This window comes from Nocardia sp. CDC159, assembly GCF_023740735.1.
Lineage (GTDB): Bacteria > Actinomycetota > Actinomycetes > Mycobacteriales > Mycobacteriaceae > Nocardia > Nocardia pulmonis.
In genome coordinates this window covers 1-52222 of sequence record NZ_JAMRXH010000008.1, presented here as the reverse complement: position 1 = coordinate 52222, position 52222 = coordinate 1, and the positions used below count along the sequence as shown (strand labels likewise).

77 protein-coding genes, 1 pseudogene and 1 riboswitch (1 of these 79 cut by a window edge) are annotated in these 52222 nt (G+C 66.8%); of the genes and pseudogenes, 62 read left to right on the top strand and 16 right to left on the bottom strand.

The annotated features are described in order from the left end of the window. A protein-coding gene (locus tag NDR87_RS19100) for a class I SAM-dependent methyltransferase (protein WP_251914502.1) crosses the window boundary here: on the bottom strand, positions 1-366 show its 5' portion. The gene continues 336 nt to the left of window position 1, outside the view; 366 of the gene's 702 nt are visible here — the first part of the coding sequence; the start codon lies at positions 364-366; its stop codon lies beyond the left edge, outside the window. A gap of 129 nt (positions 367-495) precedes the next feature. Between NDR87_RS19100 and NDR87_RS19095 the strand changes: the two genes are divergently transcribed. Together NDR87_RS19095 and NDR87_RS19090 are read left to right on the top strand one after the other, a co-directional pair. Then, entirely contained in the window at positions 496-1263 is a 768-nt protein-coding gene (locus tag NDR87_RS19095) for an alpha/beta fold hydrolase (protein ID WP_251914503.1), read from the top strand. A gap of 9 nt (positions 1264-1272) precedes the next feature. Then, complete coding sequence (locus NDR87_RS19090; protein WP_251914504.1) at positions 1273-2187, top strand: sucrase ferredoxin; 915 nt, start codon at positions 1273-1275, stop codon at positions 2185-2187. A 45-nt stretch (positions 2188-2232) separates the two neighbouring features. On the opposite strand, the gene NDR87_RS19085 is transcribed toward NDR87_RS19090, so the two are convergent. Beyond that, positions 2233-3210 carry an SDR family NAD(P)-dependent oxidoreductase gene (locus NDR87_RS19085; RefSeq protein ID WP_251914505.1) on the bottom strand — a complete coding sequence of 326 codons (978 nt, stop codon included), beginning with the start codon at positions 3208-3210 and terminating at the stop codon, positions 2233-2235. 161 nt (positions 3211-3371) lie between these two features. Between NDR87_RS19085 and NDR87_RS19080 the strand changes: the two genes are divergently transcribed. After that, a complete protein-coding gene (locus NDR87_RS19080) occupies positions 3372-6686 on the top strand; it encodes an error-prone DNA polymerase (protein WP_251914506.1) in 3315 nt (1104 codons plus the stop codon). A gap of 77 nt (positions 6687-6763) precedes the next feature. On the opposite strand, the gene NDR87_RS37380 is transcribed toward NDR87_RS19080, so the two are convergent. Beyond that, positions 6764-7747 carry a hypothetical protein gene (locus tag NDR87_RS37380; RefSeq protein ID WP_286013764.1) on the bottom strand — a complete coding sequence of 328 codons (984 nt, stop codon included), beginning with the start codon at positions 7745-7747 and terminating at the stop codon, positions 6764-6766. Between the two features lie 212 nt (positions 7748-7959). On the opposite strand from NDR87_RS37380, the gene NDR87_RS19070 reads away from it, so the two are divergent. The 4 genes from NDR87_RS19070 (at position 7960) to NDR87_RS19055 (ending at position 10859) form a co-directional block, all read left to right on the top strand. Then, positions 7960-8271, top strand: a complete 312-nt coding sequence (locus NDR87_RS19070; protein WP_251914507.1) for a hypothetical protein — start codon at positions 7960-7962, stop codon at positions 8269-8271. Next, positions 8268-9440: a glycoside hydrolase family 19 protein gene (locus NDR87_RS19065; protein ID WP_251914508.1), complete on the top strand. Its 1173-nt coding sequence runs from the start codon at positions 8268-8270 to the stop codon at positions 9438-9440. Before NDR87_RS19070 ends, NDR87_RS19065 begins: the two co-directional genes overlap by 4 nt. A 119-nt stretch (positions 9441-9559) precedes the next feature. After that, positions 9560-10570 carry a hypothetical protein gene (locus tag NDR87_RS19060; protein WP_251914509.1) on the top strand — a complete coding sequence of 337 codons (1011 nt, stop codon included), beginning with the start codon at positions 9560-9562 and terminating at the stop codon, positions 10568-10570. Between the two features lie 58 nt (positions 10571-10628). Next, positions 10629-10859, top strand: coding sequence for a DUF167 domain-containing protein (locus NDR87_RS19055; RefSeq protein ID WP_251914510.1), 231 nt, complete (start codon positions 10629-10631; stop codon positions 10857-10859). 7 nt (positions 10860-10866) lie between these two features. Here NDR87_RS19055 and NDR87_RS19050 read toward each other — a convergent pair whose 3' ends face one another. From NDR87_RS19050 to NDR87_RS19035, 4 genes are all read right to left on the bottom strand, one after another. After that, complete coding sequence (locus tag NDR87_RS19050) at positions 10867-12123, bottom strand: YhgE/Pip domain-containing protein (protein WP_251914511.1); 1257 nt, start codon at positions 12121-12123, stop codon at positions 10867-10869. Positions 12124-12177: 54 nt separating this feature from the next. Further along, a complete protein-coding gene (locus NDR87_RS19045) occupies positions 12178-12642 on the bottom strand; it encodes a tRNA (cytidine(34)-2'-O)-methyltransferase (RefSeq protein ID WP_251914512.1) in 465 nt (154 codons plus the stop codon). 90 nt (positions 12643-12732) lie between these two features. Continuing rightward, on the bottom strand, positions 12733-13755 hold the full coding sequence (locus tag NDR87_RS19040) for an alpha/beta hydrolase family protein (RefSeq protein ID WP_251914513.1): 1023 nt from the start codon (positions 13753-13755) through the stop codon (positions 12733-12735). Between the two features lie 578 nt (positions 13756-14333). Beyond that, entirely contained in the window at positions 14334-14498 is a 165-nt protein-coding gene (locus tag NDR87_RS19035; protein ID WP_251914514.1) for a hypothetical protein, read from the bottom strand. Between the two features lie 603 nt (positions 14499-15101). Between NDR87_RS19035 and NDR87_RS19030 the strand changes: the two genes are divergently transcribed. After that, positions 15102-15347: a DUF3017 domain-containing protein gene (locus NDR87_RS19030; protein WP_251914587.1), complete on the top strand. Its 246-nt coding sequence runs from the start codon at positions 15102-15104 to the stop codon at positions 15345-15347. Positions 15348-15350: 3 nt separating this feature from the next. Here the strand turns inward: NDR87_RS19030 and NDR87_RS19025 are convergent, their stop codons facing one another. Both NDR87_RS19025 and NDR87_RS19020 read right to left on the bottom strand, forming a co-directional pair. Beyond that, positions 15351-16457 carry a homoserine O-acetyltransferase gene (locus NDR87_RS19025; protein ID WP_286013774.1) on the bottom strand — a complete coding sequence of 369 codons (1107 nt, stop codon included), beginning with the start codon at positions 16455-16457 and terminating at the stop codon, positions 15351-15353. A gap of 235 nt (positions 16458-16692) precedes the next feature. Continuing rightward, a riboswitch (SAM riboswitch) is annotated at positions 16693-16803 on the bottom strand. 56 nt (positions 16804-16859) lie between these two features. Continuing rightward, entirely contained in the window at positions 16860-17525 is a 666-nt protein-coding gene (locus NDR87_RS19020; RefSeq protein WP_251914516.1) for a TetR family transcriptional regulator, read from the bottom strand. A gap of 159 nt (positions 17526-17684) precedes the next feature. Here NDR87_RS19020 and NDR87_RS19015 point away from each other — a divergent pair, with 159 nt between their 5' ends. From NDR87_RS19015 to NDR87_RS19000, 4 genes and pseudogenes are all read left to right on the top strand, one after another. Beyond that, entirely contained in the window at positions 17685-19184 is a 1500-nt protein-coding gene (locus NDR87_RS19015) for an MFS transporter (RefSeq protein WP_251914517.1), read from the top strand. Between the two features lie 638 nt (positions 19185-19822). After that, positions 19823-21040 (top strand): NADP-dependent isocitrate dehydrogenase, encoded by a 1218-nt coding sequence (locus tag NDR87_RS19010; RefSeq protein WP_251914518.1) that lies wholly within the window; start codon positions 19823-19825, stop codon positions 21038-21040. 432 nt (positions 21041-21472) lie between these two features. Continuing rightward, positions 21473-22660, top strand: a pseudogene (locus tag NDR87_RS19005) (MFS transporter); the annotation flags it as partial. Between the two features lie 338 nt (positions 22661-22998). After that, on the top strand, positions 22999-23643 hold the full coding sequence (locus NDR87_RS19000; protein WP_251914519.1) for a TetR/AcrR family transcriptional regulator: 645 nt from the start codon (positions 22999-23001) through the stop codon (positions 23641-23643). A gap of 4 nt (positions 23644-23647) precedes the next feature. Here the strand turns inward: NDR87_RS19000 and NDR87_RS18995 are convergent, their stop codons facing one another. Continuing rightward, positions 23648-24079 carry a DUF1851 domain-containing protein gene (locus NDR87_RS18995; protein WP_251914520.1) on the bottom strand — a complete coding sequence of 144 codons (432 nt, stop codon included), beginning with the start codon at positions 24077-24079 and terminating at the stop codon, positions 23648-23650. 199 nt (positions 24080-24278) lie between these two features. Here NDR87_RS18995 and NDR87_RS18990 point away from each other — a divergent pair, with 199 nt between their 5' ends. From NDR87_RS18990 to NDR87_RS18965, 6 genes are all read left to right on the top strand, one after another. Then, positions 24279-25484 (top strand): lipid-transfer protein, encoded by a 1206-nt coding sequence (locus NDR87_RS18990; protein ID WP_251914521.1) that lies wholly within the window; start codon positions 24279-24281, stop codon positions 25482-25484. Between the two features lie 32 nt (positions 25485-25516). Further along, on the top strand, positions 25517-25951 hold the full coding sequence (locus tag NDR87_RS18985) for an SRPBCC family protein (RefSeq protein ID WP_251914522.1): 435 nt from the start codon (positions 25517-25519) through the stop codon (positions 25949-25951). Positions 25952-26018: 67 nt separating this feature from the next. Then, positions 26019-26891, top strand: coding sequence for a MaoC/PaaZ C-terminal domain-containing protein (locus tag NDR87_RS18980; protein ID WP_251914523.1), 873 nt, complete (start codon positions 26019-26021; stop codon positions 26889-26891). Positions 26892-26909: 18 nt separating this feature from the next. Further along, positions 26910-27779 carry an SDR family oxidoreductase gene (locus NDR87_RS18975; protein ID WP_251914524.1) on the top strand — a complete coding sequence of 290 codons (870 nt, stop codon included), beginning with the start codon at positions 26910-26912 and terminating at the stop codon, positions 27777-27779. A gap of 21 nt (positions 27780-27800) precedes the next feature. After that, positions 27801-29075, top strand: a complete 1275-nt coding sequence (locus NDR87_RS18970) for an acyl-CoA dehydrogenase family protein (RefSeq protein WP_251914525.1) — start codon at positions 27801-27803, stop codon at positions 29073-29075. Between the two features lie 10 nt (positions 29076-29085). Next, on the top strand, positions 29086-29952 hold the full coding sequence (locus tag NDR87_RS18965; RefSeq protein ID WP_251914526.1) for an alpha/beta fold hydrolase: 867 nt from the start codon (positions 29086-29088) through the stop codon (positions 29950-29952). 114 nt (positions 29953-30066) lie between these two features. Here the strand turns inward: NDR87_RS18965 and NDR87_RS18960 are convergent, their stop codons facing one another. Further along, a complete protein-coding gene (locus NDR87_RS18960; protein ID WP_251914527.1) occupies positions 30067-30909 on the bottom strand; it encodes an alpha/beta fold hydrolase in 843 nt (280 codons plus the stop codon). Between the two features lie 187 nt (positions 30910-31096). Between NDR87_RS18960 and NDR87_RS18955 the strand changes: the two genes are divergently transcribed. Then, positions 31097-32575, top strand: coding sequence for a recombinase family protein (locus NDR87_RS18955; RefSeq protein WP_251914528.1), 1479 nt, complete (start codon positions 31097-31099; stop codon positions 32573-32575). A gap of 642 nt (positions 32576-33217) precedes the next feature. Here the strand turns inward: NDR87_RS18955 and NDR87_RS18950 are convergent. After that, positions 33218-33595 (bottom strand): helix-turn-helix domain-containing protein, encoded by a 378-nt coding sequence (locus tag NDR87_RS18950; RefSeq protein ID WP_251914529.1) that lies wholly within the window; start codon positions 33593-33595, stop codon positions 33218-33220. 140 nt (positions 33596-33735) lie between these two features. Between NDR87_RS18950 and NDR87_RS18945 the strand changes: the two genes are divergently transcribed. From NDR87_RS18945 to NDR87_RS18775, 36 genes are all read left to right on the top strand, one after another. Next, positions 33736-33975 (top strand): hypothetical protein, encoded by a 240-nt coding sequence (locus NDR87_RS18945; RefSeq protein WP_251914530.1) that lies wholly within the window; start codon positions 33736-33738, stop codon positions 33973-33975. Beyond that, a complete protein-coding gene (locus NDR87_RS18940; protein ID WP_251914531.1) occupies positions 33972-34163 on the top strand; it encodes a hypothetical protein in 192 nt (63 codons plus the stop codon). The genes NDR87_RS18945 and NDR87_RS18940 overlap by 4 nt, the downstream gene beginning before the upstream one ends. A gap of 85 nt (positions 34164-34248) precedes the next feature. Then, complete coding sequence (locus NDR87_RS18935; RefSeq protein WP_251914532.1) at positions 34249-34542, top strand: hypothetical protein; 294 nt, start codon at positions 34249-34251, stop codon at positions 34540-34542. 731 nt (positions 34543-35273) lie between these two features. After that, positions 35274-35762, top strand: a complete 489-nt coding sequence (locus NDR87_RS18930) for a hypothetical protein (protein WP_251914533.1) — start codon at positions 35274-35276, stop codon at positions 35760-35762. 53 nt (positions 35763-35815) lie between these two features. Continuing rightward, on the top strand, positions 35816-35980 hold the full coding sequence (locus NDR87_RS18925; protein WP_251914534.1) for a hypothetical protein: 165 nt from the start codon (positions 35816-35818) through the stop codon (positions 35978-35980). Next, on the top strand, positions 35977-36246 hold the full coding sequence (locus NDR87_RS18920; protein ID WP_251914535.1) for a hypothetical protein: 270 nt from the start codon (positions 35977-35979) through the stop codon (positions 36244-36246). Before NDR87_RS18925 ends, NDR87_RS18920 begins: the two co-directional genes overlap by 4 nt. Beyond that, positions 36243-36464 (top strand): hypothetical protein, encoded by a 222-nt coding sequence (locus NDR87_RS18915; RefSeq protein ID WP_251914536.1) that lies wholly within the window; start codon positions 36243-36245, stop codon positions 36462-36464. The genes NDR87_RS18920 and NDR87_RS18915 overlap by 4 nt, the downstream gene beginning before the upstream one ends. After that, positions 36461-36628: a hypothetical protein gene (locus tag NDR87_RS18910; RefSeq protein ID WP_251914537.1), complete on the top strand. Its 168-nt coding sequence runs from the start codon at positions 36461-36463 to the stop codon at positions 36626-36628. Before NDR87_RS18915 ends, NDR87_RS18910 begins: the two co-directional genes overlap by 4 nt. Further along, positions 36625-36939, top strand: coding sequence for a hypothetical protein (locus NDR87_RS18905; RefSeq protein ID WP_251914538.1), 315 nt, complete (start codon positions 36625-36627; stop codon positions 36937-36939). The genes NDR87_RS18910 and NDR87_RS18905 overlap by 4 nt, the downstream gene beginning before the upstream one ends. Beyond that, positions 36926-37210: a hypothetical protein gene (locus NDR87_RS18900; protein WP_251914539.1), complete on the top strand. Its 285-nt coding sequence runs from the start codon at positions 36926-36928 to the stop codon at positions 37208-37210. The genes NDR87_RS18905 and NDR87_RS18900 overlap by 14 nt, the downstream gene beginning before the upstream one ends. Before the next feature lie 134 nt (positions 37211-37344). Then, on the top strand, positions 37345-37851 hold the full coding sequence (locus NDR87_RS18895; protein WP_251914540.1) for a hypothetical protein: 507 nt from the start codon (positions 37345-37347) through the stop codon (positions 37849-37851). Then, entirely contained in the window at positions 37848-38060 is a 213-nt protein-coding gene (locus tag NDR87_RS18890; protein ID WP_251914541.1) for a hypothetical protein, read from the top strand. Before NDR87_RS18895 ends, NDR87_RS18890 begins: the two co-directional genes overlap by 4 nt. After that, a complete protein-coding gene (locus NDR87_RS18885) occupies positions 38057-38341 on the top strand; it encodes a hypothetical protein (protein WP_251914542.1) in 285 nt (94 codons plus the stop codon). Before NDR87_RS18890 ends, NDR87_RS18885 begins: the two co-directional genes overlap by 4 nt. 82 nt (positions 38342-38423) lie before the next feature. Further along, the gene (locus NDR87_RS37905) at positions 38424-38687 is read left to right on the top strand and encodes a WhiB family transcriptional regulator (protein WP_372494230.1); all 264 of its coding nucleotides are present in this window, start codon (positions 38424-38426) and stop codon (positions 38685-38687) included. Continuing rightward, on the top strand, positions 38684-38953 hold the full coding sequence (locus tag NDR87_RS18880) for a hypothetical protein (RefSeq protein ID WP_251914543.1): 270 nt from the start codon (positions 38684-38686) through the stop codon (positions 38951-38953). Before NDR87_RS37905 ends, NDR87_RS18880 begins: the two co-directional genes overlap by 4 nt. Further along, positions 38941-39174: a hypothetical protein gene (locus tag NDR87_RS18875; RefSeq protein ID WP_251914544.1), complete on the top strand. Its 234-nt coding sequence runs from the start codon at positions 38941-38943 to the stop codon at positions 39172-39174. The genes NDR87_RS18880 and NDR87_RS18875 overlap by 13 nt, the downstream gene beginning before the upstream one ends. A 148-nt stretch (positions 39175-39322) precedes the next feature. After that, positions 39323-40099: a hypothetical protein gene (locus tag NDR87_RS18870; RefSeq protein ID WP_251914545.1), complete on the top strand. Its 777-nt coding sequence runs from the start codon at positions 39323-39325 to the stop codon at positions 40097-40099. After that, entirely contained in the window at positions 40096-40671 is a 576-nt protein-coding gene (locus NDR87_RS18865; RefSeq protein WP_251914546.1) for a Rad52/Rad22 family DNA repair protein, read from the top strand. Before NDR87_RS18870 ends, NDR87_RS18865 begins: the two co-directional genes overlap by 4 nt. Beyond that, positions 40668-41033 (top strand): hypothetical protein, encoded by a 366-nt coding sequence (locus NDR87_RS18860; protein WP_251914547.1) that lies wholly within the window; start codon positions 40668-40670, stop codon positions 41031-41033. The genes NDR87_RS18865 and NDR87_RS18860 overlap by 4 nt, the downstream gene beginning before the upstream one ends. Continuing rightward, positions 41030-41455, top strand: a complete 426-nt coding sequence (locus NDR87_RS18855) for an HNH endonuclease (protein ID WP_251914548.1) — start codon at positions 41030-41032, stop codon at positions 41453-41455. The genes NDR87_RS18860 and NDR87_RS18855 overlap by 4 nt, the downstream gene beginning before the upstream one ends. After that, positions 41452-41865 carry a hypothetical protein gene (locus NDR87_RS18850; RefSeq protein WP_251914549.1) on the top strand — a complete coding sequence of 138 codons (414 nt, stop codon included), beginning with the start codon at positions 41452-41454 and terminating at the stop codon, positions 41863-41865. Before NDR87_RS18855 ends, NDR87_RS18850 begins: the two co-directional genes overlap by 4 nt. Further along, on the top strand, positions 41862-42236 hold the full coding sequence (locus tag NDR87_RS18845; protein WP_251914550.1) for a hypothetical protein: 375 nt from the start codon (positions 41862-41864) through the stop codon (positions 42234-42236). Before NDR87_RS18850 ends, NDR87_RS18845 begins: the two co-directional genes overlap by 4 nt. Further along, positions 42233-42511 (top strand): hypothetical protein, encoded by a 279-nt coding sequence (locus NDR87_RS18840; protein ID WP_251914551.1) that lies wholly within the window; start codon positions 42233-42235, stop codon positions 42509-42511. Before NDR87_RS18845 ends, NDR87_RS18840 begins: the two co-directional genes overlap by 4 nt. Beyond that, complete coding sequence (locus NDR87_RS18835; protein WP_251914552.1) at positions 42508-42723, top strand: hypothetical protein; 216 nt, start codon at positions 42508-42510, stop codon at positions 42721-42723. The genes NDR87_RS18840 and NDR87_RS18835 overlap by 4 nt, the downstream gene beginning before the upstream one ends. Beyond that, positions 42723-43172, top strand: a complete 450-nt coding sequence (locus tag NDR87_RS18830) for an HNH endonuclease (protein WP_251914553.1) — start codon at positions 42723-42725, stop codon at positions 43170-43172. The genes NDR87_RS18835 and NDR87_RS18830 overlap by 1 nt, the downstream gene beginning before the upstream one ends. Next, a complete protein-coding gene (locus NDR87_RS18825) occupies positions 43172-44056 on the top strand; it encodes a hypothetical protein (protein ID WP_251914554.1) in 885 nt (294 codons plus the stop codon). The genes NDR87_RS18830 and NDR87_RS18825 overlap by 1 nt, the downstream gene beginning before the upstream one ends. Continuing rightward, positions 44053-44400, top strand: a complete 348-nt coding sequence (locus tag NDR87_RS18820; protein ID WP_251914555.1) for a hypothetical protein — start codon at positions 44053-44055, stop codon at positions 44398-44400. Before NDR87_RS18825 ends, NDR87_RS18820 begins: the two co-directional genes overlap by 4 nt. Then, entirely contained in the window at positions 44397-44816 is a 420-nt protein-coding gene (locus NDR87_RS18815) for a hypothetical protein (protein ID WP_251914556.1), read from the top strand. Before NDR87_RS18820 ends, NDR87_RS18815 begins: the two co-directional genes overlap by 4 nt. After that, positions 44813-45016 (top strand): hypothetical protein, encoded by a 204-nt coding sequence (locus tag NDR87_RS18810; RefSeq protein ID WP_251914557.1) that lies wholly within the window; start codon positions 44813-44815, stop codon positions 45014-45016. The genes NDR87_RS18815 and NDR87_RS18810 overlap by 4 nt, the downstream gene beginning before the upstream one ends. A 23-nt stretch (positions 45017-45039) precedes the next feature. Beyond that, the gene (locus NDR87_RS18805) at positions 45040-45327 is read left to right on the top strand and encodes a hypothetical protein (RefSeq protein ID WP_251914558.1); all 288 of its coding nucleotides are present in this window, start codon (positions 45040-45042) and stop codon (positions 45325-45327) included. 123 nt (positions 45328-45450) lie between these two features. Then, positions 45451-45675 (top strand): hypothetical protein, encoded by a 225-nt coding sequence (locus NDR87_RS18800; protein WP_251914559.1) that lies wholly within the window; start codon positions 45451-45453, stop codon positions 45673-45675. Between the two features lie 88 nt (positions 45676-45763). After that, positions 45764-46273, top strand: coding sequence for a hypothetical protein (locus NDR87_RS18795; RefSeq protein WP_251914560.1), 510 nt, complete (start codon positions 45764-45766; stop codon positions 46271-46273). After that, entirely contained in the window at positions 46266-46658 is a 393-nt protein-coding gene (locus tag NDR87_RS18790; RefSeq protein ID WP_251914561.1) for a hypothetical protein, read from the top strand. The genes NDR87_RS18795 and NDR87_RS18790 overlap by 8 nt, the downstream gene beginning before the upstream one ends. Positions 46659-46799: 141 nt before the next feature. Beyond that, positions 46800-47039, top strand: a complete 240-nt coding sequence (locus NDR87_RS18785) for a hypothetical protein (RefSeq protein ID WP_251914562.1) — start codon at positions 46800-46802, stop codon at positions 47037-47039. Further along, positions 47036-47287 (top strand): hypothetical protein, encoded by a 252-nt coding sequence (locus NDR87_RS18780; RefSeq protein WP_251914563.1) that lies wholly within the window; start codon positions 47036-47038, stop codon positions 47285-47287. The genes NDR87_RS18785 and NDR87_RS18780 overlap by 4 nt, the downstream gene beginning before the upstream one ends. Continuing rightward, positions 47284-47523, top strand: coding sequence for a hypothetical protein (locus tag NDR87_RS18775; protein ID WP_251914564.1), 240 nt, complete (start codon positions 47284-47286; stop codon positions 47521-47523). The genes NDR87_RS18780 and NDR87_RS18775 overlap by 4 nt, the downstream gene beginning before the upstream one ends. 163 nt (positions 47524-47686) lie before the next feature. Here the strand turns inward: NDR87_RS18775 and NDR87_RS18770 are convergent, their stop codons facing one another. From NDR87_RS18770 to NDR87_RS18755, 4 genes are all read right to left on the bottom strand, one after another. Next, positions 47687-47920 (bottom strand): hypothetical protein, encoded by a 234-nt coding sequence (locus NDR87_RS18770; protein ID WP_251914565.1) that lies wholly within the window; start codon positions 47918-47920, stop codon positions 47687-47689. Between the two features lie 98 nt (positions 47921-48018). Then, the gene (locus NDR87_RS18765) at positions 48019-48390 is read right to left on the bottom strand and encodes a hypothetical protein (RefSeq protein ID WP_251914566.1); all 372 of its coding nucleotides are present in this window, start codon (positions 48388-48390) and stop codon (positions 48019-48021) included. A gap of 26 nt (positions 48391-48416) precedes the next feature. Next, on the bottom strand, positions 48417-48737 hold the full coding sequence (locus tag NDR87_RS18760) for a hypothetical protein (protein ID WP_251914567.1): 321 nt from the start codon (positions 48735-48737) through the stop codon (positions 48417-48419). Between the two features lie 89 nt (positions 48738-48826). Then, positions 48827-49858, bottom strand: a complete 1032-nt coding sequence (locus NDR87_RS18755) for a DUF932 domain-containing protein (protein WP_251914568.1) — start codon at positions 49856-49858, stop codon at positions 48827-48829. 86 nt (positions 49859-49944) lie between these two features. Here NDR87_RS18755 and NDR87_RS18750 point away from each other — a divergent pair, with 86 nt between their 5' ends. The 7 genes from NDR87_RS18750 (at position 49945) to NDR87_RS18720 (ending at position 52145) form a co-directional block, all read left to right on the top strand. Further along, complete coding sequence (locus NDR87_RS18750; protein WP_251914569.1) at positions 49945-50169, top strand: hypothetical protein; 225 nt, start codon at positions 49945-49947, stop codon at positions 50167-50169. A gap of 61 nt (positions 50170-50230) precedes the next feature. Further along, positions 50231-50554: a hypothetical protein gene (locus NDR87_RS18745; RefSeq protein WP_251914570.1), complete on the top strand. Its 324-nt coding sequence runs from the start codon at positions 50231-50233 to the stop codon at positions 50552-50554. A 179-nt stretch (positions 50555-50733) separates the two neighbouring features. Beyond that, positions 50734-51063, top strand: a complete 330-nt coding sequence (locus tag NDR87_RS18740) for a hypothetical protein (protein ID WP_251914571.1) — start codon at positions 50734-50736, stop codon at positions 51061-51063. A gap of 332 nt (positions 51064-51395) precedes the next feature. Beyond that, complete coding sequence (locus tag NDR87_RS18735) at positions 51396-51602, top strand: hypothetical protein (protein WP_251914572.1); 207 nt, start codon at positions 51396-51398, stop codon at positions 51600-51602. Next, positions 51599-51739, top strand: a complete 141-nt coding sequence (locus NDR87_RS18730; RefSeq protein WP_251914573.1) for a hypothetical protein — start codon at positions 51599-51601, stop codon at positions 51737-51739. Before NDR87_RS18735 ends, NDR87_RS18730 begins: the two co-directional genes overlap by 4 nt. Then, positions 51736-51951, top strand: a complete 216-nt coding sequence (locus NDR87_RS18725; RefSeq protein ID WP_251914574.1) for a hypothetical protein — start codon at positions 51736-51738, stop codon at positions 51949-51951. Before NDR87_RS18730 ends, NDR87_RS18725 begins: the two co-directional genes overlap by 4 nt. A gap of 11 nt (positions 51952-51962) precedes the next feature. Further along, entirely contained in the window at positions 51963-52145 is a 183-nt protein-coding gene (locus tag NDR87_RS18720; RefSeq protein WP_251914575.1) for a hypothetical protein, read from the top strand. The last annotated feature ends 77 nt before the right edge of the window (positions 52146-52222 follow it).

The following is a 52222-nucleotide window of genomic DNA, read 5'->3' as shown; positions in this document are numbered from 1 at the left end:
GATGAGCGAGCAGATCACCAGATCATAAGCGCCGCTGTCCAACCCGGTATCGCGCACATCGCCGAGCGCGAGCGAGTCGTGCACGCCACGTTCCCGGGCCCGGGCCAGCATGCCCGCGCTCAGATCCACGCCGTCGATGCGGTCGATGCCCCGCCCGCGCAGCCACGCGCCGGTGCGGCCGGTCCCGCAGCCGAGGTCGGCGGCTCGGCCGATCCGTCCCCATCGCGGATGCCGCAGCCGATCCAGCAGTGCCAGATCCATCTCGTCCATGACCGTCTGCTCATAGGTCGGCGCCCATCCGTCGTATCCGGTGGCGACGTCGACGGTGCGATAGTTGCGGCTGTCGAAATCGGCGAAGCTCGGCATGTTCGCAGTATTGCGCGTGGGCGTCGGGCGGCCCAGCGAGTTTCGGGCAGCCGCGAGCCATGCGTTCCGGCTATGACGAGCGGCACAAGCTGCGACGACGCCGTCGGCGAACCCGTATCCTGGCAAATCGTGGAGTCGACCGTTACCCGGGTGCCGCTGAACGGCGTGCTGATCGCCTATCGCGATTCCGGCCCGGCGACCGTCGACCATCCCCGCTCCGATGTTCCGGTGGTGCTCGTGCATGGCATGGGTGGCGACGGTCACACCTGGGACCGCTTCGCCCGCCGCCTGGTGCGGCTGGGTCGCCGGGTGATCATTCCCGATCTGCGCGGCCACGGTCGCAGCGCGCACACCGAGTCCTACCGCTTCGAGGAGTTCGGCGCCGATGTGCTGCGGCTGTGCGATCGGCTCGAACTGACCGCCGTCGATCTGGTCGGACATTCGCTGGGCGGTTACGCGGTGTCGTGCGTGGCCATCGAGCGCCCCGGGCTGGTCCGCCGCCTGGTGATCGAGGAGCAGCCGCTGCCCCTGCGTTCCGGCGACGAACAGCTCACCCTCACCCGTCGCCTGCCCACCCCGCCCGAACTCTGGCACGCCACCAGCAGCCTGCTCCGGCATCCGCGGGCCGTATTGGCCTTCGACCGGTCGATGACCCGGATCGCGCTGGAGCAGTTCCGTAAGCCGAATCCGGAGTGGTGGGAGCGGTTGTCGGAGATCACGGCCCCCACCCTGATGCTGCGCGGCGGCCCGGGCGGCATGGTCGATCCCGAGAAGCTGGAGGTCTTCCGCACCAGCGTCGCCGACTGCGCGGTCGAGGCATTCGCCTGCGGGCACAGCATCCATCGCGACCGCTATCGTCAGTTCGCCGCCGCGGTGCTGCCCTTTCTCGGTCATTGAGGTGGACCTATGACCGACTTCGAGGGAATGCCGTGTTCGGCCGCGTCGGCCGATATTCCCCTGCCCGGAAGTGCCACGCGGGTTTCCGGATGGCTGTGCATCGAACAACCCGGGGCGTGGGGACGGGACGTGATCGGTGACGAGGTGCTCGGCCCCGAGATCACGGCCGAATTGGCGCCCCGCGTCAAGGCGGCGCGGGTGCGGCCCACCCTGATCCGGCGCCCCGGACGCAACGAATTCACGGGTACCCGAACGGTTTTCATCGCAAGCTCGCGACCGCGGGATTCCTGGTGTGAGCGCTTCGAGATCACCGACCTGAAGCAGCTGCTCGATCTCGATCCGCACCTGCTCAACGGCCCCGCGCCGGGAATCGGCGCGCCGGTGCGCGATCCGCTGGTGCTGGTGTGCGCCCACGGGAAACGCGATCAGTGCTGCGCCCTGCTCGGCCGCCCCATCGCCGCCCGCCTGTCCGCCGCATATCCCGATCTGGTCTGGGAATGCTCGCACACCGGCGGTCACCGCTTCGCCCCCGCGATGGTGCTCCTCCCGTCCGGCCTGACCTACGGCCGCGTCGGCTCGGACGACGCCCTCGAGGCCGTCGCCGCCGCCCACCGAAACGCGATCTCCCTCACCGGTTTCCGTGGCCGCAGCTGCTACACCCCGGTCGAACAGGTAGCCGAAATCGCCGTCCGCCGCCAGCTCCCGGCGGCCTCCGACGACCTCACGGTGACCCCCGCCCCCGACGCCCTTCCCACCGGTGACCCCACCACCTTCGCGGGCGCGGCCACCGTCACCCACCGCGACGGCCGCCGCTGGCTGGTCACCACCCACACCACGGCCTACCCGCCCCGCCAGGCCAGCTGCGCCGCCGCCGCCAAACCGGCCACGGCGATCATCGCCGACCCGCCGCGCGAATTGCCCTGATGCCCAGCGTTTCTCGGACTTGTCGCCCTCGACGGGCCGCGCGGGCTACCAGTGCGTCCCCGGGACCAGCCGGGCGGCTCGGCGCAGGGCCGTGCGGGTGACGCGACCGGCCGTCGAGGGCTGGCGGCGCGGCTTGGGGGCGGGGGCGAGCACCTCCGGTTCGGGGAGTTCGTCGGGGGATACTTCGCCCTTGGCGGCCGGGGAGTCCGGCAGTGCCCGGTAGTAGCGGTGCAGGATCGAGTTCGTGAGGCGCGGGGCGAACATGTGGCCGTATTCGGCGAGCGTGCCGATCGGGACGTCGATCTGCTTCGGGCGCTCCGACAGCGCGCGGACGATGGTCGCCGCGGCCCACTCCGGCGATTCCGAGGGGCCCTGCTTCCCGCTGGGCGTGATCATCGGAGTGCGAACCAGGGGCATGTGGATGGTGGTGAAAGTGATGTTGTCGGCAAGCATTTCGGCCGCCGTCACCTCCGCGAACTTGTCCAGGGCGGCCTTGCTCGCGAGATAGGCCGCGAAGCGCGGGGTGGCGACCTGCACACCGGCGCTGGAGATATTGACGATGTGGCCGAATTTGCGCTCACGCATCTGGGGGAGCAGCGCCAGGGTCATTCGGACGGCGCCGAAGTAGTTGACCGCCATGGTCCGTTCGAAATCGTGCAGCCGGTCGACGGACCGGTGCACGGCCCGGCGAATGGAACGCCCGGCATTGTTGACCAGCATGTCGACGTGGTCGTGTTCGTCGAGAATGGTCTTGACGGTGTGCTCGACCGATTCGGAATCGGTGACGTCGCACTGGTAGGCGTAGGCCTGACCGCCGGTGGCCTCGATCTCGTCGACCACGGCGGCCAATTCCTCACTCCGGCGGGCGAGCAGAAACACGACCGCGCCCTTCTGGGCGACCGCGATCGCCGCGGCCCGGCCGATGCCGGAGGAGGCGCCGGTGATGAGGACGTGTTTGCCGGTGAGATCCCGGCGGGCACGCCGGCGAGCCAGGTAACCGCCGGATGCGGGGGTATCGGACATCACGATGCTCCCTTGCGAATCGATGTGCCCCGAACTTACTCCAAAGTAAGTTCTGGTGCCAACGCGATCGCGTCACAGTCCGGCAACCGAGGTTCTCGAACGAGGTTTTCGAATGTATGTTCGATGCATATAAGGAACCGATCGGTTTGCCGGAGGGATGCATGGGCTGGGACGATGGCCCGCCGACCTGGGCAGAGATGGAACGCGTGCTCTCCGGTCGCCCGGGGCGCCCCGACGAGCCGCCCGGCGACGGCGGCGACAGTCCGGCGTGGTCTCGTCGGCGCGGCGCCTATCGCGCCGGACCGCGCCCACCCGGCGAATCGTCGGTGCCCTACGCGGAACTGCACGCCCACTCCGCCTACAGCTTCCTCGACGGCGCCTGCCAGCCGGAGGATCTGGTCGAGGAGGCCGTGCGATTGGGCCTGCGGGCCCTGGCCCTCACCGATCACGACGGGTTCTACGGTGTGGTGCGTTTCGCCGAGGCCGCCCGGGAATGGGGCCTGCCGACGGTATTCGGCGCGGAGCTGTCGCTGGCGCCCGCCTCCCCTTCGTCGCCCCGGCCCATCCCCGGCCGGGACTCCGAGCCGCGCACCGGCGCACCGGATCCCGCCGGGACGCATCTACTCATCCTGGCGCGCGGCCAGGAGGGCTATCGCCGGTTGTCGCGGGAGATTTCGGCCGCGCACATGGCCGCGGGGGAGAAGGGCGTGCTGCGCTACGACCTGGATCGGCTCACCGCCGCCGCCGACGGGCACTGGCAGATCCTCACCGGCTGCCGCAAAGGCCCGGTGCGCCAGGCCCTCCGGGACGGCGACGCGGCGGCCGAGGCGGCGCTGCGCGAGCTGATGGAGCGCTTCGGTCCCGACCGGGTGACCGTGGAACTCACTCACCACGCCATCCCCGAGGACGACGAGCGCAATGCTCGGCTGCTCGCTCTGGCCGACCGCCTGCGCCTGCCGGTGATCGCCACGACCGCGGCGCATTTCGCCGCTCCCCGGCAGCGCCGCCGCGCCATGGCGCTGGCCGCCATCCGGGCGCGGCAGTCTCTGGACGAGATGGACGGCTGGCTCGCCCCGGCCGGCGGCGCGCATCTGCGCTCGGGGGCGGAGATGGCGCGGCTGTTCGCGGCCTGTCCGCAGGCGGTGACCAATGCCGCCGCCCTGGCTGGCGAATGCGCCTTCGACCTGAAGCTGATCGCCCCGGAACTGCCGCCGTTCGATATTCCCGACGGCCACGACGAGAATTCCTGGCTGCGCGAGCTCACTTATGCGGGCGCCGCCCGCCGCTACGGCTCTCCGGAACGAAATCCCAAGGCCTACCGGCAGATCGACCACGAACTGCGCATCATCGCCGATCTCGGCTTCCCCGGATATTTCCTGGTGGTGCACGACATCGTCACGTTCTGCCGGGACAACGACATCCTGTGCCAGGGCCGGGGTTCGGCGGCCAATTCCGCGGTCTGCTATGCCATCGGCATCACCAATGTCGATCCGGTGGCCAACGATCTGCTGTTCGAACGCTTCCTGGCCCCCGAGCGCGACGGCCCGCCCGATATCGATATCGATATCGAATCCGACCGCCGCGAGGAGGCGATCCAGCACGTCTACGCCAAATACGGCCGCGAATACGCCGCCCAGGTGGCCAATGTGATCACCTATCGCGGTAAGTCCGCGGTCCGCGATGCCGCTCGGGCGCTGGGATTTTCGCCGGGGCAGCAGGATGCGTGGAGTAAGCAGGTGAACCGCTGGACCGGGGTGGCGAGCGAGGTACATACCGATATCCCGCCGCGGGTGCTGGAACTGGCCGGTGAAATCGAGGGACTGCCGCGGCATCTGGGCATCCATTCCGGTGGCATGGTGATCTGCGACCGGCCCATCGCCGACGTCTGCCCCGTGGAATGGGCTCGCATGCCCGGCCGCAGCGTGCTGCAGTGGGACAAGGACGATTGCGCCGCGGCGGGTCTGGTGAAATTCGATCTGCTCGGCCTGGGCATGCTGTCGGCGCTGCACTACATGATCGATCTGGTGCGCGAACACACCGGCGAGACCATCGAATTGCATCGGCTGGATCTGCGGGAATCCGCCGTCTACGAGATGCTGTCGCGGGCGGATTCGGTGGGGGTGTTCCAGGTGGAGTCCCGCGCGCAGATGGCGACGCTGCCCCGGCTGCGGCCGCGCACTTTCTACGACCTGGTCGTGGAGGTGGCGCTGATCCGGCCGGGCCCTATTCAGGGTGGTTCGGTACACCCCTATATCCGGCGTCGCAACGGTGCGGAGGAGGTCACCTTCGAGCATGAGGCCCTGCGCAATTCGCTGGAACGGACGCTGGGCGTACCGCTGTTCCAGGAGCAATTGATGCAGATGGCCGTCGACGTCGCCGGTTTCAGCGCGGCCGAGGCGGATCAATTGCGCCGCGCGATGGGATCCAAGCGCTCCACCGAGAAGATGGACCGGCTGCGGGAGCGTTTCTATCAGGGCATGCGCGAATTACACGGTATCACCGGCGAATTGGCCGATCGCATCTACGAGAAGGTGTACGCCTTCGCGAATTTCGGCTTCCCGGAGAGCCATTCGCAGAGTTTCGCCTCCCTGGTCTTCTATTCGGCGTGGTTCAAGCTGCACCATCCGGCGGCGTTCTGCGCGGGGCTGCTCAACGCCCAGCCCATGGGGTTCTACTCACCGCAGTCGCTGGTGGCCGATGCCCGCAGGCACGGGGTGGTGGTGCACGGCCCGGATGTCAACCACAGCCTGGCCGCGGCGACCCTGCAACAGCGTGGCACCCAGGTGCGACTCGGTCTGGCCGCGATCCGGCACATCGGCGACGATCTGGCCGAGAAGATCGTCGCCGCACGGGCTTACGGGCCGTTCACCTCGTTTCTGGATCTGACCGGGCGGGTGGAGCTGACGGTTCCGCAGGCCGAATCGCTGGCCACCGCGGGAGCGCTCGCCAGCCTCGGCCTGACCCGGCGTCAGGCGCTGTGGGCGGCCGGTGCGGCGGCGGGGGAACGTGCGGATCGCCTGCCGGGCACCGGCGCCGCCACCGCGGCGCCGGCCCTGCCCGGAATGGGAGAGCTGGAACTGGCCGCCGCCGACGTCTGGGCGACCGGTGTCTCGCCGGGCAGCTATCCCACCGAATTCCTGCGCCCGCAATTGGATTCGCTCGGTGTGGTCCCCGCGGGGCGGCTCGGCTCGGTGGCGGACGGGGCCAAGGTGCTGGTGGGCGGCGCCGTCACGCACCGGCAGCGGCCCGCCACCGCGGCCGGTGTCACCTTCATCAATCTGGAGGACGAGACGGGCATGGTGAATGTCGTCTGTTCGGTCGGCCTGTGGCAGCGCTACCGGCGAGTCGCCCAGAGCGCACCCGCGCTGCTGATCCGCGGCCGCCTCCAGAACGCCGAGGGTGTGGTCAGCGTGGTCGCCGAACATCTGCAGCGCATGGATCTGCGGATCTCGTCGAAGTCGCGGGACTTCCGCTGACCTCCTCGGCGCGCCGCCCACCGCCGCGAGTGTCGGCGGTCCTGCCGCCGCAGCTCGCAGCGGACGTGCCGCCTCCCTCAGAAATCGCCGCCGCTGGAACCGCCGCCGCTGTCGGAACCGCTGCTACCGCTGTCGAATCCGCCGCTGTCACTCCCGCCGGAGCCGCCGCCGCTGTCACCCCCGCCGCCGAAGTCGCCATCCCCACCGCCGCCACCCCACTCCTGGGGCGGCTGATCGGGACCGGAATCCGGTGGCGGCTGGTCGGAGACCGGTGCGCGCTCTTCCTCGCGCCCCTCCATGCGGCCCAGTTCGTAGCCCAGCACACCGCCGCCGACGGCCCCCGCCGCCGCGCCGAGACCGCCCGCCACGCCGGGACTCATCCCGTGCCGTTGGCCATCTCCTGGGTCCTGGCCGGGGTCCCGGCCACCGGGGTCGTACCCGCCCGGGCCGTAGCCGCCGGACGGATTGCCGCGATCGGGGAAACCGGCCCCGCGCCCGCGGCGGCGGAATGCCACCACCGCCGCGATGACCATCGCGATGACGATCAGCGGGCACAGCACGCTCCACAGGTTGAAACCGTTGTCCTGCCGGGACGCGGCGGGTGGCGCCGGCGTCGGCCGGTGGGCCCGGCTGGCGGGCGCGGCCTGATCGGCGGCCCGCGCAAGCGATTCGAGCGCCCCAACCGTGGCGGTGGTGTAGTCGCCGTTGCCGAAGCCGCTCTTGAACGCCGCGATCGCCGGGGACGCGTCCCGGATGTGGGAGTTGGCCCCGGTGCGGATCGTCAGATGTCTGGACTTGGTGTTGATCGCGATGACCACATCGTTGGGCGCGTGCACGTGCGATTGCGCCTCCTGGTCGAAGGCCGCGTTGTTCTCGGCAAGTCTTTCGGTCGTGAAGATCTGCACCGGATCCGGCACCGTATCGGCCGCCGCGGTGACCCGCGGATCGTCCAGCACATTCGAATCGTCGCGAATGGTGACCGGTCCGGCCGCCGCCGGACCGGCGGATATCAGCAGCAGGGCCGCCGATATCCCGAGCAGCAACGCACCATGCCTGGCCATAGCGCTCTCCCCGGTCGTGCGGGGCTCCTGCCACCCCGCGCCATTCGCGAGCGTACCGGCCGAGTCGGGAACAGACTGAGAGGTTTGCTGACATCCGCGCGGGAAGAAATTTTCGCTAAAGGGTGCGGCTGTCCGATTCGGCCGGTGACAGCCCTCGCCACCGCCGGATACCGTGCTCGAGTCGCTTGGGGAACGATCGCTAGGGGGAATTCATGACGGACAAATGTGTGCTGGACCAGCAGGCCGTGTTGCGCTTCGGAGGCGTTGCGCGGCAGGTTTTTCGAGATCTCGACGCGGTCGCGGCGCGGTGGGTGTGGAGCATCGCCCGGATCGTGGAGACGATTCCGGGCAGCGCGACCGTGCCAGCCTGGTGCGAGGCCGCGTGCATGCTCGCCAATCTGACGCAGCGCGGCGCCGATGGTTACGGCCGCCTGGCCGATCGAGCGGAGCGCGTCGTCGCCGCCTTCGACCGGTCCGATGGGGCCGCGGCCGAGCGGCTCGACCGATTGGCGGTGCGGATATGACGCCCTCGCGGTCGGTGCTCACCGGCTGGCACGCCTCGGTGGGTGCCGAACGTCTGCGTGCCGAGTTCGACCGCAACCTCGAGCAGATGGAGGCGCTGTCGGCCACCGTGCGCGGCGAATGCCGCCGACTCGACGGCGACGGCTGGCAGGGCGCGGCCTTCGACGCCGTCCTGGGCCATGTCGAGGCGGTCTTCGGATTCAACAGCCTGCTGTGTGAGCGGGCCGGGCTGCTGCGCGACATCGGTGTGCGGGCCCTGTCGGATCTGCATGCCACCACGGTGGCGCTGCTGGACTGTGTCGCCGATGCGGAGACCGACGGATGCGTCGTCGCCGACGACTGGACGGTGACCGGCGACAATCCGGACCACGCCGCCGAATGGGGCGAGGTCATCGCGGAGGCGGCCGCGGCCGTCACCCGCGCCGACGAGCGCGGCCAGCGCGCCGTGCGCGGAGTGCTCGGCGAAATGGCCCATCTCGCGGCGCTTTTCGTGCCCATGGAGTCGCTGCACGAAGCGGCCCTCGGAATGGAATCGGAACATCGCCACCCACCCGAATCGGCCGAGGGGACGGCAGTCGAAGCCTCCTTCCCACCGAGAACATCGGCGGTGGCGACGCAGGCTGCCGAGGCGGGTATCACTGCCGAGCAGCTGATGGCCGTCATGCCCAACCTTCCGGTGGCGCAGGCTCGGGAGTACCTGCCCGCGCTCAACGCGGCTCTCCAGGAGGGCGATATCTCCACCCCGCTGCGCCAGGCCGCATTCCTGGCCCAGCTCGCGCACGAGAGCGGTGAGCTGCGGTACTTCGAGGAGCTGGGCGATGCGGAGTATTTCCGGCGCTACGACCCCGATGGCGTTGCCCCCGCCGCGGGCAATACCGAGCCCGGTGACGGCCCGCGCTATCACGGTCGCGGCCCCATCCAGTTGACCGGTCGCGCCAACTATCGCGCCGCGGGCGCCGCTCTCGGCCTCGATCTCGAGGGCGATCCCGACCTGGCCGCCCGGCCGGAGATCGGCTTCCGAATAGCCCAGTGGTACTGGAGATCTCGCGATATCAATGCCCTCGTCGATGCGGGCGACTTCGCCGCGGTTACCCGGGCGGTCAATGGCGGCCACCACGGCCTGGCCGAGCGCGAGGCCTACTATCGCCGGGCTCTGGAGGTGCTGCGATGATCGGCGCCGTTCTGCCTCGGTGGAGCATCCTGGCATGGATCGCCCTGCTCGGTTTGGCACTCGCATCCGGTTGTGCCGGTGCCCCTTCCGATTCGTCGGCGGCGAAATCGGCTGGGGGAGTGCGTGGTGATGCCCTCGCTGCCGCGGGCACGCAGCCATTCGTCTACCGCTCCCGCGGCGAACTCGTGCTGGCCACGCCGGAGCGGACCATTGCCCGGCATTCGGGGATATTCACCGAAGTCGGCTTCACGCGGGACAATTCTCGGGTGTTCGCCCGCGACGACGCGGGCGGGCTGGTTTCGCTGGATCCGGTCACCGGCACGATATCGCCGGTGCGAGTCGACTGCCGGTGCGATCGGATCTTTCCGCTGTACGGCACGACCGTCGGATGGTGGCAGCCGGACGGATTCGTCCGAATGGACCTGGCCGAGCCGAAACCGGTTGCGGCGCGGGCGGTGGAACTGCCGCCGCCGCGAGATCCCATCGCGCCCGGCAACGTCCTGTCCGCCCCGCGACTGCTCGCCGCCGACGCGAACGCGCTGATCCTCGACCGGATCGAGGCGCCGCCCGGTGCGTCCTGGGGGTTGAACCACCTGTCCCATGTCGACACGACCACCGGAGCGGTGCGGGAGCTGGGCCGCGTCGACGGCATCAACACCGCACTCTCGTCGGGGTCTTTCCGAGCCGACGGCCGAGAGGTGCTGTTCGCCGGATTCGCCCGGGACGGAATCACCTGCGGTATTGGGCATCTGGTCCTGGTGACGCTGCCGGACGGGCGGATCGATCCGTTCGCGCTGCCCACATTGTCCAGTTGCTCCGCGGTCACGGATCTGCGCTGGGCGGGTGCCGCCGCCACCGCGACCGGACTCCTGTGGGAGCCGGCCGTACCCGATCGGCTGACCGGCACGGCGGTCTGGACTCGGTGCGGCACGCAATGGGACCGGCGTGGCGATGCGGGCACCGTTCGCTACGCCGCGCTCACCCCGCACGCCACGGTCCGGATCCAGCGCTCCGGCGCCGACCGGGTTCGGGCGATCCATTCCGGCGACCTGGTCCTCGCGGTCACCACCGAGATGCGGATCCTGGCCCATGACGTCGTCGACGTCCGGCTGCCCTGGACACTGTCGTGAACCGCGCGGTCGGGCGATCCACTACGCTGCGGTCGCCCACTCGAGACAGGAGCAGCGCGTGCCGATCGTGGTCCGGGCGACCATCAAACCCAACAGCGGTAAGGGGCCGCTGGTCGAGACGCTCGAGGATGGCGCCCTACGGCTGTACGTGCGCGCTCCCGCCGTGGAGGGTAAGGCCAACAAGGCCGCGATCGAGCTGTTGGCCCAGCATTTCGGGGTCGCCAAATCCCGGGTCCGGCTCACCGCCGGTGCGACGTCACGGTTCAAACGCTTCGAGATCGACGACTGACGCGCCGTCACTGCTTCGCCGTGGGCAGGGTCAGCCGCGCCCGCAGCCGGTCGTACCCGAGCGTGGTCAGCACCCCGATCACGATCGCGGAGGTCACGCCGATCGTGCACATCACCAACGCGCGGGTCAGGCCCGCCGCGAGGCGGGCATCGAAATAGAGGATCGACCGAATTCCGAGATACACCTGGTGCATCGGCTCGAACTCGGCCAGGGCCCGGTACAGCATGGGCGTCGCCTCGATCGGCATGATGCCGCCGGAGGATGGCAGCCCGAGGGCCATGAAGACCAGCATGTTGATCGGCATACCCAGGTTGTTCAGCACCGGCAGGCGCAGGGCGGACGCCACCGTAGCGACCACGGCCAGCACGGCCAGCGCGGTCATGCCCACCGCGAGCGAGGCGGCGGCGCTGAAGAAGTACAGCGCGAGCCGATGTTCGATCGGCATACCCAGTGCGGCCGCGATGAACTGGTAGGCGCCCGCCATCACCAGCGCGACCACCGCGACGAGCGCCCATTTGAACAGCAGCGCGTGCCAGGGCGAGACGGAGGGATCGTCCTTGGTGACGGAGTCGACGCCGACATTGATCAGCTGGGCGCCCGTGAAGCCCGCGAAGACGACCAGCAGGGTGTAGTAGAAGGCGGAGATGCCGTTCGCCGTGCCCTCGGGCAGCGGTGCGAATTGGGTGACCTCGATCCGCACGGGGTCGGTGAGCGTCACCAATGCCGCGTCCGACAGCGGCACACCGCTTGCGCGCGCCCGCTCGGTCGTCGCGGTACCGAGTCGACGGCTGAGGTCGTCGAGCACCGGCGTGAGCAGCTGGGTGGTCAGCGTGGTGGCGGTCGTGCCCGCGCGCGGGTTGGTCCGCACCTCGAGATTCGGCGGTGTGCCCGTTCCGGGGCCCGGATCGGCCAGGGCGCTCAGCCGGGCACCGAAGTCCTCGGGCACGATGATCGCTCCGTAGATCTCGCCCAGCGACATCAGCCGATCCGCCTCGTCGGCGGTGACGAGTTGCCACCGGACCCGATCGGGCGGCAGCGCGGCCCGCACGCGATCGATGACCTCGGCGCCGGACGCGCCGCGATCGGAGTCGACCAGCGCCAGCGGAAAGCCGTGCAGATTGCGCTGCGGATGCAGGATGCTGCCCAGATAGGACAGCGCCAGCAAGGCCAGCAATCCCATCGCGACGACCAGCGGGACCGCCCACAATTTGTGGTCCCAGCCGGAACGAGCGTCGTCACCGTCCTCGTCGGTCGTCGGCGTCACAGCGCGACGCTAACAGCACATCCGCCGCAACCAATGCCCGACATGCGGCGGCGTTCACACCGCCCCGGGGAACCCCAACTGCCGCCACGCCTCGTACACCGCCACCGCCGCGGCGTTGGACAGATTCATCGACCGCCGACCCGGCAGCATCGGAATCCGCAGCTGATCGGTGACGTGTGGATCGGCGAGCACCTCCTCGGGCAGCCCGGTCGGCTCCGGACCGAACAGCAGCGCATCGCCTTTGCGGTAGGTGATGTCGGTGTTCCAGGTGCTGGCCCGCGCGGTGAAGGCGAAAACCCGCTCCGGCCGGATGGCTTCCCAAGCGGCGGAAAGATTCTCGTGCACGCGCACCGAGGCCAGATCGTGGTAATCCAGCCCCGCTCGCCGCAACTTCGGCTCCGACAGGTCGAAACCCAGCGGCTCCACCAGATGCAGCTCACACCCGGTTCCCGCCGCCAACCGGATGGCATTGCCGGTATTGGGGGGAATTCGGGGCTCGAAGAAGACGACATGCAGCACGGGCCCCAGTATCTCCTGCCGGTCCCGCTCGGGAAAACGAACGACCGGCCCTGCGGCAGGGCCGGTCGCGTCGGCTTCGATTCGATCCGCCTATTCCTCCGACAATCCGATGCCGCGGGCGATGACCGGCCACGACGCCTTGAACTCGTCCTCCCAGTAGCCCCACGAGTGGGTGCCGGAGGTGTAGTGGAAGGTGGCGGGGATGCCGAGTTCCTCGAGCTTCTTCTGCATGTTGTGGGTGCAGTAGTTGGTGGCGCTCTCGATGGTCCCACCGATGGTGAGCTGGTTCAGCAGGCCGAACACCCCGAGCTGATCGCCCTTACCGTCGATTTGGGTCTTCACGCCGTCGAGCTGCGATTTCCGCCCGTCCAGGGTGTCGTATTCACCCGGTCGGCCATTGCCCGAGGAGAAGTACAGCTCGAGTCCGCGCAATCCCTCGGCATGCAGATACGGATCGTTCGCCGCCCATTCGGGCGAACCCATCGGTCCCCACATGTTGTAGGGGTTTCCGCCACCCATTCCAACGGCGGTCTTCACAAAGTAGGCACCCGTCGGATCGCTGGTTTGGGCGCAGCCGCTGTAGGAGGCCGCGGCCTTGTACAGCCCGGGCTTGGCGATGGGCAGGGCCAGAACGGATGTACCGGAGGTGGATATCCCCGCGATGGCATTGACCTCATTGGTGCCGAGTGCCGCATTCAGCAGTGGCGGCAACTCTTCGGTCAGATATGTCCGCCACTTGTTGCGACCGAGTACCGGATCGTCGTTGACCCAGTCGGTGTAGTAGCTGGCTTTTCCGCCGATCGGCATGATGAGGTTGACGTTCTTGTCCGACAGGAATGGCCGGACATCGGTTTGCGCCTGCCAGGACGCGAGGCTCTCGCCCGCGTCCAGACCGCTCAGGAGATACAGGCTCGGCCGCGGCGCAGAGGTGTCCGCGGGCCGTTGGATCTCCACCGGGAAGGTCTTGTCCATTGCCGCGGAGTAGATCTGCAAGCGAATGTTGCGATCGTCGATCTGCTCGACACCGGCGATCTTCGAACCGTCTTCCGACGCGATACTGGTCATCCACTCCAGTTGTTCGGTCGGATCGGCGGTCGCATGCGAGGCGCCCATGGATGTCAGAACACCGACGAGCAACCCGGTTACCAGACTGTTGCTGACAAACCGAGCCCGGCGGGTTTGGAGAGGTCCTGTGCTGGCGGTCGGGGTCATGGCCACAAGCTTTCAACATCGAGTTTGGCTCGCTGCGCAACGACACGCCCAAAGGCTGATGGGCGTCGTTTCGCGCGTTGTACGTTTTCAACAATTCGCATATCTGCGGCAATGGGAAAGGCGAGTGTCGGATGGAACAGAATTAAACGATTTGTGATCGAGTCGATACACACACTTCCGAACTGTCGACCCGCCATTTATCGCATGCTATTTGCGCATAACAAAAATGGGCCCCGGCTTTCGCCGGGGCCGGAAAATAGCAAGCAGTTCGAGCGCACTCGCCTCGCTTGCGTCGAGATTGCGGCAGCTGCCGACTCCTGTCAGAGATCTTGCCGCCGCCTCGACACGCGGGCAGGGGGTCAGTGCGCCGAGAGGCGGCCTGGAACTTGGCATTCGGTCAGCCGACGATCGGTTCGCCGTGTCGCGCGGGGGTACGACGGTTGTGCCGCCGCACCCCGCGCGGCGCGATCGAGCGCTGGTTACAGCATGGAGCCGGTGAACAGCGCCAAGACGGTGTTGAGCGCAACCGAACCCAGGTAGGTCGACGGCACCGTGACCGAACCCACGATCGGGACGACGGTCGAGAAGATCGCCGAGGGAATGATGTTGAACAGATCGCATAGAGCCGAACCGATAAGCGGCATGACACGTCCTTTCGAATTCGGGTGAGGATCTTGTCGTTGGCGAATCTACAGCAGCCGGTAGTGATCTAGTCAACAGTTGGCAAACGTTTGAGATAACCGTTTGGTATCGGCGAGATGGTCCCTGAACTTGTGAGTATTAAGCCGGTTCGAAACCTATTTATTCTGATTGCAAAACAGGGCCCCGACCTGGCGATCATCGCAGAATTGTCCTGTCTGCCTGCGGATGCAATCATCCCTATCCACGGAACTCGACGTTCGATAGACCTCGATATTGCGGGGTCAATGACTGACTGTTACCGACGCTCTCCCGAACCCGTTGAAGCAGCCAGCAATTCATGAGCAAACAAAGTTTGCTATCCCTTGTAGCGAAGTGCGGCTGAGAAACTCGGCATCCCTATAGCAAACTCCATTGCCGGTCAACGACTTTCGGATTCACCGCAACGCCCAGCAGCGGAAGCCCGACCCCCACGGCACGTCCCGGCGGCGAGCCCTCGCCCATGCACGAGCACGTGCGGATGCGAGAATCGTTGCGTGACCGAAGCTCCTGTCGCTCATCCGCATCAGCCCGGCCCGTCCGGCAGGTTCCTCTGGGCCAACCTGCCGATGCTGCTGGTGGCAGCGGTGCTGGCCGTCGCGGTGGTGTTCATGATCCAGGACCGCTGGCGGCGCGGGGCCTTCTTCATCGGCGGCGCGACGCTGCTCGCCGCGGCATTGCGGCTGTGCCTGCCGACGATTCGGGTCGGCCTGCTGGCCGTGCGCAGCAAGCCGTTCGACGTCGGCGCCTATACGGTCCTCGGCGGCAGCATCATCGCCCTGGCCGTGACCATCAGCGATCTCGGCGTGGCCTGACGCTCAGCCCCGTGCCTTACGGGCGAGGTCCATCGTCTCGGACAGCAGGGTGCCCACCGCCTCGGTCTCGGTGAGGAATCCGTCGTGGCCGTCGCGCGAGCAGACCACCTCCAGTTCCTTGCAGCCGGGCAGCAGATCGGCCAATTCCTGTTGCGTCCGAAGCGGGTAGAGGCGGTCGGAATCGACACCGCCCACGATGCACGGCACCGGCGTGCTGGCCAAGGCGACCTCGACCCCACCTCGTCCGCGGCCGATGTCGTGGCGGTTCATCGCCTCGGTCAGCAGCACATAGGTGGCCGGATCGAAGCGCTGCACCAGCTTCTGTGCCTGGTACTCCAGATAGCTCTGCACCGCGTAGCGGCCGCCGTCGCGTGGATCCTCGCCGTCCTGGGCGCGGTTCTCGAAGCGGTGGTCGAGCTCGAATTCGGTGCGGTAGGTCAGATGCGCGATGCGACGGGCGAGCCCCATGCCGGTGGTCGGCACCCGGCCGGTGCCGTGATAGTCGCCGCCCTGCCAGTCCGGATCGGCCTTGATGGCGGCGATCTGGGTGGTCTGGGTGCCGATCTGATCGGCGGTGGCACGCGGTCCGACGGCCAGCACCAGCGCGGCGCCGACCCGCAGCGGATGGCCGACCATCCACTCGAGCACTCGCATACCGCCCATCGAGCCGCCGACCACGGCCGCCAGCCGGTCGATGCCGAGCAGATCGAACAGGGCGACCTCGGCGGCCACCTGATCGCGGATGGAGATCTCGGGAAAGCGCGAACCCCACGGCCTTCCGTCGGGGGCGAGCGAGGACGGGCCGGTGCTGCCCTTGCAACCGCCCAGCACGTTGGTGGCGATCACGCACCACTCGTTGGTGTCCAGCGCGGCGCCCGGGCCCACGATGCCGTCCCACCAGCCGGGCAGCGGATGCAACTCGTCGGGCGGGCCGACCACGTGTGAATCACCGGTCAGGGCGTGTTCGACCAGTACGACGTTGTCCAATTTCGGCGACAGCTCGCCCCATCGCTGCACCGCGAGCTCGACGTCCGGAATCGTCGCGCCGTTCTCGAGGCGCAGCTCACCGATGCCGATCCGCTCGAGGTGTCCGTCGGGCGGGGGCAGCAGGGTAGCCGCGGGATGCGCGGTGCTCGACTCGATACTCACGGTCACCGGGCCGCCGCCGTTCGAAGGGAACGCACGGATTCGATGGTAGCGACAGGGTTGTCACCCTCGGTTTGCATGGTTCGGGGCGCGGTCGAGTTACTCATGGGCCTGCTCCATTGGGGTCGCCGAATTGGCTCGCTGGTCTTATCGGGCTTCGACAGGCGAACAGCAACAACACATCTCGTTGGCCTCCTGATCGTCGCGCTTGCTCTCGACCCTCGAGAGCCCGGTCATCACCCGGAGCACCCCACCGCAACTGGAGGGTTGCCGGCCAGCGAGCCGGGGCTTGGCGCTGGCGCTCATGACCTGAGTTGGATGGTAACCGATGGGCCATCAGGGACGCGAACAGCGTCCCCGGGCGCGCTAGCGCTGGTCCGCTCGCTGTTCGGCGCACAGCGGGAGCGCGCACCGCCGGACGAACTCCTCGTAGGCGCTGCGAACCGCGCGGATGCTGGCCCGCGCGGAGTCGGCCGGGTCGCCGTCGGGCACCCATTCACCGCATTCCATTCCGGTACGCATGATGGCCAGCCAGGTCGCCATGATGAGCCGGACGGGCAGGGCGTCGGGGTCCGTGCCGATGCGCTCGGCGACCGCCGCCTGGAGCGCGACGGACTTGGTGTCGGAGATGTCCATACTGCGAGCGCGGACCGCGGGGCTGGTGCGCATGATCCGCTGCATCCGCTGGAACCACTCGAAGGGCACGGGACCGCCGTCGATGCCGTTCTCGGTCACGGTCAGGTAGGTGTCGAGCAGAGCTCTCAACTCATTGCCCGTCACCGGTTGCCGGAGCAGTTCGGCGGCGATGAGTTTGCCCCAATCCTCGATGGGAGCGAGGACGATGTCCTCCTTCAGCTCGAAGTACCGGTTGACCGTGCGCGGCGACACGTCCGCGGCATCGGCGATCTGTTCGACGGTGGTCGCGTCGAAGCCCTGGGCGTCGCAGAGCCGCAGGCCCACCTCGATGATCCGGCGTCGAGTCTGCTGCTTCTTGCGTTCCCGCAGGCCGGGCTGGGCTGGTGACTCGAGCATGCGTCCATCGTATCGCCGAGAGCACTCATCATGACGAAGGACGCCAAATGTCGCATCCTGACATTTTTCTCTTGACGCCAAATGTCTTGTGATGTCAGGATTGCTGTCACGTTCCCCGCCAGGCGGCGGAACCGTTCCCCTCCCCTTCAGGAGTCCCTCATGACCGATACCGGGACCGCAGAGCTCGTTCCCTCCCAGACCACGACCAAGCCGACGAGTTCGGCCCGCTGGTGGGCCCTCGGTGTGCTCGCCCTGGCCCAGCTGATGGTGGTGCTGGACGCCACCATCGTCACGATCTCGCTGCCGTTCGCCCAGCGGGATCTGCACATCAGCGACGGCGACAAACAATGGATGCTGACCGCCTACACGCTGATCTTCGGCGGTCTGCTGCTGCTCGGTGGCCGGCTCGCCGACTATCTGGGCCGCCGCCGGATGTTCCTGGTGGGCCTGGTCGGCTTCGCCGGGGCGTCGGCGCTGGCCGGACTCGCGCGGAACGCGGCCGAGCTGTTTGCCGGACGGGCGCTGCAGGGCGCGTTCGCGGCGGTGCTGGCGCCCGCGGCGCTGTCGCTGGTGTCGATCACCTTCACCGAGGCGCGCGAAAGGGCAAGGGCCTTCGGCGTTTTCGCGGGTGTGTCGGCCGGTGGCGCGGCGATCGGCCTGATCGCCGGTGGCGCGCTGACCGAATATGCCGATTGGCGCTGGTGCCTCCTGGTCAACACGCCGATCGCGCTGCTCGCCCTGGCCGGTGCGCTGGCCTTCGTGGTCAAGGATGTGCCCGTCCCGCGGACCGGCGGCTACGACGTGCCCGGCGCGGTGACCGTGACCCTCGGCCTGATCGCGGTGGTGTACGGCTTCAGCCGCGCGGCCGAGGACGGCTGGCTGGCCGCGACCACACTGGGCCTGCTGCTCGCCGGTGTCGCGCTGCTGGTGGCCTTCGTCGCGATCGAGCGGCGCTCGCCGAATCCCCTGCTACCGCTGCATATTCCGGGTGAGCTCAACCGGGGCGGCTCGTATCTGGTGGCGCTGCTGATCCCGATCGCGATGTTCGCGATGTTCCTCAACCTCAGCTACTACCTGCAGATCACCCTCGGCTACAGCTCGCTGCGGGCCGGTGTGGCGTTCCTGCCCTTCCCGATCGGCATCGTGATCTCCGCGGGCGTGGCCAGCGCGCTGCTACCCAAATTCGGACCGCGCCCGCTGCTGATCGGCGGCGCGGTGCTGGGCATCGCCGGGCTGATCCACCTGGCCCAGCTGAGCTACGGCGACGGCTTCGCCACCAGCGTGCTGCCCGGCATCACCCTGATCGCCCTCGGCATGGGCGCGACCTTCGTCTCCATGCAGACCACCGCCCTGCATCGGGTCGAGGCCGAGGATTCGGGCGTGGCCAGTGCACTGCTCAACGCCGCCCAGCAGGTCGGCGGCGCGATCGGCACCGCACTGCTGACCACGATCTCGGTGCAGGTTGCCGAGCGCTACGCCACGAACAACCCGACCGCCGACCACATCCTGGAGCGGGCCGCGATCCACAGCTACGACGTGGCCTTCTATATCGGCGCGGCGTTCTTCCTGGCCTCCATCGCGATCGTCGCCCTCATGATCCGCGACAAGCCGGAGAACCTGCTCGAGGGCGACGAGCACGCCGCGGTCATGGCGGTCTGAGAGGTCCCGCACTCGGGCGCTGGGCGCCCGAGTGCGGGAACACGGGGCCGGGCGCCCACGTGGGAAGGCTTGCCGCGCGGGGGGAGGAAATTCGTCGTGCGAAGTGGGAAAGGCTGTCGGGCGGGGCAGGAGAGGCCGCCGTATGGGGGATGGGACGTTCGTCGCATGGGTGCTGCGGTGGTTGTGTGAGGGGGCGTTGTGTGGGCGTGATGGTCGTCGTTTGGGGCGGGACTCGTCGGGCGGGGCAGGAGCGGTGCGCCGGGCGGCGACATCGGTGGCTTTCCTGGGTGGGAACTTGGGCGGCGTGCCGGGCGGGTGCGTGGGGGCGGGGTGGGAACGTGGGAGGGGTTGCCGGGGCGGGGGATTCCTCACATCCCCCGGCGGAATGCCGAATGGAGCGGAGCGGGGCGTTATCCATATTGGTGCGGGGAGTGTGCCGGTGTAACGCCGCGAACTCACGGCGGGGCGTCGCCTGGAAGTGAGCTGGAGCGCACCAGTACGCTTGTCTTGTTAAGCACCAATAGTCCCGTGGACAACGCGGGGCGTATACGTTGTCTGTTGAACAGCTGGGGTCCGCTCACAAGCGTGTTCGCCTGGCCGTGCAATGGGAGCACCTTCCTAGGAGGACACGAAGATCCATGTCCAAGATCAAGGTTGAAGGGACCGTCGTCGAGCTCGACGGCGACGAGATGACCCGGATCATCTGGCAGTTCATCAAGGACAAGCTGATCCACCCGTACCTCGACGTGAACCTCGAGTACTACGACCTGGGCATCGAGTACCGGGACAAGACCGACGACCAGGTGACCGTCGACGCCGCCAACGCCATCAAGAAGCACGGTGTGGGCGTCAAGTGCGCGACCATCACCCCGGACGAGGCCCGGGTCGAGGAGTTCGGCCTCAAGAAGATGTACCGGTCGCCGAACGGCACGATCCGCAACATCCTCGGCGGCACCATCTTCCGCGCGCCGATCATCATCTCCAACGTCCCGCGTCTGGTTCCGGGCTGGACGAAGCCGATCATCATCGGCCGTCACGCCTTCGGCGACCAGTACCGTGCCACCGATTTCAAGGTGCATCAGGCGGGCACCGTCACGATCCAGTTCACCCCGGAGGACGGCAGCGAGCCGATCGTCCACGAGGTCGTGAAGATGCCCGAGGACGGCGGCGTCGTCATGGGCATGTACAACTTCAAGAAGTCCATCGAGGACTTCGCCCGGGCGTCGTTCAACTACGGCCTGCAGCAGAACTACCCGGTGTACCTGTCGACGAAGAACACCATCCTGAAGGCCTACGACGGCATGTTCAAGGACACCTTCCAGGAGATCTTCGACGCCGAGTTCAAGCCGCAGTTCGACGCGGCGGGGCTGACCTACGAGCACCGGCTGATCGATGACATGGTCGCCTCCGCGCTCAAGTGGGAGGGCGGCTACGTATGGGCCTGCAAGAACTACGACGGCGACGTGCAGTCCGACACCGTGGCGCAGGGCTTCGGCTCGCTGGGCCTGATGACCTCGGTGCTGCTCACCCCGGACGGCAAGACCTGTGAGGCCGAGGCCGCGCACGGCACCGTGACCCGGCACTTCCGCCAGCACCAGCAGGGCAAGCCCACCTCCACCAACCCGATCGCCTCGATCTTCGCGTGGACTCGTGGCCTGGCGCATCGCGGCAAGCTGGACAACACCCCCGAGGTCATCGGCTTCGCCCAGACCCTCGAGGACGTCGTCATCAAGACTGTCGAGGACGGCCAGATGACCAAGGACCTGGCGTTGCTGGTCGGCGGCGATCAGGGCTATCTGACCACCGAGGAGTTCCTCGGTGTGCTCGACGCGAATCTGGCGCGCGAACTGCGCTGAGTCCAACTTCGCGCCAGGGCTGTGAGCGCGAAGCGAAAGATATCCGGGCACCCGCCCCCACCGATTCCCGGTGGCCGCGGGTGCCCGAATTGCGTTCGGGGTCAGTTGCTCCCGGCCCGCCGCCCGATTGCGGGACTTTGCCGAGGGGGTCCGGATCGGGGCGGGGTGATCTGCATGACAGCGCCGGATTTTCCGACAGTGCCGCAGGTACTTGTTTCCGGTTGAAATTTGTTGTCCACCAATGCCCTTGGCAGACAACGAGAGCCGTGCTCGCGTAGTCCGCCGAGCAGGTGAGTGAGATCACGTTTGTTTCGCCTTTAAAGCCCGGGAACTGCTGTGTTGCTCTTGATCGTGGCCTCCGTAACCGCGCCCCTCGTGGCCTCCCCGACCGCACCTGCCGCCCCGGCCGTCCACCGGCACGGCCCGTCCGGCATGCCCGCGCGCACCAGTTGGCATATCCCCGCCATGCTCGCGCTGGCGCTCGGTGGTTTCGGCATCGGCACCACCGAATTCGTCACCATGGGTTTGCTGCCCAATATCGCCCATTCCCTGAATGTGTCCGAACCGACCGCGGGCCGCGCCGTTTCCGCCTATGCCCTCGGCGTGGTCGTGGGCGCTCCGGTGATCGCCGCGCTGTCTGCGCGGGTGTCGCGCAAACGCCTGCTGATCGTTCTGATGGCCGCGTTCGCGCTGGGTAATGCCGCATCGGTGATCGCGCCGACATTCGGCACGCTGCTGGCCGCGCGGTTCGTCTCCGGTCTGCCGCACGGCGCCTACTTCGGCGTCGCCTCGCTGGCGGCCGCGACACTCGCCCCGGTGGGGCAGCGGGCCAAAGCGGTTGCTGCCGTTATGCTGGGACTGAGCGCCGCCAATGTCGTCGGCGTTCCCGCCGCCACCTGGCTGGGTCAGCACCTCGGCTGGCGGGACGCCTATGTGGTCGTCGCCCTCATCGGAATCGCGACCGTGGCCGCGATCGCGCGATTCGTCCCCGAACTCACCGGCATCCGGATGACCGACCCGCGCACCGAACTCGGCGCGCTGCGCCGCTCCCAGGTGATCCTGACGCTGCTGGTCGGCGCGATCGGCTTCGGCGGCATGTTCGCGGTCTACACCTACATCACCACCACCCTCACCGATGTGGCGCATATGCCGCTGGGCTTCGTGCCGATCGTGCTGGCGCTGTTCGGACTCGGCATGATCGCGGGCAATATCGTCGGCGGCGTGCTGGCCGACCGCGGCGTGGATCTCGCGGTGTACGCGGCGATGATCTCGATGGTGATAGTGCTCGCGGGCTTCGTTGCCGCCGCGCACAATCCGTACACCGCCGCGATCGGCGCCTTCCTGGTCGGCGCGACCGGGGCGGCGCTGGCCCCCGGCCTGCAGACCCGCCTGATGGACGTCGCCCACGACGCGCAGACCCTCGCCGCCGCGCTGAACCACGCCGCGCTCAATATCGCCAACGCGGCGGGTGCGTGGCTGGGCGGTGTGGTCATCGCCGCGGGTCTCGGCTACACCGCGCCCGCCCTCGTCGGCGTCGGCCTGGGCATCGCCGGGGTGCTGCTGTTCACGGTCACGGTGTCGCTGGCCCGCCGCGCCCGCTCGCACGCCGATCTCGACGAGAACGCCGAACGGCTGGTCGTCGAGGCGGCCGAGGCGGTAGTGGTGCCGCGGCGGATTCGCCGTTCGCGGGCCGCACTGAGCTCGGGTACGGCCCGGATGTTCGACCGCTGCGTCACCCCCCAACGCCGCAACCGCCTGCCCCGCCGCTGACTCCGGCCCGCGCCGAGAACCGCCGCACCCCTTATTGCGCTTCGCACCCCTTGCGGTCGCCCGCAGGGGGTGCGAAGTGCGGGAAGTGGTGCGGCTGGGCGGATCGGTGGCGGGGGAGTGCCGCCCACACACCGAACCGGCCGGGCACAGTTCCATTCAGATCTGAATGTAAGTGTAGAATCGCGGGAATGACCAGGTCCGCAGTATCGAAGCCGCAGCGGCGCACCCAGGAGCAGCGCAGCAGTGAGATGCGGGTGCGGTTGCTCGACGCCACGATCGACTGTCTCGTCGAATACGGGTATGCCGGGACCACCACGCCGCGGGTGGCCGAGCGGGCCGGGGTCACGCGGGGCGCGCAGGTGCATCACTTCGGATCGAAGAACGATCTGGTGGTGGCGGCGATCAGTCATCTGGCGCAGCGCCGCACCGAGGCGGCCATGCAGGAGCTCGGCCGGGTCCGGGCGGGCGACGATCCGCTCGGTGTCGCACTGGATTTCATGTGGGAGCTGCACCAGGGGCCGCTGTTCATCGCGGCGATGGAACTGTGGGTGGCCGGGCGTACCGATCCGGTGCTGGCCGCGGCGCTGGAGAAGGTCGAGCCGTTCGTCAACAACGCCGTGCTGATGGCCGTCTCCCAACTGGTCCCGGACGAGATGCAGCGCAAGGAAGTTCGCGACTTCGCCTACACCGCGATGGACACCATGCGCGGAATCCTGGTGTCCAACTTCGTCTCTCCCGATCCCGAGCGCGCGTTGCGCCGCTGGCGCCGCGCCTCGGCCCACCTGCGCCGCGCCGCCGCGGCCACGCTGCCCGGGCTGACCGCCGCGGAGTGACCGGCTACAGACCGTGCGCCTGCGCGACCCGGTCCAGAAAGCTCCACAGGTCGTCGAGCTGATAGGACTCGGGCGATTCGGTGCCGCCCTGGAAGGGGAACGGCGTGGCCGCGTACACCTGTCCGTTGTCCAACGGCCCCAGATGGTCGGCGATTTCGGAGACATGGTCGGGGCGCAGCACGAAGTCGGCGAACCTCGGCTCGGTGAGGACCTGATCGGCGAATTCCCAGACGCTCACGAACGGCCCGTAGCCCGTCGCGCCCGCCCGGTACGGGTAGAGGATGGCGTAGTCGCCGGTGTCGAGGTTGGCCAGAAACGCATGGCCCAGGCTGGAATAGCCGACAACGGAATCGAAGTGGGCGAAGTGGGGCGCCCAGCTCGGGATGGCCTCGGCGGTCGGAACGGGCTCTATCAGCCGGAAGCAGTCGGAGGTCACCGGCCCATCCAACCAGCCGTGGGGCCCGCTCTGCCAATACACCGTACAACGCTGGATGTATGTAACGAATCGGCGACGTGACAGGCGGGTCCGGAGTGCAATCGACGTCACTCTTGCGGCATTACATACAGCTCTGTATGTTTGTTTTCGTCCGGTCCGGATGCCGTCGCGCGGCCGACGGCCAGATGTGAGGAATTCGATGGCGAACAAGGTCTACGTCGTCGGCGTCGGCATGACGAAGTTCGAGAAGCCGGGGCGGCGCAAGAACGAAGACGGCAGCGACTGGGACTACCCGGATATGGCGCGAGAGTCGGGTACGAAGGCCCTCGCAGACGCCGGGATCTCCTATGACCAGGTGCAGCAGGCCTATGTCGGCTACGTCTACGGCGAGTCCACCTCGGGTCAGCGCGCGGTCTACGAGCTGGGCATGACGGGTATCCCGGTGGTCAACGTCAACAACAACTGCTCCACCGGTTCGACCGCGCTCTACCTTGCGGCGCAGGCGATCCGGGGTGGGCTGGCCGACTGCACGCTGGCCCTCGGCTTCGAGAAGATGCAGCCCGGCTCGCTGGGCGCGATGTACGACGATCGCGAACAGCCCATGGGCAAGCACATGATGGCCCTGGCCGAGATCTCCGAGGTGCTGTTCCCGCCCGCGCCCTGGATGTTCGGCGCGGCCGGTCGCGAGCATATGAAGACCTACGGCACCACCGCCGAGCACTTCGCCAAGATCGGCTACAAGAACCACAAGCATTCGGTCAACAACCCGTACGCGCAGTTCCAGGACGAGTACACGCTGCAGGAGATCCTGGACTCCCGCGTCATCTACGACCCGTTGACCAAGCTGCAGTGTTCGCCGACCTCCGACGGTTCCGGCGCGGTGATCTTGGCTTCGGAGGCATTCGTCGACTCCCACGACCTGGCCGGGCAGGCGGTCGAGATCGTCGGCCAGGCGATGACCACCGACTTCGCCTCCACCTTCGACGGCACCGCCAAGAACATCATCGGCTACGACATGAATGTCCAAGCGGCGCGGAAGGTTTACGAGCAGTCCGGACTCGGTGCCGAGGACTTCCAGGTCATCGAGTTGCACGACTGCTTCTCCGCCAACGAGCTGCTGCTGTACGAGGCGCTGGGCCTGTGCGGTGCGGGTGAGGCCGGAAAGCTCATCGACGACGACCAGACCACCTACGGGGGCAAGTGGGTCGTCAACCCGTCCGGCGGGCTGATCTCCAAGGGCCATCCGCTGGGTGCGACGGGCCTGGCGCAGTGCTCGGAGCTGACCTGGCAGCTGCGCGGGCAGGCCGACAAGCGCCAGGTCGAGGGCGTCACCGCCGCGCTGCAGCACAACATCGGCCTGGGCGGCGCGGCGATCATCACCGCCTACCAGCGCGCCGACCGCTGATTTTCCGACGAGATACCAAGAGAGAGAACGAAATGGGCCACATCGAATACACCAAGAAGATGTCCGCGAATCCCGAGGCGCTGTGGGCGGTCGTCGGCAACCCGAACACCTGGGGCGAGTGGTTCTCCATTCACGAGCGCTGGATGGAGGAGCCCCCGGCCACGCTGTCGCAGGGCAACAAGCTGGTGGCCAAGGTCGTCATGCTGGGCATGGCCAACAAGTTCGAGTGGAATGTGGCCTCGGTCGAGGCGCCGAACAAGCTCACCCTCACCGCCACCGGAATGGCCGGGGTGAAGGTCGAATTCACCTTCGAGATCACCCCCGCCGGGGACGGTAGCGAGCTGTCGATCAAGGGCGACTTCGAGGGCGCGCTGATCAAGGGCGCGCTGGGCAAGGCCGTGGAAAAGGACGGCATGAAGCAGCTGGAGAAGTCGCTGGACGCGCTGGACTCGTTGGCCGCGGCATGAGCGTCAGGCCCGGAGGCGGCAGCTTGCGTAACCACGCAGGGCTCCGCGAATGCCGAATGGACACAGCATGACCGAAACCACCTCGCGGGTGGTGGAATTCGACGATTCGGGCCTGGGCAACTGGAGCGACGAGGAGACCTTCGAGGTCACCCGGGCCCGCATCGCCGAATATGCCGCCGCCACCAACGATCCCATCGAGGCGCATCGCGACGGCGAGGTCGCCCCGCCGGTCTTCGCGATCGTGCCGGTCTTCGACGCCATGATGGTGCCGGTCATCGATGTCGCGCCGATGGACATCTTCGGCCGGGTGCTGCACGGCGAGCAGGACTTCCACTTCCACCGCCCGATTCGCCCGGGCGAGAAGCTGGTGGCCCGGGCCCGCGCGGTCGGCTACACCGGCCGGGAGAACGGCAGCTCCATCACCATCCACATCGAAACCCGCGACGACGCGGCCGAATTGGTCAACGAGCAGTATCTGACCGCATTCTTCCGCAATATCGACGCCGGTAAGACCGCGGGCCAGCCCGCGCCGGAACACAAGTTCCCCGAGCGCCTGCGCGGCGTGGAACCGACCGCCGTGGTTCCTCAGCACATCGACAGCGATCAGACCTACCGCTATGCCCCGGCCGCCGGCGATCCGGTGCCGCTGCATCTGGACGAGCAGGTCGCCAAGGACGCCGGACTGCCCGGCATCATCGCACACGGCCTGTGCACCATGGCGTTCGCGTCGTGGGCGGTGCTGACCGAGGTCGGCGGTTCGGATGTGCACCGGCTGCGGCGATTCGGGGTGCGCTTCGCCAAGATGGTCTTCCCCGGCGACGACCTCGAGACCCGCATCTGGCGGGTGAAGTCCGAAAACGGCGTCACCACTTACGCATTCGAGACCGTGCGCGGCGCGGACGTCGTGCTCAGCGACGGTCTGGCCGAGATCGCGGATTGACATTCAGGAGAGGCAGACATGGGCGCACTGGAAGGCAAGGTCGCCATCATCACCGGCGCCGGTCGCGGAATCGGGCGTGAGCACGCGCTGCTGTTCGCCCGCGAGGGTGCGGCGGTCGTCGTCAACGATCTGGGCGGCGACAACACCGGCACGGGCCAGGACGCGGGTCCGGCCCAGCAGGTCGTCGACGAGATCGTCGCCGCGGGCGGCCGGGCGGTCGCCAACACCGACAACGTGGCCGAGTGGGACGGCGCGAAAAAGCTGGTGGATCAGGCGATCTCGGAGTTCGGCTCGCTGGATGTCGTGGTCAACAACGCGGGCATCCTGCGCGACGGCTTCATCGCCGGACTCGAGGAGGCGCAGTGGGACGCGGTCATCGCCGTCCATCTGAAGGGGCATTTCAATGTGCTGCGGCATGCCGCGGCGTACTGGAAGGCGCAGTCCAAGGCTGGTAACCAGCCCAGTGCGGCGGTGGTGAACACGGCCTCGGCCTCGGGCACCACGGTGCCGAACGCGGGTCAGGCCAATTACGGCGCGGCCAAGGCGGGGATCGCCGCGCTCACCCTGGTGGCCGCCGACGAGCTGGAGCGCTACGGCGTGCGGGTCAATGCGATCGCGCCGATCGCCCGCACCCGGCTCACCCTGGCCACGCCGGGTATGAGCGCGATCTTCGAGGCCGAGATTCCCGAGGGCGAATTCGATCCGTTCAGCCCGGCCAATATCTCTCCGCTGGTGGCCTATCTCGCCTCCGACAAATGCCCGATCACCGGCAAGGTGTTCGCGGTGCAGGGCGAGGCCATCTCGGAGCTGGCGGGCTGGCACGACGTGAAGACGATCGAGACCGAGGGACCCTGGGCGATCGAGGATATCGCCGCTCGTCTGCCGTAGTAGGCACGAAGGAGAACAACGATGTTCGAGTGGTCCGAGACCGATGAGCTGATCCGCGACGCGGTGCGCGGCTTCATCGACAAGGAGGTGCGTCCGAAGGTCGACGCCCTCGAGAGCGGGGAGCTGCCGCCGTATCCGGTGATCCGAAAGCTGTTCAGCGAGTTCGGCATCGATGTGATGGGGGCCGAGGCGGTCGGCAAGCTGCTGGCCAGGCAGCGGGCCCGGGAGGCGGGGGAGGCGCCGGCGGAGAAGTCCAAAGAGTCCTCCTCACCCGACCCGTTCGGTGGTCAGGAGTCGCTGATGGCGGTGCTGATCAGCGAATTGTCCGGGGTCTGTATGGGTTTGGTCAGCGCCATGGGGGTCAGCATCGGGCTCGGGGCCACCACCATTCTGGCGCGGGGCACGCTCGCGCAGAAGGAGCGGTGGCTCGAGGACATCGTGACCATGAAGAAGGTCGCGGCGTGGGCGATCACCGAACCGGATTCCGGCAGCGACGCGTTCGGCGGGATGAAGACCTACGTCAAGCGAGACGGTGAGGACTACATCCTCAACGGGCAGAAGACCTTCATCACCAACGGCCCCTACGCCGATACCGTCATCGTCTACGCCAAATTGGACCCCGGCGAAAAGCGTGCCGGGGCAGGCGACGGCGACCCCGACAAGCGCAACCGCAAGGTGCTGACCTTCGTGCTCGACAAGGGTATGGAGGGCTTCACCCAGGGCAAGCCGTTCAAGAAGATGGGCCTGCACTCCTCGCCCACCGGTGAGCTGTTCTTCGACAACGTCCGCCTCGGCCGGGACCGGCTGCTCGGCGAGACCGAGGAGCACAAGGGCGGTGACGGCCGGGAGAGCGCCCGGTCCAGCTTCACCGCCGAGCGCATCGGGGTGGCGTTCATGGCGCTGGGCATCATCAACGAATGCCACCGGCTCTGCGTGGATTACGCGAAGAATCGCAAGCTGTGGGGTCAGGAGATCGGCCGCTTCCAGCTGGTGCAGCTCAAACTCGCCAAGATGGAGGTCGCCCGGATCAATGTGCAGAACATGGTGTTCAACGCCATCGAGCGCGCCCGCGCGGGTAAGCCGCCCACGCTGGCGGAGGCCTCGGCGATGAAGCTGTACTGCTCGGAGACCGCCACCGAGGTGGCCATGGACGCGGTGCAGCTGTTCGGCGGCAACGGCTATATGACCGAGTACCGGGTTGAACAGCTGGCCCGGGACGCCAAATCACTGATGATCTACGCGGGCAGCAACGAGATCCAGGTGACCCACGTCGCCAAGGGGCTGCTGGGCCTGTAGGAGTGTGCCGATGAGCCGCCACAGCGTCGTGACGGAAACCATCGAGATCCACGCCGGGACCTCGATCCGGCAGTTGTCGGTCGAGGGATCCGGGCCGGTGTTCGTCCTGCTGCACGGGGTGTACGACCGGGCGGACACCTGGTTGGGCGTGCTCGAGCGGCTGGCCGCGGCCGGTCGCCGGGCCGTCGCGATCGATCTCCCGGCGGTGCATCTGCTGCCGCGCGGGGAGCCGATCCTACCGCGGTTGGACGACATCGTGGCGGCGGTCATCCGGGCGCAGGGCCCGCAAGGGGTTGTGCTGTCCGGGAACTCGATGGGGGCCGGGCTGACGCTGCGCGCGGCGGCCGATCCGGAGCTGCCGGTGCGCGCGGCGGTGCCGCTGTCGGTGCCCGGCTTCGGCTATCGGCCGGTCATCACGACCGCGATCGGCCGCTACGGCCCCGGCGAGGTCGTGCTGTCCGGTGTTCGCCTGCCCGCCAGAGTTTTTCGGGGCCGACTGGCCGATCCGGCCGTGCGATATCTGTTGTACACGCGCGGCAGCGACATCGACCCCGACAACGTACGGAGCTTCCTGACCCTGTGCGGTGACACCCGCCCCATCGGACGGCTGCTAGCGGGTGGCCGCACCCTGTTACGCGAATTCGACGCGGGCTACCCCGAGGGCCCGCTACCCCCAACCCTGATCGTGCACGGCCGCCACGACAAACTGATCCCCCACCGCGCCGCCTACCGCGCCCAACGCCGCTTCCCCTCCGCGCGGGTCCTGATCCTGCCCGCCTCGGCCCACTGCCCCCAGGTCGACGACCCGGCCACGATCACCAGAATCCTGCTCGAGCAGGCAAGGCGAGGCGAGAAGGATCGCAATCGTGCGGGTTGAGCCAGCGCCGCCCCGGCCGCGGCCGCTTGCGTTTCGGCTGCATACGCTCGGCACGCTTTTCGCCGGGAGACCGGCGGGCCGGTGCCGAGGGGTTCGACCGACCCGCCGGTCTATTCACACCGCCCGCAGATGCGTGCGGCTGGCATAGACGTGTTCGGCGATCAGGGTGGCGATGCGGTCCGGTGCCTCCAGCATGGGCACGTGGCCGACGTCGTGTATCAGGATTCGGTCGGCGGATTCGGGTAATTCGCGCAGAAATCGTTGGGCGTAGGGGCGATTGGGGATGACCCGGTCGTATTCACACATGAGCAGCCGCACCGGCGTCGGCAGGTCGGACAGGTCCGCCAGGGCCTCCCAGCGCAGGCCGCTCAGCAGCATGGGCAGCATGGCCGAGCAGTTCAGCGCCGAGGTGATCACGGCCTCGAGCGCGCGCCGCGAGACCGTGCCGGAGTTCTTGCTGAGGAACAGTGATGCGAACCTTCTTGCGGGAGCGCTGAATCGGAGCGCCGGGCCGATCCGCTTGCCGATCTCGACCACCGGCAGCAGACTCAGGAACTTCAGCCCCACCCGCAGCTGCATGACCGACGGATTCGGCCAGCCGCCCGCCGGGGCGATGGCCGTCAGCGTCCGGGCGCGCCCGCGCCGGGCCAGCTCGAATCCCACCCACGCTCCGAGCGAATTACCCGCGATATGGCAGCTGCGCCAACCCAATTCGTCGAGTTGGTCCTCGACCTGATCCGCCAGTGCGTGCACATCGAGATACCAGCCGCGCAATTGCGGACCGCCCCAATGCCCCCGAAAGGCCGGAGCGAACACCTCACAGGTGCCGGACAGCCGAAACGCCACCTGCTCCCAGCAATGTGGCGAGAGCATGAAACCGTGTAGCAGCAGAAGTGGATCGCCGGAGCCGGTATGCAAGGCTTTCGTCGGCGTGAGCGGGGCGGTGCCGGACGTCATCGTCGTCACCCCTTCCTGGACCACGATGTCCACCGGGAGTGTGTGTGAGCAGAATTGTACGGGCGTAGCGGCCCGCGGACCGTCACGATCGCGTCGATGATCGATGTCGAATCCGAAAGTTGTACCGTCGTGGCGTGCCGCAAATCATCAGTACAGTTATCGTCGCTTAGGGGGTATCCTTTAGCGGGTGACAACCCGTGTGGTCGCCGAGCGCCGGGAGCGCGTCGAAGCCGCAGCGAAGCTGCGAGTAGTGCTGTACTGCCGCAAATCTGGGCCGGGCGACAAGTCGGTCGCCGACCAGGAGCGCGTCGGCCGCCGCGACGTCGCCAGCCAGGGAGGCGTCGTGGTCGCGGTGTTCACCGACAACCTCAGTGCATCCCGCTACCGGCGGGTGCAGGAACGCCCCGGATTCATCAAGACAACCGAGTTCATTCGCGGCGGCCACGCCGAGATGCTGTGGACCTTCGCCAACAACCGCGCACACCGCGACCTAGACGACTACGTGCCGCTGCGACGGATCTGCATCGACACCGGGACTCTATGGCGCTACGGCGGCCGGACCTACGATCTGTCGAAAGCGTCGGACCGGCGAGCCGCGAACGCCGATGCTCTGCGCGCCGAGGAGCAGTCCGACGACATCAGCGACAACGTGAACCGCGGCATCCAATTGGCATTGGAGGACGGCCGGGCTCACGGGAAGCTGCTGCGCGGGTATCGGATCGTGCGAGACCCGGATTCGGGAAAAGCCTTGTATCGGGAGCCGATTCCCGAACAAGCCGCGCTGCTGAACGAAGCCGCAGATCGAGTTCTCGCGGGGGAATCACTGCGCTCGGTGTCCGCAGATTTCATTCCGCGGTGGAAGGCGATCGGCGGCAAGGGATTCTTCGACCAGGCCGTCCTTGCGCGAGTGCTCGTGAACCCCACCTATGCCGGTCTGCGCACCCATAAGGGGGAGGTGATCCGTGAAGGTACTTGGGAACCGATTTTCACCCGGGAGAAGCACGAGAAGCTGAGGGCGCTGCTGAAGGATCCCAAGCGCCGGACACATCACCGGGGCACCGCCCCGATTCACTTGGTCAGCTACATCGCCACGTGTGGTGAGTGCGGCAAGGCAGTGGCCCCGAAGCTCCCGAGGCGTAAGGACGGAAAGGCGTACGCGCCGTCGTACCGTTGTGTTGATGGTCATGTGGGGCGTCGTATCGACCTTGTTGACGAGCACGTCCATGCGCTGATAATCGCGCTGCTGGAGCGGCCGGAGACGGCTGCCAAGCTCAACGCCCGCGAGGAAGACGAGCAGGACGTCATCGATACAGAACTTGCGAAGATAGAACAACTCCGCGCGGATTCCGACGCCTTCGTGAAGGGTATGGCGAAAGCTGATCTGCCGCCCGACACAAAGGCGCGGATGGTGGCCTCCTATGTCGCGGAGATCGAGGATCAGATCAAGGTCGCGCAGGACAGGATCGATGCGTTGGTCGCTGCGGCGGATCCTCTTCTGCGTGATCTCGCCGGGCCGGGCGCGGGCGACCGCTGGCGCAAGCGCACCCTGGAGCAGCAAAGGGAAATCATCCGGCGGTATCTGCGTATCAAGATCATGCCTGTGGCGCGGGTGGGAAGGTTCGGGGAGCTGGGGGTCGAGGTGCATCCGCTGGCGGCGATGGCCTGAGGCTTTGCACGTGGCGCGTGCAGACATGGTCGTTTGCTGGGTTTGTGACTGGCGATCCGGTGCGGTTCGGTCGGCAAACTTGGGGAACGGCGCGGTTTACCAAGGTCAAGACGTTCTCGCATGGTTCGATGTGCATGACTCATGATCGAAACCGGCTGTGTTGCCGTCGATTTGCACTTCGGCGTGTCGATAACGAGATGAAATAAAAGGATCAATTACTCTGTAATCGCTTTCAACCACACGCTGCGCGAACTAGACTCGCATGGCACAACTGCGACAGGTCGGCGCAGGGGTCGGGGCGGTAACTGAAGGGTTGATCATGGCGGGATTTTGCCCTGCATCGGAGCCTGATTCTGAAATCGATTGGGCAGCAGAGGATCTCGTCGCGTTGGGAGCAATGGGCATCACCTTGTCTCCGCCGCGCGGCGACATCGATGTCCGCAACGGCTGGGTGATCGTTGGATCGCTGATTGCTGACGATGAGGGTCTGGTCGAAATCGAGCCGCGCAACGGCCTTGTGGCCGTGCAGTTCTCGCGGCTGGTAGCGATCGCGATGCAAGTATGGCGGTGGGGGCGCGGTTGCACCCAGGGATGGAAATGGATTCCATCCCTGGGCGTTTGGATTACCGGCGTGGGTATGCGCTATCCGTCGGGGTCAGAGCGTCGCCGCTTCACAAGCTCCTCGATATGTTTGTCAGATTCCGGCACGCCCCTTGTGTACAAGGGGTTGAGCGTCCCATCGGCGAGGTAGATGTCTTCGCCGCCCACGTCTGGGTCGCCTTGCTGCTCGGCGGCGGTCCAGATGTCGGCGACCTCGATGCCTAGGGCGTTTGCGATCTTGCGCATCTGCTCCAGGTCGATCGCGGTGTCTCCGCTTAGCAGTGAAGACAGGGTGGCCTTCGGGATGCCGGTGGCTCTCACTAAGTCCGCCTGTCTCAGCTTGCGTACGCCCAGTTGGGCGCGGAGTTGGGACGCGACGGCTCGTGTGAACCATCCCGCCTCGCGTGCGTTCGCAGCCATGGGTAGCCAGTCTAGTTTCCATATGGAGACAGGCCAACAGGGGGCAAGGGGAGTGACAGCGGAAAGGCAGATGTCCTCGGAAGTCCTGCGACGCCTGCTAACACCTTGCTATTGTCTCCATATAGGGATATTGTCTCTATATGGAGACATCGCAGTCGTGGGTGGCCCAAGTCACGGCCCGTATCCGGGCCGCCATCGCCGAAGCGGGACTCACTGAGGAGTACGTCGGTGAGCAGGCCGGTCTCGTCAATTCGAGGATGAGCCGAGCTTTCAACTACCCCGACCGCTACCCGTTCGACCTCGGTCACGTCGAAAACTTCGCCAAGGTCCTCGGCAAGTCGCCGGCCGACTTCGTGCCGCAGTCCGAGGGGGTCGCGTGATCACCGCGGAGCCGGACTACGAGCGGCGCAAGTCAGCTGCCCCGGAAGTCCGGATTGACCAGTCCTGGGTTCAGGAACAGCTGGCCCACTTCCCTCCCGGCTCGATGGACGGGGCGGTCATGATGATCCGCGCCTATGAGAAGGCCGAACGTCGGACACCCCGGCGCCAGGCGGGTGAAGCTGCATGACCGGCTTCCTCGTCCTGCTGCTCCTGGCGTTCTTCGTCGGTGGCGGCCTGCTGGTGTGGGCGATCGTGGCGGGGGGAGCCCGGAAATGACCGAGCCCTGTTGCCGCGCCGCGGCGATCCAGGTCCGCCCGAACGCTCGGACGTCGTGGCGGTTGCTCAAGGCGACCGCGCTGACGGCGCTGCTGGGCATGGGTGTGGCCTGGGTGGCGTACCTGTTCGGGCTGATCAACGGCGACTTGTTCGCGTCGGGGCTGTCCTTCGGACTGGCTGTGATCGTGGGCGCTCCAGTCTGGGCTGCGGTGCTGCTGGTGGGCTTGTGCTGGGCGGATGCGCGGCGCTGGGATCGCGAGCACGGCGGCGAGTGCGGTGATCGGCAATGAGCGGGCGTCGGGTCAAGAAGCTGCGCGCCGAGGTGCGCAAGCAGCGGAAGCAACTGCGGCGCTTGGCCGATCAGGTCGAGCAGCTGCAAGCGGCGCGCTCGCAGACCGTCGCGCTTGGTTTCCAGTTCGAAGAGGCCGACCCGCCGGAGACGGTGGCGACGGCGAAAGGTTCCCTCGGCGGTACACCCCAACCGACCGCCGCCGAGGGCCGGGACGTGTCCGATCGGTGCAGCCGCTCGGGCGATGTGGCGCCCGCGGGCACGTCCCACCCAAGCTCCCTCGACGGGTTCGACCCTCATCAGGCCGTCGAGGGCGAGGCACGTCCGGCAGGTGGCTTCCCTGCGCTGCCGCCGCGCGTACCTCATTCCGGCGCTCAGCGATTCCAGGATGCGATCGCGGCGATTGCGGGCCCCTGCTCGGTTGCGCGAGATCCTGCTGGCCCCCGGCGCTGCTGGGATGTTCTCGGTCTAGGCGAGCCCGCAGAGTGGTGCGCACCTTGCGTCGCGCAGTACGCGCTCGACCCGTGGATTGATCGCCCCCAAACGTCCTCACTCCAGGCCGATCCCGATCCCTGTGGTGAGGCTGCACCCCACGTCACAACGTCACACGACGGTGCGGCTGTGGCGTGGGGTGCCTCCGAAGACTCCGGCCCCGAAGCCGGAAAGAAACGGCCGCCGCAGTCCCGATAACTCGGCGGCCCGACCTAACACAACAGCAAGAAAGTCTACCCGATGAATATCATCGCACTTCCCGGAAGCCCTGCCGCGGCCGATGTGGCTGCCGACTTGCGCGCCTTGGCCGACATTGCTGAGACCGACGAGTTCGTCGCGGCGATGCTCGCGCGCCTCATTTCAGGCGGCACGCTGTGGCCCAACCATGCCACCGACTACCAGCACAGAGACCACGGCGCGCAGGTCATGGGCGAAGCGATCCGCCGGTTCAAGCCGATTGCGGCGGAACCGATCCGCAAGGAGTTCCGTGACGGCGGCGACGGCTACTTCGATGCCGTCGTGCCGCTTAAAGCGCTCACCCTTCGCCTGACCGACCTGCGTGAGGTGGTGTGCGAGCGGGTGGTGACCGGCGTCGAGACCGTCACCGAGGAAGTGCCGGACCCCGAGTACGTCGCTGCCGCACCGAAGGTCACCGTGACCCGTGAAGTCGAGTCGTTCGAGTGGAAGTGCGCTCCAATCCTCGCCGCGTCCGAGGCGGTGACCCGATGACCGGCCACGTTGGGGGGTGGCGGCACGACGTGGATAGCCTGCGCCGCCAGCCCATGGACTCTTTCGATCACCGCCTGGGCGACCTGCTCGCGACGTGCAGCGATGCCGAGGCGCTGGATCTGTTGGTGCGCATGGTGATCGACGACCCCTGCGACACACACGAATACCAGACGGCTGCGCGGGTGCTGGGCCACTGGGGGCCGGAGGTGCCGCGATGACACAGCCGGAAGCCTACGGGCCAACAGAGGGATTGACCTTCGTGCGGTCAGAGTCGCGGCGCGTGGAGCGATCGCAAAGGGTCGAGATCGCCACCGGTGACCTGTTCCTCGATCAACTGAGGGCCATCGTCGAAGCTGCTCACGACCTGCCGTGCGAATCCACCGTCTCGGTGTGGGTCGATGGGAAGTGGTGGACGCCCGACCAGATCAAGTTCGAGCACACCGTCTATGAGCGTCCCGGCGACACCGAGGAGGTGCAACCGTGAACGCCTATCCCGAGTGCATCGATTTCGTGAACTCCCTCCGTTCGAGCGAACTGCTGATCGACCGGCTCATCGGCAACCGTGTGCACCGCCTGGCCGACCGCGAGCTGATCCTCGAATTCGTCACCGAGCTGATGACCGACAACGTCCCCCGGTCGCGGGCGTTCGAAGTCGCCTGGAGCGTATGGAAGTTGATCGGCGGGATCGAGGCCGCAGCATGAACCGCCTGCATCTGCCGCACCCGCACATCGCGGACCGCTTCGTCCACGCGCTCAGCGAGGGCGTTTGGGCAGGGCTGCTGCACCGCGAGCACTGGCGCGAGCCGCCCACCCGCACAGCACCGCCCGCCGATGACTGGCCGGAGTGGCATTGGGCGGACCGATGACCGGGTCCGCCTACCGAACCGCGTTGCGTCCGACCACCGAACTCGGTCCGTTCGTCAGCGAAGCCGCGGTTTATGCCCTGTACCCGCCGATCCCGTTCCAGGGCGGCATTCCCTACGACTGGGGGGTGACGTCGTACGTGATCGTGTCGTCGGCGATGCGGGCGGGCGACACCCAAATGTATGCGTGCACGGAGAACGGCGACTTGTTGTCGTGGGTGCCGCTGGAGCAGGTGCCAGTCGCTGATCACCGGAAGTGCCTGCGCGTTGCGGGGTACGAGTTGGAGGAGGTGGCTCCGCGTGGCGCAGCGTGAGGTCGAGTTCGAGTTCGTCGATGAGCTTCCAGCGAAGACGGGCCGTGGACGAGATTGGCTTCTGGACGCTTTCGCCGAGGCCCTCAAGGCGCGGCCGGGCCAGTGGGCGAGATGGCCGAAGCCGCTGATGGATTCGACTGCCAAGACGTATGTGTCGGCTATCGGGAAGGGAAGGCTCCGCCCCTTCCCGGTGGGCGAGTTCGAAGCGGTCGTGCGCTTTGACGTTCTATACGTCCGCTACGTCGGGGAGGTGCCCGATGACGCCGCGTGAGCCCTGGTTCGTGGTCCTGGAGCGAGCAGCTGAACGAACCGGATTTGTCCAGCAGGCCGACGTGCACGGGCCGCACTGCGCTTGTGGCCCATGTGAATTCAACTACCCACATATCCGATCCGAGAGGTCGTCTGATGACTGCTGCTGAGAAGGCGCTCACCGTGCGTGAAGCCATCGAGCGGGAAGCGCGGACGCTGGGCTGGGCCGTCAACTCTGTGCTGGCGGGAACGCACTTCACCCGCGGCGGATGGGTGATCGCCGTCCACTGGTCGGACAAGGGAATTCCCGGCTCCTATGTCATCACGGATACGGCTGGAACGGTCCGAGATTCACGGAACTGGCATACCGACCACGACGGAGTGTGGGACGGCGTCGTGGACGGCCTCAAAGGCTGGTTGCGTGCCCCAGTCGAGGAGCCCGAGGAACCGTCGCCTGCCTGCGACCCGGCTGTACAGCGCGCTGTTGAGCAGATCGTGGCCGCGGTCGGCGACGCGCTCGCCGACGCGTTGCGCCCGGATCCGTTGAGGTCGCGGATCGTCGACTACATCGCGGAGTTGCGGCGGCTCGAGCCGTACGAGGCCGTGTGGACGTCGTCGGTGGCCGATGTCCTGGAGACCTTGATGAAGGGGGCGGCGCGGTGAGCGGCTTGTGGCTGCCGCTGCTCGGCTGGGTGACGGCCTCGGTGATCGGGGCCGTGCTGCTCGTGGCACTCATCGCCATCGTCACCCAGCCGCGCGACGGCGAATACTCCTGCGGCTCCGTTGATCTCGATGAAGACGGCCAAGACGTTCCCGAGGATCCCGACCGTGCGCGCGACTGGCGGATAGCCGACGACCTGGGGGCGCTGTGAGCCGCCCGCGAAAGCTCACGGACCAGCAGGTCCGCGAGATCCTGCAATTGCATCGCCGCGGGCTGTCCTTCGCGGGGATTCAGCGCCTCTACCCGCCGCTTACTGGGATGACGGTCCGCCGCATCGTCGATGCGACGCTGTATGCCGACGTGACCGACGACTCACATCCACGCGGCTGCCTCGGCTGCGCATCCAGTGATTTGCGCGACGAGAACATCGAAACCGCGCGCAACCAGCGGGTTTGGGTGCGGTGCTTCCACGCCGCGTGGGATCCGTTTTGAGCGGCCGAGGCTTCGTGGTGTGCGAACGGTGCCGAAAGCACGCGAGAAGCAAAGGGGGACGGGCAAATTGAGTGATCAATGGATGCAGGCACCCTGTAGGCAGTCGCCGCACTTGTGGTTCCCGCCCCGCGACCGCAGCGGCACCAGGCGGTCGCGCGCAGCCGAGGCCATGCAGGTGTGCATAACCCACTGCCCCGTCCGAGCCAAATGCGCGCAGCAGGCCATCGACCTTGGGGCGGAGTCGGGCATCTGGGCTGGCGTGGACCTCGGCGACAGCGGGGGCCGGACAGATCTGACTCGCGCGTTCGAGCAACTGGAGGGCATCGCCAAGGGGGTGTCAGCGTGACCGCCCGCTACCACGATCACGACGAGATCGCCGCGAACGCCCTGATGATCTGCGACGACCTGCGCTCCCAACCGCTATTGCAGATGTACCGCGGTCTGGCGGCCGAGTGCGCGTGGTTCCCGGAGCGGATGGCGCAGCTACTGATGTGCCTGGCGGCCTGGGTGGATTACGACTCGCCGCTGTCGGTGCTGGAGGAGCGGGCGCGGGCGATCGTTGAGTTCCGGATCGCGGACGCGCAAGGGCGGGTGCTGTCGTGCGAAGCCTAATCATCGACGCCGAGGACTACCGCGTCACGTTGCGCGACGGATTCTCTTGCGCCGTGGCCGAACTCGACCCGTCCGGCCGGATTCGGCTGCTCGGTTACGAGGACGACGAGACCGGTGTGACTCCGGTGTACGGGTCCATGCATTCGCTCGACGCTATCGACCAATTCGCCGACGCGCTCAAAGCGATCGTCGCGCACGCGAGGGGAGAGACCGATCACTGATCACACGATCAAGCGCAACCATCTCGACCAACCATGGGTGATGCCGCCAGGCGCGGGGCCGTTGACTGGGGAGTGGCGCGAGGGTAAGGACCGGCGTGGGAAGCCGAAGCGGTGGTGGTATTCCGAGGACGCGATCCCGTACGCGCGGATGTCAGCGGTCGCGAAGTCCCTCGATAGCAAGGAAGGTCTGGTCGATTGGGCTGCCGCCCAGGCTGCTGTGGGGGTGATGCTCGACCCGGCAGCGCGGTCGGAAATCGTCACGCTGATCAACGAATTCGACGGCGACCCGTGGAACGCGGAAGAGGGCGGCTTCGCTAACTCGGGCAAGGACCGGCTGAAGGCTGCGGTCGAGCAGGCGCGCGCCACCGCCGGGCAGCATGTGGCCGCGGCGGCGGGGACGGAATTTCACAAGCTTGGTGAGTTGGTGAACCGCGGCCAAGAGCCGCGCCTGGTCCAGGATCACCTGAAACCGCTTCTGGACGAATACAAGTCGGCGATGGCGCCGATCCGATTCCTGCGCCAGGAACTGTTCGTGGTCAATGATGAACTGCAACGGGCGGGCTCGCTGGATTACCTGCTTCGTCTGCCGGACGGCCGCGTCCTGGTGTCGGACCTCAAGACCGGGAAATGGGATGTCCGCTATCCGATGTCAGTGACAACGCAGGTCGCCGCACTCGCCCATTCGGTGGTGTACGACCAGGAGACGGGGGAGCGCCGCCCGATTCACCCTGACCTCGACACCGCAACAGGGCTACTCGTGCACTTCCCGATCATGCAATCACAGCCGCGGGTCCGCTTCTACGAGCTCGATTTGGGACTGGGGATGCGGGCGGCGCGGGTGGCTCGCGATATCGACGAACTGCGGAATGCGTTCAAACGTAGGGGCGCCGAGCCCCGGCCGCTGCAAGTGGGGGTGCCGTGGTGAGGCTCAACCTCAAGCAGATCACGCAACTACTCAAGCCGATTCACCCGAACAGGGTATTGAAGGACGGCAAGGGCCATGCGCACGTCTCCCAGCAGGACATAACCGCGCATCTGATCAGGGTCTTCGGATTCGGCAACTTCGACACCGATGTTCGGTACGTCGAGTTGGTCTTCGAGGAACCACGGGTCAACAAACAAGGCGAACCCTCGGGGCGCTGGGATGCCTGCTATCGGGCCATGGTGCGGCTGACGGTGAAGGACCCGCACGGCAACGAGCTCGCCCACTACGAGGACGGTTCGACAGCCACGGCACAGAACCAGACCCGCGGCGACGCACACGATCTCGCCTTCAAAAGCGCGATCTCACTGGCGAAGAAGCGCGCCGCGATCAACCTCGGCGACCAATTCGGGCTCTCGCTCTACAACAAGGGCCAGTTGTCGGCGCTGGTGATGGGCACATTGGTCATGCCCGACCAGGTCGCAGAGGACGCGCCGACGGACATGCAGGACGGCGTGGAGAAGCAGGTCTCACTCGGCAACGACGAGATCGACCGAGAGGACGGTGACGAATGAGCGCGGTCCCGCAAAACGCCAACGACGTCGTCCTCCAACTATCGAGGCTTTCCCGTGAACTCGACGAGCGGACCAAAGACCTGAACGAGGCCGATGTGGCCGCCGTCAACGCCCGGGAGGCGGCGAAGCTCGCCGAGGCACAGGAGTTCCTGAAGGCAGAAGGCTCGGTCGACGCCCGCAAGTGCAAGGCGATCGTCGCCACGCCCGAGCTGCGCCTGGCGGCCGAGGTGGCCGAGGCGGGAGTCCGCGGTCTCCAGCGCACCATTCGCACTCTGCAGACGCGGATTGATGTCGGCCGCACCTACGGTGCCACGATCCGCTCGGAAGCCGCGCTGGCCGGAAGCGGGGTGCACGGGGCATGACCGTCCACCCGTCACCCAAGAATCTGGCGAAAGACTTTGTGCGGCAAACGTTGCCGAAGGTTCAGCCGCGGCGCCGGAAGCCGAGGAACCCCGGCGAGTCGAAGACTCGAAAGCTGGTCAGGAAACGCTCCGGCGGCTGGTGCGAGATCTGCGGGGCCGCCCGCGCCGAATCGGTCCACCATCGCCGCAACCGATCCCAGGGCGGCCCTTGGACGGCATCGAACTGTGTCGCGACGTGCGGCGATGGCACTCGCGGCTGCCACGGGTGGGTGGGGCGCCGCCCGGCTGCCGCGCACGACTCGGGCTTCCATCTCGAACACGGCGAGATCCCCGCGAAAACCGCGATCGTGTCCGGCCTGCACGGCCACGTACTGCTCGACGACTTCGGCGGCATGAAGCCGGCCAAGGGAGGCGCGGCATGAGCCCGCGACTGTTCCATGGCGGCGTCCCCGATTTGCGAGTGGGCGAGGTCATCGAGCCCGGCCACGGCCGCCGCCATCATGACGGCTGCCCATGGTGCGAGGCCCGCGCCCGCGGTGAAGCGCATCTCGGCATGGATGGGCCGTCGCAACATGCCGATCGCGTCTACTTGACGCCGAATCGGTTGTACGCCAAGCATTACGCCTCCCTGTGGGGCCGCGGCGATCTGTACCGCGTGGAGCCGATGGGCGAGCTGGCGCGGTCGACCGAGGACTCCGTCGAGACGTTCACCGCCCCGGCGGCGCGAGTTGTAGCGATCTTGGATCGCGCGGTGCTGCTGACCATGTCGGAACGACGCCGCTTGTATCGCGAATGGGAAGCGGCTGACAAGCGTCAAGGAGGTGCGCCGTGAGGTCCTTCGAGGAGATCGAACGCGATGCCCGCCCGACGCCAGCCTTCAGCAACGGCAGCTCCTGGGAGTACTGGGAGGCTGCCTGGTGCGCCAGTTGCCTGCGTGATGCCCCATACCGCAACGGGATCGCCAATACCGGATGCCCGCTGATCGCCGTGGCGATCTGCTCGCAGAAGACGCCGGTCGAGTGGTTGGAGCAGGAGCAGCCGCAGGACTATCACTGCATCGAATTCCGGGCGCCTGGGGGCGGGGGTGGCGAACCGCGTCCGAAGCCGGAGCCGCCGCAGGAGGGCCTGTTTCCGCGGCCGGAGCGGGCGACGCGAATGCTGACCGAGCTGGGATCGCATCTGCGTGAGGAGGTTTCTGCATGAGCGCTGAAGACATCGGTACGCGCGAATGGTCGGAGCTGATCCGCAAGCCTCCCGGCTGGGTGATGGTCGACCCACAGGGCCGGGTGGAAGGCGTCATCGGCTGGAAGCCACGCACCCGAGCCACGGTCCAGCAAGCACACAAGAAGTTCACGCCACGAAAAGCCGATCGCGACAAGGAAATCGAGTCGGGTTGGGTGGTGCGCCGGGAGGAGCCGGGAGACCGGGAGGCTTTCGCGGCCGCCATTGCTGAGTTGGCGAAGGAGGCCGAACAGTGACCAGATGCCGATTCAGCGCCCGGATTTCGGCGCACCCGGTGTGCGTTCCGAAAGTCGCTGACGCCCTGCGCGCAGCGGGTTTCACGGTCTACTACGACGACCAGTCCTTCATCCCAGATCAGGACGTCCAGGGTCATGTCCACGCCTACCTGTTCATCGGCGGGCCGGAAGGGTGCTCCGGAGGGGAGCTGACGAAGGAGGCCCGCGACTAATGGCATGGGGCCGGATCGACGACAAGATGCACAGCCACAAGAAGACGATGCGGATTCCGCGTGCGCGCCGGTGCGAGGCAATGGGGTTGTGGGGCCTGTCTCTCAGCTGGTGCTTGGGCAATGCCAACGACGGCGCCGTACCGGCCGGAGTGATCGAACTGTTCGGCGCTTCGGCATCCCTCGCGGATGCGCTCGTCGAAGCTGACCTCTGGACCCCATCAATGGATGGATGGCGATTCGTCGACTGGCCCCGGATTGTCGAGCGGAGCAGGAACATCCCCGCCGCCGTGCGTCTCGCGGTGATGCAGCGCGACGGTTTTCGCTGCCAGTTCTGCGGAGCGACTGAAGCGTTGTCGCTTGATCACATCATCCGGTTCCGTGATGGCGGTCCGGACACCATCGAGAACCTGCGCGTGCTGTGCATGCCGTGCAACCTGGAGCGTGGGTAATGCGGATCAGATCTATCAAGCCCGAGTTCTGGCGCTCCGACGACATCGACAGACTGACCTGGCACGAGCGCCTGGTCTTCATCGGCTTGTGGTCCTACGTAGATGACAACGGAGTCGGCCTCGACAAGCTCGCGGCGATCTGTGCGGATCTCTTCGCCGCGGATGTGGAGCGGGAACCTCGCGAGACCTTCGAGAGGGTTGCGGAAGCGCTTTCTACGTTCGCGGAACGAGGTCTGATCGAGCGATACACGGTCGAGGGGAAGGCGTTCTTGTACGTCACAGGGTGGGGGAGGCACCAGCGCGTCGACAAGCCCAACAGGGCTCGATATCCGCTCCCTACCAGCCAGGATGGAGAACCGCGCGAATCCTCGCGACACCCTCGCGAGACTGTCGCTCGATCCTCGCGCCCGGAACAGAGGAACAGAGGAACAGAAGAGAACTCTTCTTCGAAGAGTTCTTCGTCGGCGAAGCCGCCGAAGCAGGACGAGCCGATCCGCGAGGACGTCGAAGCCCTCTGCCTCCGGCTCCAGGAACTCGTTGTCGCCAACGGCAACCGCAAACCCACGATCACCGAGAAGTGGCGCACCGAGGCGCGTCTGCTGCTCGACCGGGACGGCATCGAACTCAATCGAGCGATGGCGCTCATCGACTGGTGCCAAGCGGATCCGTTCTGGAAATCGAACGTCATGTCGATGCCGAAATTCCGGGAGAAATACGACCAGCTCCGTTCGAAAGCGATCGAGGAACACAATCGCCGGACCGCGGCGGCGTCCGTCGAGGGCGCGGCCACCGCGAAAGCCCGCGGCTGGATGGACGTGGCCAACGAATTCGACGGCGCCGTGACGGCTTTGGATCCCTACCAGCAGAAAGCGATTCAGCAATGAGCACACCCGCCGAAGCTGCTCAGGTGCTCGCCAAGTGCGCGTGCTTCGATCCGTCGTTCAGCCGCCCGGACAAGGCGCTCGCGGTGGGGTGGGCGGAGGCGTTCTCCCGCTACGACCTCGAGCTGCCGGATTTGCTGGAGGCGGTGACGCGTCACTACGTCGAATCGGCGGAGCGGGCGATGCCGACCCATCTGATCCGGCATGCGCGGGAGATTCGGCGCGACCGCGCTGAACGCGAGAAGGCGCACCAGGCGGCGCTGGAGGCGCCACCGGCTAGCCCGGAACATCGTGCTGAAGTGCTGCGCCTGGTCCGAGACCTCGCAGATCGGAAAGCGCTGTCGTGAACGGCTACCGATTGGTGATCTTCATGGGGACCCGGATCAATCACCTGCGTCTGCGGCGCGTGGTGGTGGCCGAGTTGGAACGGGAGCAAGCCCTGGCCCACGAAGCCGCGAAGGCGTTGTTCGTGGCAGTCGGGGATTGCCCGAGTGGCGTGGATGGCTATGTCCGAGGGTGGTGCGCGGCGCACCTTGCGCGGTCGGATTGGCGTGTGTTCGAGGCGGATTGGGCGCGTTACGGTCGCGCGGCCGGGCCGATCCGCAATCGGGCGATGTGCCGCGCGTACTCGGATGCCGACACGGCTGTTGGTTTGCCGTCGTCGTGGGATCGCGCCTTGTCGAAGGGGACGTGGGACTGCCTCGACGCAGCGGACGAGCTTGGCCTGCCCACGCGCGTGATCGGGCCGGAGGTGTGGCGATGACGCTCGATCGCACCGGAGAGCCGCGCCCTGATCACGAGTGCCGCCGCGGTTGGCTGACTGGCCCGCTCGCGGACGAACCCGTCCCGTGCCCGATCTGCAAGCCGCATCTGGCCACGCGGGTGACGACGAACGACTACTCCGAGCGCACCACCTTGAGCGCCCGCGCCCAGCAAACAATCGAAAGGGAGAACCAGCAATGAGTACACCGGGAATGGGCGGCCGAATGATGCACGGCATCGCTCACGAGCCAGCCCCGACGCAGCTGTCGGTGGCTCACCACGCCATCGCAGGGGAAGTCTTGGCCGAACTCAACCGCGCTATCGCCAAGTTTCCGCCGATGAACTCGATGCACGAGGGATGGGCGATCCTCCGCGAGGAGGTCGACGAGATGTGGGACGACATCAAAGCGAACCGGTGGCCCGAGGCGGCCCAGGAGGCGCGGCAGGTCGCGGCGATGGCGATCCGTTTCATCCACGACATGGAACAGCTCCGCAAGCGCGGTGCCGAATGACTGTCCCGCTGCGTCACCAGAAGCGTCCGTGCAACGAGTGCCCTTGGCGGGCGGATGCCGAACCGGGGCCTCCGCGCCGGGGCTACCGGACGTGGACGCCGATCCGTGGAGGCGGTGCCGCCGATGCCGACTGACCTTCAACCGGGCGTGGATGTCACCACCTGGTCGGCGCGCAAACGCCACCATCCGCACCCGACCGACCGCGCCGAGACCCGCTGCCATCGGGACGCGCTGCGGCCGGGCCAGCCGACGATGCGCGGTGACCTCACTCAACCTGACATCGACGCGCTGCCGCTGTGCGGACTGTGCGCCAGCGCGAGGAAGGAACCAGCCGATGCCACCGAATGACCGGGACCTGATCGCCGAGGGCAGAAGGCTGCTGGCCGCGGCGATGCCACCGCCGTGGACTGTCGGGCGACACCTGGATATGTGGGAGGTGCGCGACGGTGAGGATGTGCAGCGAGCCGATTATTGCGGCGAATTCGACGCCGAGCTGATCGCATGGGCACGCAACAAGCTCGGTGAGATCCTGACCCGCTGGGAGTCCGACGCCCGCCTCCTGCGGCACTGGGAAACGCTTGCCACCGAGGTGGGGACGCTGTTGGGCACCGATGACGACGAGGCGATCCTGCCGCGGCTGCGAGCGCTGAAGGCTGAGAACGCCGAACGCGAACGAATGATGGACGAGATGGGCGCGCAGCTCGCCGAACTCGAATTCGAGACGGTGCAGAAGCTGCGCCGCGAACTGGCCGCCGCGCACGCCCTGATCGCCAGCATCTCCCGCGAAGCGGAACGCTGGACTCGTCAGCCGAACGACGAGGACGCCGAGCAGCAGATCGAGGACGGCAAGAAGATTCTCGGCATGATCGAACGCGTGTCGGTTTCCGAGGGCGCCGGCCGCGAAGTCCGATCTGCTCGCAATCCGGAAGGCGAGCTGGATGGCTGACCACGATCCGGCAGACGACTTCGTGGAATTCTTCGAAGCGGACTGGCCATCGGGAATCCCAGTGGGCGTTCACGCGTCCCGCTACACCGTCACCTGCCTACCGATCGACCACTTCGAAGCGCACCTGTTCTCCGTCCATGTGGAGTACACCGGTCGTGGCCGCTGGGCGGTGCGCCGACTGAAACGCTGCTACGACATCAACGGCAAGCCGGACTGGGAGTCCATCCCGTCCGAGCGCACCGACGAATGGCTGGATCGGTTCCGGTTCGACCGTGACACCGCTCTCGCCGTCGCCCGCCGTGTCGCGCCGACGTTGATCGTCAACGGCACGACCGTCCCTCGAGCGCTCGCCCGCATCGCCGCGGAGGCCGCCGATGCCGGTTAGCACTCTCTCCTACCTCGCTGAGGCTGCCCGACGCGGCGCGCTCGGCACTGTCGGGCTCAAGCCAGGGGAATGCTCCTGCGAGATCTGCCTGAAGGTCACCGGTCCGGCATTCAGCGCCGATCGACTCCAGAAGGTGACCGGATGACCACGGCCGGACCCGAACCCCAGTTCGGCCCGTTCCTGGAATCGCTGTACACCAGCCACCGCCGCCGCGAGGACATCGAGGCCGAACGGCAAGCGCTCGCCGAGCGGTTCGAGGCCGTGGTGGACGACGGCTATCACGAGGAGCCGCCGAGGCGGGCCTGGTGGCCAATCCGGACGGTAGTCACGTTCTTCCGGACCTTGAACGGGATGCGAAAGATGCTTGGAGGGGACGCGTGATGGCGAACCGCCTCACCGACGAACAGCTGGCCGAGATCGCGCACGCCATCCCCTACAGCTACGAGGCGGGCGACTACCCGCCGGACCTGAGCGACTGGGCGCGGGTATGGCTCGGACCGGACGGCGGCACCCTCGCACTGCTGAACGAGCTACGCGCGGAACGGGCGCGCCTGAACCAGTTAGAGGAACGAATCCGCCAGCACTACAAAGACTTTCCCGCCCGATACATGACAGGAGATCCCAGATGACGCTCCAAAACTTCCTCGCTGGCCGCGGCCCGCTTCCTCTCAGCCGTCAGCGGCGCCAGCTGAAGGCGCGCCGGATCCTGCTCGACCTTGCCGCCCAGCATCTGTTCCCTCACGAGGGAACCGACATCCCGATGGCGCGCAAGGCCGCTCGCGCGGCGGCCGACTGGCACTCGGCATCAATGATCGATGCGATGCTGGCCGACCCGCGGCTGCGCATCGACCTCGCCGACGAGTGACTCCTCTACTCGAGTCCGCCGCCCCAGTCGCGTTCGTTGTTGGCGCGGATCTCGGCGATGCACTGTGCGCACGCCTGGCCGCCGGGACCGACAGGCTGGGGATCGCGGCCTACAATGCTGCAACGGCCACATAGGCGAGGTTCGTCTGACATGTCAACGAATCCTAGGACAGGCGGCCGGTCACCCATCGCCGCAACAACCTCACCGCGTCCCGCTTCGTGCGGACGGGGGTCGGGTACGGGTTACCGGCCATCTCGACCATCCACCCGGGCGCGCCGACGAGCTTGCTGGCGGTGGCGTAGACCATGCCGTCATCGACAGTGACGACCTCCACGAGCGTGCCGTGGTCATACATGTCATGTCGGTCGGTCAGGCGGACGGGTCGCGGGCTGGGCATCGTCGATCCTCGGGCGGAGAGTGTGGGGAGTTTTCGCGGGAGCGTCGTTGCTCCCACTCGGCCACAACCGTTGTGGCCTCGGTCAAGTCGCGTTGGGGTCAGTGCCACGGGTGGTCGCACCGCAGCGGCAGTCGGGCCGCCGATGCAGCGTCGTCTAGCTGCGCGCCCACGTTCGGGGCGACTTCCCCATGAGTCACCTGCCCGTCGACCACCCACTGCCACGGAGGGGACTTCCGTTCCGAGCAGACGCTACGGGCGAACACGTAATGCTCCACCACGCCAAGGACGTCGACGGGCCAGTTCGCCAGTTCGGCAAACAACTGGCCGCTGTCAGACCACACCCGCGTCACCTGGTTGGCGTAGCGCTGATCCTCGAAAGTCGAGTAGCGGATCGGGGCATGGGCGAGTTCGATGACCGGGCTGCGAGTGCCGGGGTCGGTCGGATCTTGAGGCGGCACGCCATCAGTCATCGAATTCTCCTGTGCTGGTTGAGGTTCTAGCGGGGGCGGATTTTGCCGAACCGGTCATCGAGCACCCGGCCAGCGAAGACGCCAAGCAGGTGGTAGTCGCGGCGGTCCTCGGCGAAGCCCTCGGCGAGGTCGGCGTCGATGCGGTACGCCTGCAGCTCGCGCTCCTGGCGATCGAACTCGAGGTCCTCGCAGTGCAGCCGAAACTCGCGCAGGTACTGCTGATCGCCGGGTCGCAGCTGGCCGTACCCGCGCTTGCGGTCGAACTCGGCGGCGACCCGCTCGACCCACAGTCGCTTGCCGGGGGCGTACTGGTCGATGAGGCCGAAGACCTGGTCGAGGGGATGCATTTGTCGTTCCTCTGTCGGGTGCCCAAGTGTTGCTGAGCGGTTCTAGTGGTCAACACCGCGCCCGGCTGTGCCGGGCGCGATGCAAACGGCTAGACGGTTTGCAGCATCCGGAAGGCGTTGAGCTTGAGATCGCGGACCGTGGCCGAGGTCAGTGTTCGCATCGCCCGAAGGTCCGCCGCCGATGCCTTCTTCCCACGCACGTCCATCACGTGATCGGCGTACTCGGTGACGGCGTTGTAGGCACCGAGTTTCGTCCCGGCGAACGGACGCACCGTCGGCGATTCGATGAACAGCTTCACGATCCCGCCTGCATGCTTGCGACGATTGTCGGCCTGCTGCTCGCTCGTCGCCTGGTCGACGGCGAACAGGTTCGCGGCCAGCTTCTCCACCCGGGACGCGGAGATCTCCTGCTGAAGCAGCGACCGGCATTCGGCCTCGAACTCCTCCATGTAAGCGAAGGTGAGCCCCAATGCCTGCCGGGCCTGGGCGATGGCGCGGGTCGCTCCGTCGGTGTGCCAGATCGAGAACGAGGCCTTCGCGTGCCGGACGGCGGCGGTCTGGGTGTTGGCGCACACGATCCGGATCGGGGTGATCAGGAACCGGAATGCCGACGTGCCGTCGTGGCTGTTCAACGCCGCGATGTAGAAGTCGGTGCGGTCACGGGAGCCGTCGTGGCCGGTGAGGGTCATCGCTTCGGGCAGCTTCATCGTCACGAAAGTTTCGCGTCCCTCACGCAGAGCCCCTGCGGTCTCGAAGTGCGCGCCGGACTCGGACACGAGCGCATCGAGCAGTTCGCAGCTCTGCTCGTTTTGGAACGGCCGGTAGGTCTCGCCCACCACGCCCAGGTAGTCGATTGTGCCGGTGACGGGGTTGGTGCGGACGGTGGCGTACTTGCCGGTGACCGGGATCGGCGGCGGGGTGGTGACACCGTCATCGGTGATAACCGGCTGCTGGGGGATGACCAGCGGCATCTTCCGCACGTTCCATCCGGCCAGGCGAGCTTCACGCATCGCTTCGGCCGCGGTCATGGCGTGACCGACCTGCTGTCCCAGCTGGTGCCAGGCGTCGGTCCGGCTATCGGCGAATGAGGCGATTCCTTTGGTGATGTCGAGGTTGTGCATCGGGGGGCTCCTTGCCTGTCCTGCTGATGCGTCTTACTATACATTGGAGTCAATGTAATGTGAAGACCCAATGTAAAGTCATGGAGGTGATCAAGCTGCTGTCGCTACGCGGATTCGCCAAACGCCGAGGACTGGCCTACGGCACCATCAATCGGTACTACGTCGAGAAGCGACTGCCCCCGCACGACGGCGAGATCGGCGAGGATGAAAACGACCCCAAGGCCCGCGTCGGCTGGCTCCCTGAAACGGTCGACAACTGGCAGCGCCCCGGCCGCGGCGCACGCACAGACCTGAAGAAGGACAAGACATGAGCACTTACCTCGTCACCCACCGGGAGCAAGGACTGCGGGACGGAACCGAGGAGACAACGCCGTGAAGAAGGACGACCCGCGTGGCCCGACCGACCTGGAACGAGCCGGGACCGAGCGGGACTGGGGGGTCGAGGAGAGGCTGGCATTCCACCGCGCCCTGCTCAAAAAGCAGCGCCGACGCGAAGCCATGACTGACGGGCAGTGGCTCTTTAGAATGCTGGCACGCATCGTCTACATGCCAGTGTCATTCATACTCCTCACGCTGGAGGTGGCGTGGATGTATGGCGCTCAATTCAAGCCGGGTTCGGGCTGGTGGATCGCCGGGGCTTTCAGCGTTGTCGTAGCCGGTCTGATCATCGAGCTGGCGTTTTCAGGTAAGGGGTGATGACCAAGGTTGGTTGGTCTAGTGATCAACACCGCGCCCGGCCCGTGCCGGGCGCGACGCAAGACTAGAACGGGGGGTTGTTGCCGGGGTTGGCGTCTGCCACGCGCTCGCTTATCCGTGCAGCCGGTGGTGAAGTGCCGGGCTTCGCATCGACGACACGCAAGCCTGAGCGTGCTCCCATGCCCGAACTCCCCGAGTTCGTCGGCCCGCAGCAGCCCGACCCGCGCACCATGACCCGGGAAGCGCTGAAGGCCGAAGATGCCGAGCTGGACAGAATTCGCCGCGCAACGAAGGTCTGGACCTTGACCCCTCGGCATCGCGCGGTCAAATCCGCCCTCGGGGATTTCGCGGCTGCCGACGTTCGCGCCCGGACCGCAGCTCGGCGGTCGGAGGCGGCGAAGCGTGGTGCCGTAACCCGAGCGCGTCGCAAGGCTGCCGGGTTGCCGCCGAAGCGGCTGGAAATGTTCAGCCCACCTCCAGGTGGCTGGACTGATGCCGACCGCGTCTGAGCCTATAAGGAGATTCGACCGATGTCCCGCACCAAGTATCAGCGGACACATGCACCCGTCGCCCGCCGCGAAGTGCTGTGTACGGAAACCGGCCGCGATGATCTCGGTCTGGAAGCACTGCGCGGGGTGGCGAACAGTCCGGTCCTGCGGTTGCCCGCCGGATGTCATGTCCCGCGCAGATTACGAGCGCCAATGCCGGATGCAGGCCGAGGTGAAAGCCGAACTGGCGCGCTGCGGCATCATCACTGACCGCCGATAAGGCCAACATTACCGGAGGCTAGGCAGAGTAAACCCGAAAAGCATTACCACACAACAATATTCAGGACCAACTCATGATCATCGTCACCTACATCCACACCGGCCAGACCGCCACCATCGACAGCGCGGACTTCACTGAGACCGTCACACCCTGGTTTCCCGATGCCACTGCCGAGGTTCGCCAGGAGATCGCCGAGGTGCAGCACGCGCTGAATTCGGGCACGTTCATCGCCGGATCGGCGAACGGCTCTCTCGGGCTCGATATTTCGGTGGTGGAATGATGCCGACCTACCTCGTCACCCTCCACGTCCACGAGGACGACGACCTCCCCTCGGAGGTCGTCAAAGCCAAGTTCCTCGAAGCCTGCGAGGACGCGCCGATCTCATTCGACATCGTTGCCATCGAGCGTGAGTCATGACCACGAACCTGCCGGCCATGCACTACATCATCACATTCAGCTGGCCCGGAAACACCGCCACCTGCGAAGGCATTGCCCACGAAATGCGCACACGGCAGGAGGCATATCGGCTCATATCCGAGGGGGCGCGGAAGCAGCTGAACGTTCCGAGCAATGCTGCGATCTCGTTCTTCGCGCTTGAGCCGAATGAGATTGCGCGAGAAGAAACCTAAAGGGATAGACAATGACCGAATCAGGGAGTAACCGTGCGAGCGGCACGGCCATCATCTTAGAGATCACGGCAGCCGCCGACCGATCCGAGGACTTGCCGCCCTTGCTGGACGTCCTTCGCAACATCGGCGGAACCGCCGCATCGTTCGGTTTCACGGTGCGACTGCTGGCCGATGGTGAGGAGATCGAGCCCTGACCGAGCAAGGCCAGAGTCATTCGAGGAGTTCGAACGATGCGGTCGATCCAGTACGAAGATAGCCGCGGCCGTCCACA

Bases quoted from the DNA above. Each gene is read 5' to 3' on its own strand.
- NDR87_RS18735 (WP_251914572.1), top strand. From the start codon at position 51,396: ATGATCATCGTCACCTACATCCACACCGGCCAGACCGCCACCATCGAC.
- NDR87_RS18725 (WP_251914574.1), top strand. From the start codon at position 51,736: ATGACCACGAACCTGCCGGCCATGCACTACATCATCACATTCAGCTGG.
- NDR87_RS18770 (WP_251914565.1), bottom strand. From the start codon at position 47,920: ATGCCCAGCCCGCGACCCGTCCGCCTGACCGACCGACATGACATGTAT.
- NDR87_RS18905 (WP_251914538.1), top strand. From the start codon at position 36,625: ATGACCGGGTCCGCCTACCGAACCGCGTTGCGTCCGACCACCGAACTC.
- NDR87_RS18825 (WP_251914554.1), top strand. From the start codon at position 43,172: ATGCGGATCAGATCTATCAAGCCCGAGTTCTGGCGCTCCGACGACATC.
- NDR87_RS18805 (WP_251914558.1), top strand. From the start codon at position 45,040: ATGATGCACGGCATCGCTCACGAGCCAGCCCCGACGCAGCTGTCGGTG.
- NDR87_RS18975 (WP_251914524.1), top strand. From the start codon at position 26,910: ATGGGCGCACTGGAAGGCAAGGTCGCCATCATCACCGGCGCCGGTCGC.
- NDR87_RS18970 (WP_251914525.1), top strand. From the start codon at position 27,801: ATGTTCGAGTGGTCCGAGACCGATGAGCTGATCCGCGACGCGGTGCGC.
- NDR87_RS18830 (WP_251914553.1), top strand. From the start codon at position 42,723: ATGGCATGGGGCCGGATCGACGACAAGATGCACAGCCACAAGAAGACG.
- NDR87_RS18960 (WP_251914527.1), bottom strand. From the start codon at position 30,909: ATGACGTCCGGCACCGCCCCGCTCACGCCGACGAAAGCCTTGCATACC.
- NDR87_RS18810 (WP_251914557.1), top strand. From the start codon at position 44,813: ATGACGCTCGATCGCACCGGAGAGCCGCGCCCTGATCACGAGTGCCGC.
- NDR87_RS18775 (WP_251914564.1), top strand. From the start codon at position 47,284: ATGACGCTCCAAAACTTCCTCGCTGGCCGCGGCCCGCTTCCTCTCAGC.
- NDR87_RS37380 (WP_286013764.1), bottom strand. From the start codon at position 7,747: ATGGCCAGGCATGGTGCGTTGCTGCTCGGGATATCGGCGGCCCTGCTG.
- NDR87_RS19015 (WP_251914517.1), top strand. From the start codon at position 17,685: ATGACCGATACCGGGACCGCAGAGCTCGTTCCCTCCCAGACCACGACC.
- NDR87_RS18935 (WP_251914532.1), top strand. From the start codon at position 34,249: ATGACCGAGCCCTGTTGCCGCGCCGCGGCGATCCAGGTCCGCCCGAAC.
- NDR87_RS18930 (WP_251914533.1), top strand. From the start codon at position 35,274: ATGAATATCATCGCACTTCCCGGAAGCCCTGCCGCGGCCGATGTGGCT.
- NDR87_RS18950 (WP_251914529.1), bottom strand. From the start codon at position 33,595: ATGGCTGCGAACGCACGCGAGGCGGGATGGTTCACACGAGCCGTCGCG.
- NDR87_RS18800 (WP_251914559.1), top strand. From the start codon at position 45,451: ATGCCGACTGACCTTCAACCGGGCGTGGATGTCACCACCTGGTCGGCG.
- NDR87_RS19080 (WP_251914506.1), top strand. From the start codon at position 3,372: ATGGGCTGGGACGATGGCCCGCCGACCTGGGCAGAGATGGAACGCGTG.
- NDR87_RS19070 (WP_251914507.1), top strand. From the start codon at position 7,960: ATGACGGACAAATGTGTGCTGGACCAGCAGGCCGTGTTGCGCTTCGGA.
- NDR87_RS18990 (WP_251914521.1), top strand. From the start codon at position 24,279: ATGGCGAACAAGGTCTACGTCGTCGGCGTCGGCATGACGAAGTTCGAG.
- NDR87_RS19035 (WP_251914514.1), bottom strand. From the start codon at position 14,498: ATGCCGCTTATCGGTTCGGCTCTATGCGATCTGTTCAACATCATTCCC.
- NDR87_RS19065 (WP_251914508.1), top strand. From the start codon at position 8,268: ATGACGCCCTCGCGGTCGGTGCTCACCGGCTGGCACGCCTCGGTGGGT.
- NDR87_RS18945 (WP_251914530.1), top strand. From the start codon at position 33,736: ATGGAGACATCGCAGTCGTGGGTGGCCCAAGTCACGGCCCGTATCCGG.
- NDR87_RS37905 (WP_372494230.1), top strand. From the start codon at position 38,424: ATGCAGGCACCCTGTAGGCAGTCGCCGCACTTGTGGTTCCCGCCCCGC.
- NDR87_RS18910 (WP_251914537.1), top strand. From the start codon at position 36,461: ATGAACCGCCTGCATCTGCCGCACCCGCACATCGCGGACCGCTTCGTC.
- NDR87_RS18765 (WP_251914566.1), bottom strand. From the start codon at position 48,390: ATGACTGATGGCGTGCCGCCTCAAGATCCGACCGACCCCGGCACTCGC.
- NDR87_RS18870 (WP_251914545.1), top strand. From the start codon at position 39,323: ATGTCAGCGGTCGCGAAGTCCCTCGATAGCAAGGAAGGTCTGGTCGAT.
- NDR87_RS18860 (WP_251914547.1), top strand. From the start codon at position 40,668: ATGAGCGCGGTCCCGCAAAACGCCAACGACGTCGTCCTCCAACTATCG.
- NDR87_RS18740 (WP_251914571.1), top strand. From the start codon at position 50,734: ATGCCCGAACTCCCCGAGTTCGTCGGCCCGCAGCAGCCCGACCCGCGC.
- NDR87_RS18965 (WP_251914526.1), top strand. From the start codon at position 29,086: ATGAGCCGCCACAGCGTCGTGACGGAAACCATCGAGATCCACGCCGGG.
- NDR87_RS18755 (WP_251914568.1), bottom strand. From the start codon at position 49,858: ATGCACAACCTCGACATCACCAAAGGAATCGCCTCATTCGCCGATAGC.
- NDR87_RS18720 (WP_251914575.1), top strand. From the start codon at position 51,963: ATGACCGAATCAGGGAGTAACCGTGCGAGCGGCACGGCCATCATCTTA.
- NDR87_RS18840 (WP_251914551.1), top strand. From the start codon at position 42,233: ATGAGCGCTGAAGACATCGGTACGCGCGAATGGTCGGAGCTGATCCGC.
- NDR87_RS19030 (WP_251914587.1), top strand. From the start codon at position 15,102: ATGCTGCTGGTGGCAGCGGTGCTGGCCGTCGCGGTGGTGTTCATGATC.
- NDR87_RS18855 (WP_251914548.1), top strand. From the start codon at position 41,030: ATGACCGTCCACCCGTCACCCAAGAATCTGGCGAAAGACTTTGTGCGG.
- NDR87_RS19020 (WP_251914516.1), bottom strand. From the start codon at position 17,525: ATGCTCGAGTCACCAGCCCAGCCCGGCCTGCGGGAACGCAAGAAGCAG.
- NDR87_RS18920 (WP_251914535.1), top strand. From the start codon at position 35,977: ATGACACAGCCGGAAGCCTACGGGCCAACAGAGGGATTGACCTTCGTG.
- NDR87_RS19090 (WP_251914504.1), top strand. From the start codon at position 1,273: ATGACCGACTTCGAGGGAATGCCGTGTTCGGCCGCGTCGGCCGATATT.
- NDR87_RS18785 (WP_251914562.1), top strand. From the start codon at position 46,800: ATGACCACGGCCGGACCCGAACCCCAGTTCGGCCCGTTCCTGGAATCG.
- NDR87_RS18790 (WP_251914561.1), top strand. From the start codon at position 46,266: ATGGCTGACCACGATCCGGCAGACGACTTCGTGGAATTCTTCGAAGCG.
- NDR87_RS19010 (WP_251914518.1), top strand. From the start codon at position 19,823: ATGTCCAAGATCAAGGTTGAAGGGACCGTCGTCGAGCTCGACGGCGAC.
- NDR87_RS18925 (WP_251914534.1), top strand. From the start codon at position 35,816: ATGGACTCTTTCGATCACCGCCTGGGCGACCTGCTCGCGACGTGCAGC.
- NDR87_RS18980 (WP_251914523.1), top strand. From the start codon at position 26,019: ATGACCGAAACCACCTCGCGGGTGGTGGAATTCGACGATTCGGGCCTG.
- NDR87_RS18895 (WP_251914540.1), top strand. From the start codon at position 37,345: ATGACTGCTGCTGAGAAGGCGCTCACCGTGCGTGAAGCCATCGAGCGG.
- NDR87_RS18850 (WP_251914549.1), top strand. From the start codon at position 41,452: ATGAGCCCGCGACTGTTCCATGGCGGCGTCCCCGATTTGCGAGTGGGC.
- NDR87_RS18985 (WP_251914522.1), top strand. From the start codon at position 25,517: ATGGGCCACATCGAATACACCAAGAAGATGTCCGCGAATCCCGAGGCG.
- NDR87_RS18820 (WP_251914555.1), top strand. From the start codon at position 44,053: ATGAGCACACCCGCCGAAGCTGCTCAGGTGCTCGCCAAGTGCGCGTGC.
- NDR87_RS18760 (WP_251914567.1), bottom strand. From the start codon at position 48,737: ATGCATCCCCTCGACCAGGTCTTCGGCCTCATCGACCAGTACGCCCCC.
- NDR87_RS19040 (WP_251914513.1), bottom strand. From the start codon at position 13,755: ATGGGCGCCTCGCATGCGACCGCCGATCCGACCGAACAACTGGAGTGG.
- NDR87_RS18730 (WP_251914573.1), top strand. From the start codon at position 51,599: ATGATGCCGACCTACCTCGTCACCCTCCACGTCCACGAGGACGACGAC.
- NDR87_RS19085 (WP_251914505.1), bottom strand. From the start codon at position 3,210: ATGTCCGATACCCCCGCATCCGGCGGTTACCTGGCTCGCCGGCGTGCC.
- NDR87_RS19000 (WP_251914519.1), top strand. From the start codon at position 22,999: ATGACCAGGTCCGCAGTATCGAAGCCGCAGCGGCGCACCCAGGAGCAG.